This is a genomic window from Streptomyces sp. NPDC049040, from assembly GCF_043197715.1.
Taxonomy (GTDB): Bacteria; Actinomycetota; Actinomycetes; order Streptomycetales; family Streptomycetaceae; genus Actinacidiphila.
Window position 1 is genome coordinate 88,812 of record NZ_JBICTO010000017.1, and the last position, 49,096, is coordinate 137,907.

Annotated in this window: 47 protein-coding genes and 2 pseudogenes (1 of these 49 running past the window's edge); 25 read left to right on the forward strand and 24 right to left on the reverse strand. The window is 73.8% G+C overall.

What is annotated here, in order from left to right:
* On the forward strand, window positions 1-23 hold the end of the coding sequence (locus ACGFMP_RS30285; protein WP_393676324.1) for an SCO4225 family membrane protein. It extends 355 nt beyond the left edge of the window; the window shows 23 of its 378 coding nt (coding positions 356-378); its start codon lies off the left edge, out of view; the stop codon is at window positions 21-23.
* 33 nt (window positions 24-56) lie between these two features.
* On the opposite strand, the gene ACGFMP_RS30290 is transcribed toward ACGFMP_RS30285, so the two are convergent.
* Entirely contained in the window at window positions 57-458 is a 402-nt protein-coding gene (locus ACGFMP_RS30290; RefSeq protein ID WP_393676325.1) for a MarR family winged helix-turn-helix transcriptional regulator, read from the reverse strand.
* Window positions 459-543: 85 nt separating this feature from the next.
* On the opposite strand from ACGFMP_RS30290, the gene ACGFMP_RS30295 reads away from it, so the two are divergent.
* On the forward strand, window positions 544-2,145 hold the full coding sequence (locus ACGFMP_RS30295; RefSeq protein ID WP_393676327.1) for an MFS transporter: 1,602 nt from the start codon (window positions 544-546) through the stop codon (window positions 2,143-2,145).
* 96 nt (window positions 2,146-2,241) lie between these two features.
* Here the strand turns inward: ACGFMP_RS30295 and ACGFMP_RS30300 are convergent, their stop codons facing one another.
* From ACGFMP_RS30300 to ACGFMP_RS30310, 3 genes and pseudogenes are all read right to left on the reverse strand, one after another.
* Entirely contained in the window at window positions 2,242-2,907 is a 666-nt protein-coding gene (locus tag ACGFMP_RS30300) for a response regulator (protein ID WP_393676328.1), read from the reverse strand.
* 590 nt (window positions 2,908-3,497) lie between these two features.
* A pseudogene (locus ACGFMP_RS30305) lies at window positions 3,498-4,694 on the reverse strand (sensor histidine kinase); the annotation flags it as partial.
* A 202-nt stretch (window positions 4,695-4,896) separates the two neighbouring features.
* Window positions 4,897-5,589 (reverse strand): annotated as a pseudogene (locus ACGFMP_RS30310) (TetR/AcrR family transcriptional regulator); the annotation flags it as partial.
* 211 nt (window positions 5,590-5,800) lie between these two features.
* Between ACGFMP_RS30310 and ACGFMP_RS30315 the strand changes: the two are divergent.
* Complete coding sequence (locus ACGFMP_RS30315) at window positions 5,801-6,280, forward strand: nitroreductase family deazaflavin-dependent oxidoreductase (RefSeq protein WP_393676402.1); 480 nt, start codon at window positions 5,801-5,803, stop codon at window positions 6,278-6,280.
* A 55-nt stretch (window positions 6,281-6,335) separates the two neighbouring features.
* Here the strand turns inward: ACGFMP_RS30315 and ACGFMP_RS30320 are convergent, their stop codons facing one another.
* Entirely contained in the window at window positions 6,336-7,589 is a 1,254-nt protein-coding gene (locus tag ACGFMP_RS30320) for a geranylgeranyl reductase family protein (RefSeq protein ID WP_393676330.1), read from the reverse strand.
* Window positions 7,590-7,749: 160 nt separating this feature from the next.
* Here ACGFMP_RS30320 and ACGFMP_RS30325 point away from each other — a divergent pair, with 160 nt between their 5' ends.
* Window positions 7,750-9,123, forward strand: a complete 1,374-nt coding sequence (locus ACGFMP_RS30325; protein WP_393676332.1) for a dipeptidase — start codon at window positions 7,750-7,752, stop codon at window positions 9,121-9,123.
* 69 nt (window positions 9,124-9,192) lie between these two features.
* On the opposite strand, the gene ACGFMP_RS30330 is transcribed toward ACGFMP_RS30325, so the two are convergent.
* Together ACGFMP_RS30330 and ACGFMP_RS30335 are read right to left on the reverse strand one after the other, a co-directional pair.
* Window positions 9,193-10,227, reverse strand: a complete 1,035-nt coding sequence (locus ACGFMP_RS30330; RefSeq protein WP_393676333.1) for an NUDIX domain-containing protein — start codon at window positions 10,225-10,227, stop codon at window positions 9,193-9,195.
* Window positions 10,228-10,250: 23 nt separating this feature from the next.
* Window positions 10,251-10,817, reverse strand: coding sequence for a winged helix-turn-helix transcriptional regulator (locus tag ACGFMP_RS30335; protein ID WP_393676335.1), 567 nt, complete (start codon window positions 10,815-10,817; stop codon window positions 10,251-10,253).
* Window positions 10,818-10,945: 128 nt separating this feature from the next.
* On the opposite strand from ACGFMP_RS30335, the gene ACGFMP_RS30340 reads away from it, so the two are divergent.
* Entirely contained in the window at window positions 10,946-12,439 is a 1,494-nt protein-coding gene (locus ACGFMP_RS30340) for an MFS transporter (protein ID WP_393676337.1), read from the forward strand.
* A gap of 287 nt (window positions 12,440-12,726) precedes the next feature.
* Here the strand turns inward: ACGFMP_RS30340 and ACGFMP_RS30345 are convergent, their stop codons facing one another.
* Complete coding sequence (locus ACGFMP_RS30345; protein WP_393676338.1) at window positions 12,727-13,695, reverse strand: ROK family protein; 969 nt, start codon at window positions 13,693-13,695, stop codon at window positions 12,727-12,729.
* Between the two features lie 153 nt (window positions 13,696-13,848).
* On the opposite strand from ACGFMP_RS30345, the gene ACGFMP_RS30350 reads away from it, so the two are divergent.
* Window positions 13,849-14,838: a LacI family DNA-binding transcriptional regulator gene (locus ACGFMP_RS30350; RefSeq protein ID WP_393676404.1), complete on the forward strand. Its 990-nt coding sequence runs from the start codon at window positions 13,849-13,851 to the stop codon at window positions 14,836-14,838.
* A 34-nt stretch (window positions 14,839-14,872) separates the two neighbouring features.
* Here the strand turns inward: ACGFMP_RS30350 and ACGFMP_RS30355 are convergent, their stop codons facing one another.
* From ACGFMP_RS30355 to ACGFMP_RS30370, 4 genes are all read right to left on the reverse strand, one after another.
* Window positions 14,873-16,135 (reverse strand): DUF6986 family protein, encoded by a 1,263-nt coding sequence (locus tag ACGFMP_RS30355; protein WP_393676340.1) that lies wholly within the window; start codon window positions 16,133-16,135, stop codon window positions 14,873-14,875.
* Between the two features lie 141 nt (window positions 16,136-16,276).
* Window positions 16,277-17,239 (reverse strand): electron transfer flavoprotein subunit alpha/FixB family protein, encoded by a 963-nt coding sequence (locus ACGFMP_RS30360; protein ID WP_393676341.1) that lies wholly within the window; start codon window positions 17,237-17,239, stop codon window positions 16,277-16,279.
* 93 nt (window positions 17,240-17,332) lie between these two features.
* A complete protein-coding gene (locus ACGFMP_RS30365) occupies window positions 17,333-18,118 on the reverse strand; it encodes an electron transfer flavoprotein subunit beta/FixA family protein (RefSeq protein WP_393676342.1) in 786 nt (261 codons plus the stop codon).
* Between the two features lie 254 nt (window positions 18,119-18,372).
* Window positions 18,373-18,768: a thioredoxin family protein gene (locus ACGFMP_RS30370; protein WP_393676405.1), complete on the reverse strand. Its 396-nt coding sequence runs from the start codon at window positions 18,766-18,768 to the stop codon at window positions 18,373-18,375.
* Window positions 18,769-19,108: 340 nt separating this feature from the next.
* On the opposite strand from ACGFMP_RS30370, the gene ACGFMP_RS30375 reads away from it, so the two are divergent.
* A complete protein-coding gene (locus ACGFMP_RS30375; protein ID WP_393676343.1) occupies window positions 19,109-19,852 on the forward strand; it encodes a lysophospholipid acyltransferase family protein in 744 nt (247 codons plus the stop codon).
* Window positions 19,853-19,887: 35 nt separating this feature from the next.
* Here ACGFMP_RS30375 and ACGFMP_RS30380 read toward each other — a convergent pair whose 3' ends face one another.
* The 4 genes from ACGFMP_RS30380 to ACGFMP_RS30395 all read right to left on the reverse strand — a co-directional run bounded on the left by ACGFMP_RS30380 (window position 19,888) and on the right by ACGFMP_RS30395 (window position 23,831).
* The gene (locus ACGFMP_RS30380; protein ID WP_393676345.1) at window positions 19,888-20,499 is read right to left on the reverse strand and encodes a transglutaminase family protein; all 612 of its coding nucleotides are present in this window, start codon (window positions 20,497-20,499) and stop codon (window positions 19,888-19,890) included.
* Window positions 20,500-20,575: 76 nt separating this feature from the next.
* A complete protein-coding gene (locus ACGFMP_RS30385; protein WP_393676346.1) occupies window positions 20,576-21,676 on the reverse strand; it encodes a threonine aldolase family protein in 1,101 nt (366 codons plus the stop codon).
* Complete coding sequence (locus ACGFMP_RS30390; protein WP_393676348.1) at window positions 21,655-22,410, reverse strand: SDR family NAD(P)-dependent oxidoreductase; 756 nt, start codon at window positions 22,408-22,410, stop codon at window positions 21,655-21,657. The genes ACGFMP_RS30385 and ACGFMP_RS30390 overlap by 22 nt, the downstream gene beginning before the upstream one ends.
* A gap of 23 nt (window positions 22,411-22,433) precedes the next feature.
* The gene (locus tag ACGFMP_RS30395) at window positions 22,434-23,831 is read right to left on the reverse strand and encodes a DUF6421 family protein (protein ID WP_393676350.1); all 1,398 of its coding nucleotides are present in this window, start codon (window positions 23,829-23,831) and stop codon (window positions 22,434-22,436) included.
* A gap of 224 nt (window positions 23,832-24,055) precedes the next feature.
* On the opposite strand from ACGFMP_RS30395, the gene ACGFMP_RS30400 reads away from it, so the two are divergent.
* Complete coding sequence (locus ACGFMP_RS30400) at window positions 24,056-24,724, forward strand: glycerophosphodiester phosphodiesterase (RefSeq protein ID WP_393676352.1); 669 nt, start codon at window positions 24,056-24,058, stop codon at window positions 24,722-24,724.
* Between the two features lie 33 nt (window positions 24,725-24,757).
* Here the strand turns inward: ACGFMP_RS30400 and ACGFMP_RS30405 are convergent, their stop codons facing one another.
* Window positions 24,758-25,294, reverse strand: a complete 537-nt coding sequence (locus tag ACGFMP_RS30405) for a GNAT family N-acetyltransferase (RefSeq protein WP_393676353.1) — start codon at window positions 25,292-25,294, stop codon at window positions 24,758-24,760.
* Window positions 25,295-25,710: 416 nt separating this feature from the next.
* Here ACGFMP_RS30405 and ACGFMP_RS30410 point away from each other — a divergent pair, with 416 nt between their 5' ends.
* The 4 genes from ACGFMP_RS30410 to ACGFMP_RS30425 all read left to right on the forward strand — a co-directional run bounded on the left by ACGFMP_RS30410 (window position 25,711) and on the right by ACGFMP_RS30425 (window position 29,222).
* The gene (locus ACGFMP_RS30410; RefSeq protein WP_393676354.1) at window positions 25,711-26,268 is read left to right on the forward strand and encodes a DUF5134 domain-containing protein; all 558 of its coding nucleotides are present in this window, start codon (window positions 25,711-25,713) and stop codon (window positions 26,266-26,268) included.
* A 237-nt stretch (window positions 26,269-26,505) separates the two neighbouring features.
* Entirely contained in the window at window positions 26,506-27,447 is a 942-nt protein-coding gene (locus ACGFMP_RS30415; protein ID WP_393676355.1) for a M56 family metallopeptidase, read from the forward strand.
* A 100-nt stretch (window positions 27,448-27,547) separates the two neighbouring features.
* Complete coding sequence (locus tag ACGFMP_RS30420; RefSeq protein WP_393676356.1) at window positions 27,548-28,243, forward strand: HAD family hydrolase; 696 nt, start codon at window positions 27,548-27,550, stop codon at window positions 28,241-28,243.
* 310 nt (window positions 28,244-28,553) lie between these two features.
* Window positions 28,554-29,222 carry a TetR/AcrR family transcriptional regulator gene (locus tag ACGFMP_RS30425; protein WP_393676357.1) on the forward strand — a complete coding sequence of 223 codons (669 nt, stop codon included), beginning with the start codon at window positions 28,554-28,556 and terminating at the stop codon, window positions 29,220-29,222.
* Between the two features lie 14 nt (window positions 29,223-29,236).
* Here ACGFMP_RS30425 and ACGFMP_RS30430 read toward each other — a convergent pair whose 3' ends face one another.
* The gene (locus tag ACGFMP_RS30430; protein ID WP_393676358.1) at window positions 29,237-29,758 is read right to left on the reverse strand and encodes a MauE/DoxX family redox-associated membrane protein; all 522 of its coding nucleotides are present in this window, start codon (window positions 29,756-29,758) and stop codon (window positions 29,237-29,239) included.
* Window positions 29,759-29,946: 188 nt separating this feature from the next.
* On the opposite strand from ACGFMP_RS30430, the gene ACGFMP_RS30435 reads away from it, so the two are divergent.
* From ACGFMP_RS30435 to ACGFMP_RS30455, 5 genes are all read left to right on the forward strand, one after another.
* The gene (locus tag ACGFMP_RS30435; RefSeq protein WP_393676359.1) at window positions 29,947-32,703 is read left to right on the forward strand and encodes a BTAD domain-containing putative transcriptional regulator; all 2,757 of its coding nucleotides are present in this window, start codon (window positions 29,947-29,949) and stop codon (window positions 32,701-32,703) included.
* Between the two features lie 130 nt (window positions 32,704-32,833).
* Complete coding sequence (locus ACGFMP_RS30440) at window positions 32,834-33,019, forward strand: hypothetical protein (RefSeq protein WP_393676360.1); 186 nt, start codon at window positions 32,834-32,836, stop codon at window positions 33,017-33,019.
* A 122-nt stretch (window positions 33,020-33,141) separates the two neighbouring features.
* On the forward strand, window positions 33,142-33,699 hold the full coding sequence (locus ACGFMP_RS30445) for a hypothetical protein (protein WP_393676361.1): 558 nt from the start codon (window positions 33,142-33,144) through the stop codon (window positions 33,697-33,699).
* Window positions 33,696-35,561 carry an ABC transporter ATP-binding protein gene (locus tag ACGFMP_RS30450; RefSeq protein WP_393676363.1) on the forward strand — a complete coding sequence of 622 codons (1,866 nt, stop codon included), beginning with the start codon at window positions 33,696-33,698 and terminating at the stop codon, window positions 35,559-35,561. The genes ACGFMP_RS30445 and ACGFMP_RS30450 overlap by 4 nt, the downstream gene beginning before the upstream one ends.
* Complete coding sequence (locus tag ACGFMP_RS30455; protein WP_393676365.1) at window positions 35,558-36,046, forward strand: S26 family signal peptidase; 489 nt, start codon at window positions 35,558-35,560, stop codon at window positions 36,044-36,046. Before ACGFMP_RS30450 ends, ACGFMP_RS30455 begins: the two co-directional genes overlap by 4 nt.
* A gap of 30 nt (window positions 36,047-36,076) precedes the next feature.
* Here ACGFMP_RS30455 and ACGFMP_RS30460 read toward each other — a convergent pair whose 3' ends face one another.
* Entirely contained in the window at window positions 36,077-36,754 is a 678-nt protein-coding gene (locus ACGFMP_RS30460) for a uracil-DNA glycosylase (RefSeq protein ID WP_393676366.1), read from the reverse strand.
* 178 nt (window positions 36,755-36,932) lie between these two features.
* Here ACGFMP_RS30460 and ACGFMP_RS30465 point away from each other — a divergent pair, with 178 nt between their 5' ends.
* The 3 genes from ACGFMP_RS30465 to ACGFMP_RS30475 all read left to right on the forward strand — a co-directional run bounded on the left by ACGFMP_RS30465 (window position 36,933) and on the right by ACGFMP_RS30475 (window position 39,780).
* Entirely contained in the window at window positions 36,933-37,775 is an 843-nt protein-coding gene (locus ACGFMP_RS30465) for a phospholipid scramblase-related protein (protein WP_393676367.1), read from the forward strand.
* A 3-nt stretch (window positions 37,776-37,778) separates the two neighbouring features.
* Window positions 37,779-38,756, forward strand: a complete 978-nt coding sequence (locus tag ACGFMP_RS30470) for an N-acetylglucosamine kinase (RefSeq protein WP_393676369.1) — start codon at window positions 37,779-37,781, stop codon at window positions 38,754-38,756.
* Window positions 38,757-38,889: 133 nt separating this feature from the next.
* Entirely contained in the window at window positions 38,890-39,780 is an 891-nt protein-coding gene (locus ACGFMP_RS30475) for a sirohydrochlorin chelatase (protein ID WP_393676371.1), read from the forward strand.
* Between the two features lie 100 nt (window positions 39,781-39,880).
* On the opposite strand, the gene ACGFMP_RS30480 is transcribed toward ACGFMP_RS30475, so the two are convergent.
* Window positions 39,881-40,921 carry a lactonase family protein gene (locus tag ACGFMP_RS30480; protein WP_393676372.1) on the reverse strand — a complete coding sequence of 347 codons (1,041 nt, stop codon included), beginning with the start codon at window positions 40,919-40,921 and terminating at the stop codon, window positions 39,881-39,883.
* A 239-nt stretch (window positions 40,922-41,160) separates the two neighbouring features.
* Between ACGFMP_RS30480 and ACGFMP_RS30485 the strand changes: the two genes are divergently transcribed.
* Entirely contained in the window at window positions 41,161-41,697 is a 537-nt protein-coding gene (locus tag ACGFMP_RS30485; protein ID WP_393676374.1) for an Lrp/AsnC family transcriptional regulator, read from the forward strand.
* Here ACGFMP_RS30485 and ACGFMP_RS30490 read toward each other — a convergent pair.
* The 3 genes from ACGFMP_RS30490 to ligD all read right to left on the reverse strand — a co-directional run bounded on the left by ACGFMP_RS30490 (window position 41,679) and on the right by ligD (window position 44,601).
* On the reverse strand, window positions 41,679-42,296 hold the full coding sequence (locus tag ACGFMP_RS30490; protein ID WP_393676376.1) for a DJ-1/PfpI family protein: 618 nt from the start codon (window positions 42,294-42,296) through the stop codon (window positions 41,679-41,681). The two genes, ACGFMP_RS30485 and ACGFMP_RS30490, sit on opposite strands and share 19 nt — an antisense overlap.
* 119 nt (window positions 42,297-42,415) lie before the next feature.
* Complete coding sequence (locus ACGFMP_RS30495) at window positions 42,416-43,399, reverse strand: GlxA family transcriptional regulator (protein WP_393676378.1); 984 nt, start codon at window positions 43,397-43,399, stop codon at window positions 42,416-42,418.
* A gap of 185 nt (window positions 43,400-43,584) precedes the next feature.
* Window positions 43,585-44,601 carry a non-homologous end-joining DNA ligase gene (gene ligD, locus ACGFMP_RS30500; RefSeq protein ID WP_393676380.1) on the reverse strand — a complete coding sequence of 339 codons (1,017 nt, stop codon included), beginning with the start codon at window positions 44,599-44,601 and terminating at the stop codon, window positions 43,585-43,587.
* Window positions 44,602-44,819: 218 nt separating this feature from the next.
* Between ligD and ACGFMP_RS30505 the strand changes: the two genes are divergently transcribed.
* Window positions 44,820-45,890: an ATP-dependent DNA ligase gene (locus ACGFMP_RS30505; RefSeq protein WP_393676382.1), complete on the forward strand. Its 1,071-nt coding sequence runs from the start codon at window positions 44,820-44,822 to the stop codon at window positions 45,888-45,890.
* An 11-nt stretch (window positions 45,891-45,901) separates the two neighbouring features.
* Here ACGFMP_RS30505 and ACGFMP_RS30510 read toward each other — a convergent pair whose 3' ends face one another.
* Complete coding sequence (locus ACGFMP_RS30510; RefSeq protein WP_393676384.1) at window positions 45,902-46,324, reverse strand: YjbQ family protein; 423 nt, start codon at window positions 46,322-46,324, stop codon at window positions 45,902-45,904.
* Between the two features lie 448 nt (window positions 46,325-46,772).
* On the opposite strand from ACGFMP_RS30510, the gene ACGFMP_RS30515 reads away from it, so the two are divergent.
* From ACGFMP_RS30515 to ACGFMP_RS30525, 3 genes are all read left to right on the forward strand, one after another.
* The gene (locus tag ACGFMP_RS30515; RefSeq protein ID WP_393676386.1) at window positions 46,773-47,597 is read left to right on the forward strand and encodes a glycoside hydrolase family 3 N-terminal domain-containing protein; all 825 of its coding nucleotides are present in this window, start codon (window positions 46,773-46,775) and stop codon (window positions 47,595-47,597) included.
* Between the two features lie 45 nt (window positions 47,598-47,642).
* On the forward strand, window positions 47,643-48,773 hold the full coding sequence (locus ACGFMP_RS30520; protein WP_393676388.1) for an NAD(P)-binding domain-containing protein: 1,131 nt from the start codon (window positions 47,643-47,645) through the stop codon (window positions 48,771-48,773).
* A 143-nt stretch (window positions 48,774-48,916) separates the two neighbouring features.
* Window positions 48,917-49,096: heterodisulfide reductase-related iron-sulfur binding cluster (locus ACGFMP_RS30525; protein WP_393676389.1), on the forward strand; the 180-nt coding region annotated here is incomplete at its 3' end.

The window sequence follows — 49,096 nt, forward strand, 5'->3', positions numbered from 1 at the left end:
GCAGCGCGGCACCGCACATCTGACGCCTGCCCGTCACTTGGCCGCGCCGCGGGAGGTCACACCTCGGCGGGACCGGCGAGCATCCGCTCCAGTACGGCACGGTGGCCGGGGCGGGCTTCCTCGTAACGCCTGCGGCCGTCCTCGGTGATCGCCACGTAGACGCCCCGCCGGTCCTCGCTGCAGATGCCGCGGTCGACGAGGCCGTCCTTCTCCAGCCTGGCGACCAGTCGGGACAGGGCGCTCTGGCTGAGGTGCACCCGGTCGGCCAGTTCCTGCACGCGGAAGGTGCAGCCGCCGTCCTCCGGGTCGCCCGCGAGGACGTCGAGAACCTCGAAGTCGCTCGCGCAGAGCCCGTACTGGTGCAACTCACGGTCGAGTTCACACGCGGTGCGCGCGTGGATGGCGAGGATCTCCCGCCACTCGCGCTCAAGCGCACGCTCACCCTTGTCCACGGTCATGTCCGCAGGGTAGCAGGAAACGGACCCCGATGCACGGACATTAAATGCACTTGCATCTGATGCGCATGCATGTAATCTACCGACCATGACCTCTCCGTCCACCACCGTCCCCCGCACAGAAGCGCGTTGGAGCGCCCTCCAGTGGGGCACGCTCTTCGTGCTCTGCGGCGCGCTCTTCCTCGACGCACTCGACGTCTCGATGGTCGGCGTGGCGCTGCCCTCGATCGGGTCCGACCTCCACCTGTCCACCAACTCGCTCCAGTGGGTCGTCAGCGGCTACATCCTCGGCTACGGCGGCCTGCTGCTGCTCGGCGGCAGGGCGGCCGACCTGCTCGGCAGGCGCCGCGTCTTCCTCGTGGCGCTCGGCGTCTTCGCCGTCGCCTCACTGCTCGGCGGCCTCGTGGACTCGGGCTCGCTGCTGATCGCCACCCGCTTCATCAAGGGCCTGAGCGCCGCCTTCACCGCGCCGGCCGGCCTGTCGATCATCACCACCACCTTCGCCGAGGGCCCGGTACGCAACCGGGCGCTCACCATCTACTCCAGCTGCGGCGCCACCGGGTTCTCCATGGGCCTGGTCCTGTCCGGCTTCCTGACCGAGGCGGGCTGGCGCTGGACGATGCTGCTGCCTGCGCCCGTCGCGCTGATCGCGCTGATCGCCGGACTGAAGCTGATCCCCAGGACCCCCAGGGAGAGCACGAAGGGCCGCGGCTACGACCTCCCAGGCGCGATCACCGGCACCGCTTCGATGCTGCTGCTGGTGTTCACCGTGGTCTCGGCGTCGAGCGTCGGATGGGGCTCGGCCCGTACTCTCGGCTCCTTCGCCGGTGTCGCGGCACTGCTCGCGGCGTTCGTGGCGATCGAGCACCGCTCCGCCCACCCGCTGATCCGGCTGGCCGTACTCCGCTCGTCCAACCAGGTCCGCGCCAACCTCGGCGGTGCCACCTTCTTCGGCTCGTACATCGGCTTCCAGTTCCTGGTGACGCAGTACCTCCAGAACGTGCTCGGCTACAGCGCCATGCAGACCGCGCTCGCCTTCCTGCCCGCCGGCTCGCTGGTGGCCATCCTGTCCACCCGGATGGGGCCGATCGTCGACCGCTTCGGCACCCTGCGGGTGATCGCGGCCGGCTTCGCCTCCCTGGTCGCCGGCTACGCGCTCTTCCTGCGGATCGACCTCCACCCGAGCTACGCCGCCGTCATCCTCCCCTCCATGCTGCTGCTCGGCGCGGCCTTCGCCCTGGCCTTCCCCTCGCTGAACATCCAGGCCACCAACGGGGTCAAGAACGAGGAGCAGGGCATGGTCTCCGGCCTGCTCAACACCTCCTTCCAGGTCGGCGGAGCGATCTTCCTGGCCGTCGTCACCGCCGTGGTCACCGCCAACACAGGCGGACACGGCGGCGGCAAGCAGGCGGTGCTCGACAGCTACCGGCCGGCCCTGTGGGCGGTCACCGGCATCGGCGTCGTGGGCCTGCTGATCACCATGTCCGGGCTGCGCACCCGGCGGCCCTCGTACGGCATCCTCGTCGCGTCGTCCGCCGACGACGAGGCGCGGCGGGCCGCCGCGGCGGGCGGTTCGGTGCCGGAGTCCGCGGCCGCCGCGGCGCCGGTCTCCGCGTCCGCCGCGGGGTCGGTCTCCACACCTTCGGGGGCGCCGGTCGCCGGCTCCGACACGGGCGCGGCGCGGGACTGAGCCACCCCGTGCCCGCGGGCACCCCTTCCCCACGGCCCCGGCCTCGCACGTTCACCGTGCAGGGCCGGGGCCTTCGGTCAGGACCGCAGAAGGGGATCAGCCCAGCCAGCCGGGGCGTACGAGGCCCGACTCGTAGGCGAGGACCACCAGCTGGGCCCGGTCGCGGGCGCCGAGCTTCACCATGGCGCGGCTGACGTGCGTCTTCGCGGTGAGGGGGCTGACCACCAGGCGGCGGGCGATCTCCTCGTTGGACAGGCCGATGCCGACCAGTGCCATCACCTCGCGCTCGCGGTCGGTGAGCCGGTCGAGGGCGCTCAGCGCGGCGGGCTCCTTGGACCGGGCGGCGAATTCCGCGATGAGCCGGCGGGTGACGCCGGGCGAGAGCAGCGCGTCGCCGCCCACGACCGCGCGGACCGCCCGCAGCAGCTCGGCCGGCTCCGTGTCCTTGACCAGGAAGCCGGAGGCCCCCGCACGGATCGCCTCGAAGACGTATTCGTCCAGCTCGAAGGTGGTCAGGACGACCACCTTCACCTCTTCGAGCCCGGCGTCCCCGGTGATGCGGCGGGTGGCGTCGAGCCCGTCCATCACCGGCATGCGGATGTCCATCAGCACCGCGTCAGGGCGCGTATCCCGGACCGTACGCAGCGCCTGCTGCCCGTCGGACGCCTCCCCGACGACCTCGATGTCGCTCTGCGCGTCGAGCAGCGCCCTGAACCCCGCCCGGACCAGGGCCTGATCGTCGGCCAGCACCACACGGATCATCGGCCCTCCCCGACCGCGGACATCCCGGGCGCCCGCAGCGTGGTGTCGGCTCCCCGCCCCGCCGGGGGCATCCCGTCCGGTGCGCCGGGGCCCACGGCGCTCGTGGCCGGGCCGGCGGGGGCGGGGGCCGGGGCGGGTGGACCGTCCGGGCGGTCGGGCGATACGGCCCGCGGATCGGAGGGGGCCGCTTCGGTCACGCCGGTGTTCCCGTCCGGCCGCGCGGGCGGCGGGCCCGAGGCGGAGTCGGACGGGCCGCCCGGGCCTGGGCCGGGACGGTGACCGGGGCCTGGGGCGGCGTCGGGGCCTGTGCCAGGGTAGGGGGCTGGGTCGGGGCCTGGGCCGGCGTCGGCGTCGGGGCCTGAGTCGGGGTAGGGGGCTGGGTCGGGGCCTGGGTCGGCGTCGGCGTCGGGCAACTCGACGGAGTCGCCGGGCGGCTCGGAGGGGGCTGGGCTTACTTCGGGCCGGGCGTCCGGCGAGCCGTGCGTATCGGCGGAGGGCTGCCGTTCCGGGGCGGAGGCCCGTTCCGCGGAGGGGGCCGGGGGGCGGCCCATGGCGGGCGGGGGTTGGTTACGGGTCGGCGGAGCCGATGACTCGGGGGCGCCGAGCGGTAGCCGGGCCAGGACGCGGAAGCCGCCGTCGGGGCGCGGCCCGGCGGCGACGGTGCCGCCAAGCGCGGCAGCACGCTCGCGCATGCCGACCAGGCCGTTTCCGCCGCCGCTCTCACCGCCGGCCGCCGCTGGCCCGTCGTCGTCGACCTGCACCTCGACGCAGCCGGGCAGGAGGCCCAGGCGCACCCGCGCGGTGGGCGAACCCGAGTGCCGCACGACGTTGGTCAGCGCTTCCTGGACGATACGGAAGGCCGCGAGGTCGGTCCCCGGGGGCAGCGGCACCCGCCGGCCCTCGACGGTCACCGTGGCACGCAACCCCGCGGCCCCGGCCTGATCCAGCAGTTCGGGCAGCCGATCGAGGCCCGGGGCCGGGGCACGGGGTGCCTCACCCGGCGCCCGCAGCGTGCTCAGCACCTGCCGCACCTCCCCCAGTGCCTCCTTGCTCGCCGCCTTGATCGTGGTCAGCGCGATGCGTGCCTGCTCGGGCCGTTCGTCGATCAGCTCGAGGGCGACTCCGGCCTGCACATTGATCAACGAGATGCTGTGCGCCAGCACATCGTGCAGCTCCCTGGCGATCCGCATCCGCTCCTCGTCCACCCGGCGCCGCTCCGCCTCGGCCCGTTCCCGCCGCTCCCTGGCGATCTGCTCGCGCCGCACCCGGAACAGCTCCGCGCCGGCCAGCACCGCGAGCAGCCAGGCCGCGGCTCCCGACAGCTCCGTCCATGACGTGCGGCCGTCGCCGGACGGCGGCAGCCAGCGATAGAGCCACTGCCCGACCAGCGCGTGGCCGGCGAAGACGGAGCCGGCCACGATGAGCACGGCCCTGCGGTGCCCGGCTGCCACCGCGCTGAAGAAAGCCACAACCAGGCTGGCGAAGACAGGGCCGTAGGGATATCCGAGGACGGTGTAGAGCAGCGTCACCGCCGCGGTGCCCGCGGCCACCTCGACCGGCCTGCGGCGGCGCAGAAGGAGCAGCGCGGGGCCCGCGAGCAGCAGCGCGTAAGCGAGCCAGTCCAGGTCGACCCGCCCGGTCTGGTGCCGCCCGGCCACACTGGAGCCGACCACCTGGACGAAGGCGAGCACCAGCGCCGGCACCCACAGGGCGAGGCTGCGGCCGCGACCCCGGCCGGCGGGGAAGCGCCCGCCCCGCCGCGGACCCGGCTGCACCTCGAACGTCATGCCTCCACGCTAGACCGCGGCCATCGGGACCTGCGTCCGCTGCACGGTGGCACCGCGGCTACTTCGCCGGGAGTACGTCGCCACCGGACGTGCCGCCGGAACCGCTGTCCCCCGGTGTGCCCGCCGCCGCGCCGACGGGTATCGAACCGTCCTTGCCCGATCCGTCCGTGCCCGTTCTGCCCCTGCCCGCCCCGTCCGTGCGCAGCCCCACCTGCGCGGCCAGCGAGACGGCTGCCTGCTCGAAGAACTCGCTACGGGCCTCCACGACCCGGTTGAACTGGCCGAAGACCTCGAAGCTGACGATGCCGAAGACCTGGGCCCATGCGGCGACCAGCGCGGCGATCACCCGGATCGGCAGTTCGGGGGCCAGCTCGGCGGCGAGCCGTCCCGCGTCGGCGCGGACGGGGCCTGCCAGCGGCCGGCCGGCGGGCTCGCCCAGCAGCCCGGCGGTGTGGGCGTCGCGGACCACCGAGACCAGGGCGAGGGGGACGCGCGAGGCCGGTCCCACGGTGGCGTCGGGCGCCGAGTAGCCCGGCACCGGCGAGCCGTAGATCAGGCCGTACTCGTAGGGGCGGCCGACCGCCCAGTCGCGGACCGCGCCGCACACCGCGACCCAGCGCTCGACCGGGTCCGCGGCCTCGCCCGCCGCGGCCAGCGCCTGTTCGGCGGCGGCGCCGACGGCGTCGTAGGCGTCGATGATGAGGGCGGTGAGGAGGTCGTCCCGGCTGGGGAAGTAGCGGTAGAGGGCGGAGGACGCCATGCCCAGCTCGCGGGCGACCGCGCGCAGCGACAGACCGGCGGGCCCCTCGGCGGCCAGCTGCCGCCCCGCTTCCTCTTTGATGGCCGCGGTGATCTCCGCCCTGGCCCGCTCCCTGGCTCCTCTGATGGCACTCATGGCGTCCATTGTGCCATTTCCAAGAGCGACGACCAAGAACGAGAGCCGCCGAAAAATTCGAGAGCGGTGCTCTTGCTTTTGGATGCCGGGTTCGGTCACACTGTTCTCAAGCGAGAGCACCGCTCACAAATCAGGAAAGGTCGTCATGTCCCAGCAGATCCAGGCAGGTCAGACCGTGCAGCCCGTCCAGCAGGCTCAGCCCGCCCAGCAGATGCAGCATGTGCGGAAGCCCGGCTGGTTCACCGTCAACGTCATGAACCGGGCCGTCGCCTACCTGACCCGGCGCGGCTTCAGCGTCTGGGGTTCGCGGGTGCTGGCCGTCCGCGGCCGCAAGAGCGGCGAGTGGCGGACCACGCCGGTCAACGTGCTCTCGCTGGACGGCGAGCGCTATCTGGTGGCGCCGCGCGGCCACGTCCAGTGGACGCACAACATGCGGGCTGCCGGCGGCGGGCGCCTGCTCCTCGGGAAGAAGGTCGAGGAGTTCACCGCGACGGAGGTCACCGGCGACGACAAGTCGCCGATATTGCGCGGCTACCTCAAGCGCTGGAAGGCCGAGGTCGGGGTCTTCTTCGACGGTGTCGGCCCGGATTCCAGCGAGGAGGAGCTGCGCGCCATAGCGCCCAAGCACCCGGTCTTCCGGATACGGCAGGCCGGCGGGGTCGGGGGCGCCCACAAGGACGGCGGTGAGTGACGGCTGGGGACACCGGGCCGTGCCCGTCGCCCCCGGCCGCCGCCGCGGCCCGCCGTCAGGCCCGGTTCACACTGTCCAGCGCCCGGCGGGCCATCGGGTGGGTGCGGACGAGTTCGGCGAGCGAGCGCTTGCCGCGGGTGATGCCCGCGAAGGCCCGCCAGGCCGGCGGGAAGGTGGTCAGCACCGCGTGCAGCAGCCCGGGGCGGCGCTCGAAGAGGGTGAGCATCCGGCGGCCGACACCCATCTCCACGCCGAGTCCCGCCTTGACCGCGAAGGCGTAGTTGAGCGCCTGCCGGCGCGCGTCCACCGCGTCGTGCGACTCGGCGATCCGCACCGCCCACTCCCCCGCGAGCCGGCCGGAGCGCAGCGCGTAGGAGATGCCCTCGCGGGTCCAGGGTTCAAGGAGTCCCGCCGCGTCACCGCAGACCAGCACCCGGCCTCGGGACAGCGGCGAGTCGTCAGCGCGGCAGCGGGTGAGGTGCCCGCTGGACACGCTGGGTTCGAAGCCGGCAAGGCCGAGGCGGGCGATGAAGTCGTCCAGGTAGCGCTTGGTGGCGCCGCCGTCGCCGCGGGCGGAGATGACGCCCACGGTGAGGGAGTCGCCCTTGGGGAAGACCCAGCCGTAACTGCCGGGCAGCGGGCCCCAGTCGATGAGCACCCGGCCGGTCCAGTCCTCGGCCACCGCCTCGGGCACGGGGATCTCCGCCTCCAGGCCGAGGTCGACCTGGTCGAGCTTGACCCCGACGTGGGCTCCTATCCGGCTGGCGCTGCCGTCGGCGCCGACCACGGACCGGGCGTAGACGATCTCCTCGTCACGCTTGCCGGTGGCTCCCCCGCCTGAGTTCACTATCACCGCCACCGTGCGCCGGTCGGGCACACCGGGGCCGTGCTGCTCGACCCGGGAGACCGTCACACCGGTGCGTACCTCGGCGCCGGCCTCACGGGCCGCGTCGACGAGGGCCGCGTCGAATTCGGGGCGGTTGATCAACCCGAAGAGCATCTGCCGGGAGCGCTTGGTCCTGGACAGCCGGCCGTTCAGGCTGAAGGTGACCGCATGCACCCGGTCGCGCAACGGCAGTTCGAATCCGGGCGGCAGAGCGTCCCGTGAAGGGCCGATGATGCCGCCGCCGCAGGTCTTGTACCTGGGGAGTTCTGCCTTCTCCAGCAGCAGGACCCGGCGGCCGGTGACAGCCGCCGCGTGGGCGGCCGACGCTCCCGCGGGTCCCGCGCCGATCACCACGACGTCCCAGACCACCGGCGTCTCGCCGCCCGCCGCACCGCTGTCCTGCGCCGCCTGCTCACCGCTCACGTCTGTTTCCGCTCCCGCTCGGCCCGTCCGGCTGTCGTCGCCCCTGCTCAGCGCATCCTATTGCGCCCGTCGGGGTCGGCTCGCTGTGGCACCATCGGCAGCGACCCGATGTGTGCACCAACCACCACAGCAGTCCCCCGATTCCTGCGAGGAGCAGCCCATGCCGTCCGTTCCGCTGTCCGAGACCGTCGCCTCACTCATGCCCCGTGCCCGTACCGAGCTGGCCGAGCTGGTGTCGTACACATCGGTGGCCGACGAGCGGCAGTTCCCGCGCAGCGAGAGCGAGAAGGCTGCGGCCTGGGTGGCCGCGGCGCTGCGCGACGAGGGCTTCCAGGACGTCGCGCTGCTCGACACGCCGGACGGTACCCAGTCGGTCTACGGCCTGCTGCCCGGCCCCGCGGGCGCGCCGACAGTGCTGCTCTACGCGCATTACGACGTGCAGCCGCCGCTGGACGAGTCGGCGTGGCTGTCACCGCCGTTCGAGCTGACCGAGCGCGACGGCCGCTGGTACGGCCGCGGCGCCGCGGACTGCAAGGGCGGCCTTCTGATGCACCTGACGGCGCTGCGGGCGCTGCGCGAGCACGGCGGTGCGCCGGTGAACGTCAAGGTGATCGTCGAGGGTTCCGAGGAGCAGGGCACAGGCGGTCTCGAGCGGTATGCCGAGGCGCATCCGGAACTGCTCACGGCCGACGCGATCGTGATCGGCGACGCGGGGAATTTCCGGGTCGGGCTGCCGACGGTGACCTCGACGCTGCGCGGCATGGTGCTGACCGAGGTGCGGGTCGCCACGCTCGAGGGCAATCTGCACTCCGGGCAGTTCGGCGGCGCGGCGCCCGACGCGCTCGCGGCGCTGATCCGGATGCTCGACTCACTGCGGGACGCCTCGGGCGCGACCACCATCGACGGTCTCGACGGTTCCGGATCGTGGGCCGGGCTCGACTACCAGGACGAGGACTTCCGCAAGGACGCCAAGGTGCTCGACGGCGTGGAACTGGTCGGCACCGGCAGCGTCGCCGACCGCATCTGGGCCCGCCCCTCGGTGACCGTGCTGGGAATCGACGCCCCGCCGGTCGTCGGTGCGACTCCCTCGGTGCAGGCGACCGCGGGCGCGCTGGTCAGCGTACGGGTGCCGCCCGGCGTGACGGCGGAACAGGCCTCCCAGGCCCTGACCGCGCATCTGCGGGCGGCGGCGCCTTGGGGTGCCCGGGTCGAGGTCACCCAGCGCGGCAGCGGCCAGCCTTTCCACGCGGACACCGCGAGCCCGGCCTATGCCGCGATGGCCGAGGCGATGCGGGAGGCGTACGGGCAGGAGCTCGCGGTGGCCGGCCAGGGCGGCTCCATCCCGCTGTGCAACACGCTGGCGACGCTCTATCCGCAGGCGGAGATCCTGCTGATCGGGCTCAGTGAGCCGGAGGCGCAGATCCACGCGGTCAACGAGAGCGTGTCGCCCCAGGAGTTGGAGCGGCTGGCGCTGGCGGAGGCGGTCTTCCTGCAGCGCTACGCGGCATCGAAGGCGCCGGGGTCCGCGGGCTGAGAGCCGAGCGCCCGGGGCCTGTTCGTGGTGGTCCCGCCCCGCACTCGGCGGTGGCGGGACCGGGGCGGGTCATTCGGCGGGGTGGCCGGCTTCCAGGTTGAGGGGGCGGCCCTGTTCGCGGGCTCGCAGCGCCCAGCGCAGCCGGTCGAGCCGCACCGGCGGCAGCAGGTCTGCGGCCTCGTCCTCGGTGACGAAGCGCCAGTCGCGCAGTTCGGCTGGGGGCAGCAGCAGCCGGTCGATGACGGCGTTCGGCACCCGGCCGCCGTCGAAGAGCAGTCGCAGCCCGCCGTGGCCCGGGGGCTGCGGCGGTTCCCAGTCGACCACCAGGAGTTCGAGCCCGCCGGTCAGCTCGATGCCGAGTTCCTCGGCGACCTCGCGGTGCCCGGCCCGCGCCGGTGACTCGCCGCGCTCGACGACTCCGCCGGGGAATTCCCAGCCGGGTTTGTAGGTGGGGTCGACCAGCAGGACCCTGTCGGCGTCGTCGAACAGCAGCACCCCCGCCGCCACCGTCTCGGCCCGCGGCTCAGGGGTCTGCACGATGCCGCAGGACCCCGCGCCCCGGCTGACCGCCTCGGCCAGCCGCAGCGCCGTCTCCCGCGGTGTCAGCCCGGCGGCGGGCAGCACATGGGCGTCGCGTTCCAGCCAGGGCAGCGCGTCGAGGTAGTCGGGGATGCGGTCCAGCGCCCAGTGGCGTGCCGGGTCGGCCACCGGGGAGTGGTCGGAGTATTCGGTCCACGCGGCGATCCTGCCTCGCAGGATCGTTTCTCCGAGGTCGAGCAGCAGATGGCGGATCTCGATCCCGCGGGAGGCCAGCCCGCCGAAGATCTCATCGCGGTACTCCTGCCGCAGCAGCGTCATCGGGACGACGAGGACCCCGCCCACCTCGGCGAGCAGGGCGGCGCCGGTCTCGATCACGAGCCGCCGCCAGATGGGCAGTTCCTGGTAGTCGGTGACCTCCTGGAGCCGCTTCTCCGGCAGCAGTTGCCGCAGGCAGCTCCCGAGCGCGTCGGGGTCGTACAGGGTGCTTTCCGGTATGAGGTCGAGCATCTCGCGGGCGGCGGTCGACTTGCCCGCGCCGAACGCCCCGTTCACCCAGATGATCACGGTGCCCCCTTCTCCGTAGACCCCTACGAATTGCCCGGATCATCGCCCCCGGCAAACGCGTCGGCCCCGGCGGCGCCGCGTACCGGCCGGAGCAGCCGGGAGGGGGCGGCGAGTGCGGCGGCGACCGGGTCGGTACGGGCGGGGGCGGTCCTGGAGCGCATCTCGATGTCGGCGGGGGGCACGTGCGGCACACCGCACTGCGGGCAGCCGCCGGTCATGTCCAGCCGGGTACCGCATTCGGCGTGGTGGAAGGTCCTGGACGGCTCGTCCCCCGAGACGTGCAGCGAGCCCCAGCGCATCAGTCCGTGCAGCGGCGGCCACAGGTCGAGTCCGGCGTCGGTGAGGACGTAGTCGTAGCGCGGCGGCGACTGCTGGTAGGCCTCCTTGCGCAGCACTCCCGCCTCGGTGAGCGCGGTCAGCCGTGCGGTGAGCACGGCCCGCGGGATGTCCAGGTGGACCAGGAAGTCGTTGAACCTGCGCACGCCGTAGAAGGCGTCCCGCACGATCAGCAGGCTCCAGCGCTCGCCGACCACCTCCAGGGCGCGGGCGAGCGAGCAGTCCTGCTGCGCGTAGTCGGTACCGAGTGCCATATGCCTCAGCCTACCGCCAGGTTCGGTGAACAGACCTTGATGGTAGGCTCAGGTCCGCAGTGAGTTCATTGACCAGACTCAATCGATTCCGGCACTCCCGTCCCGACCGCCCCCGCGGAGGAGACCTGATGAACGCGCAGGCCGCACAGAGCAGCACGGCCAAGGACGCCGCCCCGCCCGACCACCGGGAAGGGAAGGCCGGACCGCCGGCGGCCGCACCGGGCGCCGCGATGACCCTGTTGACCGTGGGCCTCGGCACCCTGCTGACGCTGATGGCCTTCACGGCCCCCGCCACCACACTTGCCGCCACCTCCCACGGCCTGCACTCCGGCGCGGTCGCCCAGACCTGGATGCTCACCGGTACTCCCGTGGGCCTCGCCGCGCTGCTGCTCACCATGGGCAGCGTCGCCGACGCCCGCGGACGGCGGCGCACGTTCGGGGCGGGCGCCGTCCTGCTGCTGCTGGCCACCGTGCTGTCGGCCGCCGCCCCCGACACCTCGCTCTTCCTGGCAGGACGCATCCTCCAGGGCGTCGCCAGCGCCGCCGTACTGGCCGCGGGCCTCGGCCTGATCGCCGACACCCACCCCGCGGGGCAGCACCGGATACGCGCCCTCGGCGTCTGGGGCGCGACCGTCGGCGGCGGCATCGCGATCGGGCCGGTCTACGCGGCGGTACTGACCCAGGCCTGGGGCTGGCGTTCGCTCTACTGGGGCCTGGCCCTGCTCGCCGTGCCGGTGGCACTGCTGACGGCCGCGGTCCCCGAGTCGCGTGCCGCGCACCCCCGCCGCCTCGACATCGCGGGTGCCGTCACCCTCAGCGCCGGAACAGCCGCCCTGGTGGCCGGCTTCGGCGAGAGCCGCAGCGGCTGGCTGCGGCCCGCCGTGCTGATCCTGCTGGTCGCCGCCGTCGCCCTGCTCGCGGTCTTCGCCGCGGTGGAACGCCGGGTGGCGGAACCCATGCTCGACCCGGCGCTGTGGCGCAACCCCACCTTCCTCGCCGCCGGTGTCGGGGCGCTGACCACGGGCCTGGCCGTGGTCGGGCTGTTCAGCTACCTGCCCACCATGGTGCAGGGCGTGCTCGGCACCAGCGCGGTGTCGACCAGCCTGCTCTTCGTGGTCTGGTCCGGCATCTCGGCGGTGTCCGCGCTGCTGGCCCGCCGCCTCGCACCGCACATCGGTGCCGACACGCAGGCCGCACTGGGCCTGATGGTCTCCGCCGTCGGCCAGGGCGCCCTGTACGGGATGCACGTCGGCGGCTCCTACGGCCGGCTCTTCCCCGGCCTGGCCGTGGCGGGCGTCGGCAGCGGCGTCCTCAACGCGGCACTGGCCCGGCTGGCCGTCTCCAGCGTCCCCGCCGAGCGCAGCGCGATGGGTTCCGGAGCCAACAACACCGCCCGCTACGTGGGTTCCGCCCTCGGTGTCGCCCTGACCGTCTCGGTCGTGACGGCCGCCCACGGCCACTCCCCCGCCGCCGCACTGGCCTCGGGCGCCAACCACGCCTTCCTGCTCAGCGCCGCCGCCTGCCTGGCCGGCGCGGCCGCCGTCCTCCTGCTGGGCCGCCGGGCCCGCAGGACGGCCACCCTGTCCGGAGCCGCAGCGGCAGTCGCGGCCGCGCGGCGTTAAGGGCTGTCCCGGCCGCTCCCGGCGAGCGGGACCACACGAGTGCACCGCCCGCCCAAGGCCCCCCGGGCGCCACGCGCACGACGGATCGGCCACCCCGCAGCCTCCGGCGGCCCCGCCACGTCGACCGGCCCACGAAACCGGCCCACGAAACCGTCGAGGCCGAGCCCCTGGGCCCGTAAAGCCCTCGGCGCGGCCGTGAGTCGGCGCAGGCCGATTCCGCGAGCGGGACGCACGAGCGCACCGGACGGATCGCGCGCCCGGCGCCGGAGCGCCCCTGCGGGCGAAGGTCAGCCGGCCACGAAGCCGGCGAGGCCGAGGCCCTGGGCCGCAGCAGCGGCGGCGCCCACCAGGCCGGCGTCGGTGCCGAGCTTGGCCGGGACCACGTCCACACCCGCGGCGAAGGAGAGCGTGGCGTAGCGGGTCAGGTGCTCGCGCAGCGGGTCGAAGAGGACGGGGCCCGCGCCCGCGACGCCGCCGCCGATGACCGCGACGTTGATCTCGACCAGGGTGGCGGTGGCGGCGATACCGGCCGCGAGCGCCTGGGCGGCGCGGTCGAAGGAGGCCGCCGCGAGCGGGTCGCCGGCCCTGGCGGACTCGGCCACCGCGGCCGCGGTCGGCTCGGTGCCTGCCGGCGGCAGCCAGCCGGACTCCAGGGCGCGGCGGGCGATGTTGGGGCCGCTCGCGATGCGCTCGACGCAACCGCGGGAGCCGCAGGGGCACAGGTCGCCGTCGAGGTCGACGCTGATGTGGCCGATGTGCCCGGCGTTGCCGGTCGGCCCGGGGAGCAGGGCGCCGCCGAGCACGAGCCCGCCGCCGACCCCGGTGGAGACGACCATGCACAGCGCGTTGTCGTAGCCGCGGGCGGCACCCTGCCAGTGTTCTGCCGCCGTCATCGCGACACCGTCGCCGGTGAGGACCACGGGCAGCCCGCCGGCCGCCTCGCCGACCCGCGTGACCAGCGGGAAGTCGCGCCAGCCGGGAACGTTGACCGGGCTGACGGTGCCGTGCAGGGCGTCCACGGGACCCGCGCTTCCGATACCCACCGCGACGGCCGCCTGCCACTGCGGTGCGGCGCGCAGCTCGGCGACGACCTCGGCGACGGCACCCATCACCGTCTCGCCGTCCCGGGCCGCGGGCGTCGGCCGCAGGGACCGCGCGACGGGCCGGCCCTCGGTGTCGATGAGCGCCCCGGCGATCTTCGTACCGCCGATGTCCAGTGCGGCCACGAGTGGACCGGTCGCGCCGTGGGGGTGCATCGTTCGAGGGTCTCCTTCGTCGTTGTGTCGCCCGGGTTCCGCGACGGCGGTCCCAGAGGTAGTCTCGCCTGATCGTGACAACGTTGTCCATCTCTTGCCGCAGGGAATACTACGACCGTGACCCAAACTCCTGGACGTGTCCCCCGGCCCACGATGAAGGATGTCGCCGCCCGGGCGGGCGTCGGACTCAAGACCGTCTCCCGCGTGGTGAACGAGGAACCGGGCGTCACGCCCGACACGGTGGCCCGAGTTCAGTCGGCCATCGACGCACTCGGCTTCCGCCGCAACGACAGCGCCCGGCTCCTGCGCACCCGCAGGACCGCGAGCGTCGGGCTGGTGCTCGAGGACCTCGCCGACCCCTTCTACGGTGCGCTCAGCCGTGCGGTGGAGGACGTGGCCCGCGCGCACGGCGCGCTGCTGTTCACCGGCTCGAGCATCGAGAACCCGCGCCGCGAGCAGGAGCTGGTGCTGGCCTTCTGCGCCCGCCGGGTCGACGGCCTCGTCGTGGTGCCCGCCAGTGACGACCACCGCTACCTCACCCCGGAGATCGACGCCGGTGTCGCCACGGTGTTCGTGGACCGGCCGGCCGGCCGGATCGACGCGGACGTCGTCCTCACCGACAACGCGGGCGGCACCCGCACCGGCGTCGCCCACCTGATCGCGCACGGCCACCGCAGGATCGGCTTCATCGGCGACCAGCCAGGCATCCACACCGCGGCCGAGCGGCTGCGCGGCTACCGCGAGGCGATGGCCGACGCAGGTCTGCCGGTGCGCCCCGACTGGTACGCGATGGGTCCCACGACACCCGAGCGGGTCAGGGCGGCGCTGGCCACCATGCTCACCGGGCCGGAGCCGGTCACCGCGCTCCTCGCGGGCAACAACCGCGTCACCGTCACCGCGGTGCGGGTCCTGTCCGGCCGCCCGCGGCCGGTCGCGCTGGTCGGCTTCGACGACTTCGAACTCGCCGACCTGCTCGACCCGCCGGTCACCGTGGTGGCCCAAGACGCGCCGGGCCTCGGCCGCAGCGCCGCGCAGCTCCTCTTCCGCCGGCTGGACGGCGCCACGTCGCAGGAGACCAGCCGGGTGGAGCTGCCGGCCCGGCTGATCGCGCGCGGCTCGGGCGAGATCCCGCCGGCCGACTGATCCGGACGGCCCGAGCGGACCTCCGGCCGCGCGGCTACCGGCCCGCAAGCGCGTCGAGCCCTTCACGGGTCAGCCCGGTGCGGCCGGTGACCTCGGCCGGGTCCACGGCGCCGCAGTCCAGGCCGCGCAGCAGGTAGCCGCTGAGCGCGCGGGCGGTCGCCGGTTCGTCCAGCACCGCGCCCTCGGTCTTCGCCAGGTAGCCGGCCAGCCGTCCCGAAGCGGCGTCCAGGCCCTCCCGGTAGAAGGCGTAGACGGCCGCGTAGCGGGTCGGCAGCTGCGCCGGATGCATGTCCCAGCCCTGGTAGTACGCGCGGGCCAGCGAGCGCCGTACGAGCCCGTGGTGCAGCCGCCAGGCGGCGTGCACGGACTCGGTGGGGCCGACCGGCAGCACGTTGGTGGAGCCGTCGGACAGCCGCACGCCGGTGCCGGCCGCGGCGACCTGCATCACGGCCTTGGCGTGGTCGGCCGCGGGGTGGTCGGGCGCCTGGTCGGCGGCGCTGACCCCGCAGGCGGCGCTGTAGTCGAAGGTGCCGTAGTGCAGCGCGGTGGCGCGGCCCTCGGCGGCCTCGATGAGCCGCGGCACCGTGGCGGTGCCGTCCGGCCCGAGCACGGACTGGGTGGTCTCGATCTGGATCTCGAACCCGATCCGGCCCGCGGCCAGTCCCGCGGCCCGTTCGAACTGCCCGCACAGCGCGGCCATGGCCCGCACCTGGGCGGGGAAGCTCACTTTGGGCAGGGTCAGCACGAGCCCCGCGGGCAGCCCCCCGCCGTCGAGCAGCGTGGTGAGGAAGAGGTCGAGGGTGCGGATGCCGCGGTCCCGCACGGCCGCCTCCATGCACTTCATGCGGATGCCGATCCACGGCGGGGCGCTGCCGTCGGCGGTCGTCGCGTTCACCGTACGCGCGGCGGCGACCGCCGCAGCGTCCTCCTCGGGGTCGGGCCGGGTGCCGTAGCCGTCCTCGAAGTCGATGCGCAGGTCCTCCACCGGTTCGCGGCGCAGCTTGTCGCGCACCCGGTCGTGCACCTCCGCCGCGAGCCCGGCGGGCAGGCCGAGTACCCCGGCCAGCGCGCCGGCGTCCGGCGCGTGCGCGTCGAGCGCGGCCAGCGCCCTGTCGCCCCAGTCCCGTACGGTCCCTGCGGTGAAGGCGTCGGCCGGCACGTAGACGGTGTGGACCGGCTGCCGGGTGCCGGGGTCGCCCGGGTAGCGGCGGGCGAGTTCGGCGTCCGTGGCGGCCAGCGAGGCGCCGATCTCGGCGACGTACGCGTCCGCAAGTGTCGTACCGGCCGGTTGCACCATGGGCCACCCTCCCGAATTCAACAAACCGTTGAAGGGAAGCTAGTCGGGGCCGTCCTGCCGGGTCAACACCCGCAGGACGCATGCCGCGGCCCCCGTACGCCGGGCGTACGGGGGCCGGGGTGAAGGCCTGCTGCGGGCAGGTCAGCCCTTGCGGGTCTTGATCTCCTCGGTGAGCTGCGGGACGACCTGGAAGAGGTCGCCGACCACGCCGTAGTCGACCAGGTCGAAGATCGGGGCCTCGGCGTCCTTGTTGACCGCCACGATGGTCTTGGAGGTCTGCATGCCGGCCCGGTGCTGGATCGCGCCGGAGATGCCGTTGGCGATGTAGAGCTGCGGCGAGACCGACTTGCCGGTCTGGCCGACCTGGTTGCTGTGCGGGTACCAGCCGGCGTCCACCGCGGCCCGGGAGGCGCCGACGGCCGCGCCGAGGGAGTCGGCGAGCTCCTCGATGACCGAGAAGTTCTCCGCCCCGTTGACGCCCCGCCCGCCGGAGACCACGATCGCGGCCTCGGTCAGCTCGGGGCGGCCGGTGGACTTGCGCGGGGTGCGGGAGACGACCTTGGTGCCGGTGGCCAGCTCCCCGAAGGTGACCGCCAGCGGTTCGACCGCGCCGGCCGCCGGGGCGGCCTCGACGGGCGCCGAGTTCGGCTTGACGGTGATCACCGGCACACCGCGGCTGACCCGCGACCTGGTGGTGAAGGCGGCCGCGAAGGCCGACTGGGTGGCGACCGGCCCGTCGTCACCCGCCACCACGTCGGTGGCGTCGGTGATGATGCCGGAGCCGAGGCGCAGCGCGAGGCGGGCCGCGACCTCCTTGCCCTCGGCGGAGGAGGCCACCAGGACGGCGACGGGCGACACGGCGGCGGCCGCGGCCTGCAGCGCGTCCACCTTGGGCACCACCAGGTAGTCGGTGAACTCGGGCGCGTCCGCGGTGAGCACCTTGACCGCGCCGTGCTCGGCGAGCACGGGGGCGGCGGTCTCGGCGCCGGGGCCGAGGTGGACGGCGACCGGGTCGCCGATCCTGCGGGCCAGGGTCAGCAGTTCGAGGGTCGGCTTGCGGACGGCGCCGTCCACGTGGTCGACAAGGACGAGGACTTCAGCCATGGGAATCGTTCTCCTGCGGAAAGTGAGGGGCGGGGGCGGGCCTGCGGTCGCTGCTGCCCTGCCCGGGCGCGCGGCGCCGGGCGGGGCCGTCCATCAGATGAACTTCTGCTCCGCGAGGTAGGCCGCGAGCTGCTTGCCGCCTTCGCCCTCGTCCTTGACGATCGTGCCCGCGGTGCGCGGCGGGCGCTGGGTGGCTTCCTGTACGGCGGTCCAGGAGCCGACGAGGCCGACCTCGGCCTCGTCGATGCCCAGGTCGGACAGGTCGAGGGCCTCCACCGGCTTCTTCTTCGCGGCCATGATGCCCTTGAAGGACGGGTAGCGGGCCTCGCCCGACTGGTCGGTGACGGACACCAGTGCGGGCAGCGACGCCTCCAGCTGCTCGCTGGCCGCGTCGCCGTCCCTGCGCCCGGTCACCTTGCCTTCGGCCACCGCGACCTCGGACAGCAGCGTGACCTGCGGGATGCCGAGGCGCTCCGCGATCAGCGCGGGCACCACGCCCGCCGTGCCGTCGGTGGAGGCCATGCCGGTGACGACCAGGTCGTAGCCGGCGTGCTCGATGGCCTTGGCGAGCACCAGCGAGGTACCGATCACGTCGGTGCCGTGCAGCGCGTCGTCCTCGACGTGGATCGCCTTGTGGGCACCCATGGACAGCGCCTTGCGCAGCGCGTCCTTGGCGTCCTCCGGCCCCACCGTCAGCACGGTGATCTCCGCGTCGTCGGCCGCCTCGGCGATCTGCAGCGCCTGCTCGACGGCGTATTCGTCCAGCTCCGACAGCAGGCCGTCGACCGCGTCGCGATCGGTGGTCAGGTCATCGGCGAAGTGACGGTCGCCGGTGGCGTCGGGCACGTACTTCACAGCGACTACGATCCTCAAGCTCACGCCTGCTCTCCTACTGCTTCGTCCTGCACGTCTTCGTCAACTGCCCCGGCAGCGCCCTGGCAAGTGCCCCGGAATTGGCAGCATAGGCGCCCGTGGCTGCGGCTCCCCGCCGGACGCAGCACGCGTCGCGGCGAGTACCCCGGCAGATATATTACTTGCCAGTAGACAGAGGGTGGCGGCGCTTCGCAAGGTTCGCCGCGTGTGACCTGCCCTACGCCGACGGCGGTGCGCCGCGACGCCGCGCGGCGAAACCGTCAGACCGCTGCGCCCAGCGCGGCGATCACGTCGGCGCGCCGCGGCTGTCCCGAGGCTCTGCGGACCACGGCGCCGGCCGCGTCGAGCACCAGCACGGTGGGCGTCTTGAGGATGTGCAGCCTGCGGACGAGGTCGAGCTGCGCCTCCGCGTCGATCTCCACATGGCGCACCCCCTCGACCATCGCCGAGACCTCCGCCAGCACCCGCCGGGTGGCCCGGCACGGCGCGCAGAAGGCGCTGGAGAACTGCACGAGCGTGGCCCGCTCACCCAGCGGCGCGCCGAGGTCCGCCGCCGTCAGCCGCTCATCACCGTCCGTGGCACGCACCCGGATCCTCCTGTCTTCGCGCCGGTGGCGGGCGCCCAGGGCGCCACGCCCGCCACGCCGCGCTCGCAGCGCATGCTATTCCCGCACTTCAGCGTCGACAGGGCCGCGGCGATTCCCCCGGGCGCCGGACCCCGCCGGCCGCGTCCGCCGTCCCGACCTCCACCGCCCGCCTCGGCTGCGGCACCCGCTCCGCCCCGAGGCGTACGCTCGGTCGGGCGGACGACCTGACGCCGAAGCGGAATCGGCGCCGGGGTGACTGCGCAGTGACGTGAGAAGAATCTCCCCGTGGCGGGGTCGCCCGGGGTGACAGCGGACCCGCTGCCAAGGCACCATCGCTCAGCGGCCGGACAACCTACGGGCGCGTAACTTCCGCCGGGAGCGCCGCCCCGGAGAGAGCAGGTGCCCTGACATGGCCGAACTCGTCTACCCACCGGTGATCGGTTTCGCCCGCACCATGTTCAAGGTGCAGGGCCTGCGGTTCGACATCCGGGGCACGGAGAACGTACCGCGTGAGGGCGGCGCCCTGCTGGTGAGCAACCACATCGGCTACCTGGACTTCGTCTTCTGCGGCCTGACGACGCTGCCCGCCAGGCGCCTGGTGCGCTTCATGGCCAAGGAGTCGGTCTTCCGGCACAAGGTGTCGGGGCCCCTGATGCGGGCGATGAAGCACATCCCGGTGGACCGTTCGGAGGGCATGCACGCCTACGCGCACGCCTTGGAGGCGCTGCGCAGGGGCGAGATCATCGGGGTCTTCCCCGAGGCGACCATCTCGCAGTCCTTCACCCTCAAGTCGTTCAAGTCCGGCGCCGCGCGGCTGGCGATGGAGGCGGGCGTGCCGCTGCTGCCGATGGCGCTGTGGGGTACCCAGCGGTTGTGGACCAAGGGCCACCCGCGCAGCCTCGGCCGCACCAAGTTCCCGATCTCGATGCGGATCGGCGAGCAGATGCGCCCGCACGACAACGAGAAGGCCGGCGCACTGACCCGCCGGCTGCGGATGCGCGTCCAGGAGCTGCTGGAGGACGCGCAGCGCGCGTACCCGGGCCGCCCGTCCGGTCCCGACGACCACTGGTGGCTCCCCTCGCACCTGGGGGGCACCGCCCCGACGCCCGAGGCCGCGGCGGAGCGCGACCGGGCGCCCGAGGTGGCGAACTGACGGCCGACTCGGGCGCGTCACGGGGGAACCAGGGCTCAGCCGGCCGCTGCGCCGGACAGTTCGGTGGGCAGCACGATCCCCGAACTGTCCGGCGCGGCGCGCAGGCAGGCCACGACGGCCGGCTGCGGGGCCGCGTGGACCATCGGGTAGTCGCACTCCCCCAGCTCCGGGCGCACCGGGAAGGCCAGCCGCTCCACGGTCAGCGAGAAGCGGGTGTCCACGCCCGGCCGGTTGCCCCTGGGGTCCAGCCGTATCCAGCGGTCCACGCGGGGCAGCCGCAGGGCGATCAGGCCGTGCAGAGCGGGGTCGGAGCCGTCGTCCTCAGTGAGCCGCTGGTAGCAGAGCCCCGCGGGTATGCCGCGGGCCCGCAGCAGGGCGGTGAGGGCGTGTGACTTGGCGTAGCAGATGCCGTTGCGCTGCTCCAGCACGTCGGACGCCCGCCAGCTGACCCGCGGGTCGCCGGAGTCGAAGGAGTGCGGGATCGCGTCGCGGACGTATTCGTAGGCCACTTCCGCATATTCATGCGGCTCATGAAGACCCTCGGCGAGCAGCGCGGCGGTCTCCCGTACCAGCGGGTCGTGGTGGTCGATGACGTCATCGGCCGCGAGATATGCGGAGAGGTCGGGGACCTCCTGGATCGGTTCCATGGACCGACCCTAGAGAGCCACCGACCTTCGATCAATCGAATTGCCGCACTCCGTATATATATTCAGGCGACGGGGGTCACGCGCCGGAGGCCATCTCCTCGGCGATGGCCGCGGCGAAGCCGTCCACGTCGTCCTCCGTGGTGTCGAAGGCGCACATCCAGCGCACCTCACCGGTCGACTCGTCCCAGAAGTAGAAGCGGTAGCGCTTCTGCAGCCGCTCGCTGACCTCGCGCGGCAGCACCGCGAAGACCGCGTTGGACTGCACCGGCCGCAACACCCGCACCCCGTCGATGCCGCGTACCGCCGCCTCCAGCCTGCGGGCCATCGCGTTGGCGTGCTCGGCGCTGCGCAGCCACAGGTCGCCGGCGAGCAGCGCCTCGAACTGCACGGACACGAAACGCATCTTGGACGCCAGCTGCATCGACAGCTTGCGCAGGTACGGCAGCGCGCGCACCCGCTGCGGGCTGAGCACGACCACGCACTCGCCGAACAGCAGGCCGTTCTTCGTACCGCCGAAGGACAGGATGTCGACCCCCGCCTCGGTGGTGAAGCGGGCAGGCGGCACCCCCAGGCTCGCCGCTGCGTTGGCCAGCCGCGCGCCGTCCAGGTGCACGGCCATGCCCAGCTGATGGGCGTGGTCGCAGACCGCCTTGATCTCCTCGGGCGTGTAACAGGTGCCCAGCTCCGTGGTCTGGGTGATCGAGACGACCTGCGGCTGCGCCCGGTGCTCGTCGTCGAAGCCGTACGCCTGCCGGTCGATCAGCTCAGGGGTGAGCTTGCCGTCGGGGGTCGGCACCGTGAGCAGCTTCAGCCCGCCGACCCGCTCGGGCGCGCCGCACTCGTCCACGTGGATGTGCGCGGAGTCCGCGCAGATCACCGCGCCCCAGCGCTCGGTCACCGCCTGGAGGGCGGTCACGTTGGCCCCGGTGCCGTTGAAGACCGGGAAGACCTCGGCGGTGGGGCCGAAGTGCCGCTTGAACAGCTCCTGGAGGTGCTCGGTGTACGCGTCGCCGCCGTAGGCGACCTGGTGGCCGCCGTTGGCCAACGCGAGGGCGGTGAGCACCTCGGGGTGGACCCCCGCGTAGTTGTCGCTGGCGAAGCCGCGCGTGCCCGGGTCGTGCCGCCGTACGGCGTCGGTCGGGGTGGTCGGTTCTGTCACGGTTGGGGCGTCAGCCACTGGCGGGTCCCGTTCACATCGTCGGCGGGGCGGTTCCAGACGTCCGCGATCGCGTCGGCGAGATCGCGCACATCGGTGAAACCGGTGAATTTGGATTGCGGGCGCTCGGCCCGCAACCCATCGTGCACCAGCGCCTTGATCACCAGGACAGTGGCTGCCGCGGTGGGGTCGTCGCCGCTGAGCTTGCGGAAGGAGTCGCCGAGTGCGAGCGTCCACGCCTCGGCGGCCGCCTTCGCCGCGGCATAGGCGGCGTTCCCCGCGGTGGGCCGGCTTGCGCCGGACTGGCTGATCAGCACGTAGCGCCCGCCGGGGCTGCGCATCAGACCGTCGTGGAAGGCGAGCGAGGTGTGCTGCACCGTCTGGATCAGCAGCTTGTGCAGCACGTCCCAGTCGGCAAGCTCGGTCTCGGGGAAGGAGGCGGAGCCGCGCCAGCCGCCGACCAGGTGGACCAGGCCGTCGACCCTGCCGTGGTCCTTCTCGATCCGGGCCGCCCAGTCCTGGCTGGCCTCCAGGTCGAGCAGGTCGACGATCTCTCCGGTGATGTCGGCGCCGCCCGCGTCGTAGCGCGCCGCGTCGACGGCCTCGGCCAGGCGTTCCGGATCGGCGTCGGCGGCGATGACATGGCCGCCCGCGCGGGCCAATCGCTGGAGTACGGCACGGCCTGCCGGTCCGCCGGCACCCGCCACCGCGATCACCGCTCCGTCAAGACCACCGGAATACGTGTCCGTCGTCATGTCCGCCTCCTCGGCCGCACCGGTCACGCGGCGCTCCGTACCGGGCTGTCGCCCGTGATCCCCTTGGTGGAGGCGATCACCTCGCGGAGCTTCTTGGCAAGGGCTTCGTAGAACATGCTGAGCGGAAACTCGTCCGCCAGCACGTCGTCCACCAGCTTGCGCGGGGGAAGCTCCAGGTCCAGGGCGTCAGGCCCCTTGGCCCAGACCGACCCGGGATGCGGCGAGAGGTAACTCGCGACCAGATCGTAGGCGGCGAACCAGTGCACGAGCTTGGGGCGGTCGATGCCGTCCCGGTACAGCGTCTCGATTTCGGCACAGAGCTGGTTGGTGACCTGCGGTGCGCGCTCCCAGTCGATGTGCAGGGTGTTGTCCGTCCAGCGTACGGCGTCGTGCTTGTGCAGGTAGGCGAAAAGCAGCTGACCGCCGAGTCCGTCGTAGTTGCGCACCCGCTCGCCGGTGACCGGGAAGCGGAAGAGCCGGTCGAAGAGGATCGCGTACTGCACGCCGAGCCCCATCGGGTGGCCCTCGGCCTGGAGCTTGACGGCCTCACGGAAGGTGGTGAGGTCGCAGCGCAGCTCTTCCAGGCCGTACATCCAGAACGGGGCCCGCTGCTTGATCATGAACGGGTCGAACGGCAGGTCGCCGTGGCTGTGGGTGCGGTCGTGGATCATGTCCCAGAGCACGTAGGTCTGCTGCGCCAGCTCCTGGTCGGCGACCAGCCGCGCGGCCTCCGGCGGCAGCTCCAGGCCCAGGGTGTCCACGGCGGCGGCGGTCACCGCGCGGAAGCGGGCCGCCTCGCGGTCGCAGAAGATCGCGCCCCAGCTCCAGCGCTCCGGGGGCTTGCGCACGGCGACGGTCTCGGGGAAGAGCACCGCCGAGTTGGTGTCGTAACCGGGAGTGAAGTCCTCGAAGGTGATCGGTACGAACTGCGGGTTGTCGTACCGGGTGCGCTCCAGCTCCGCGAGCCAGTCCGGCCACATCACCCGAAGGGCGACGGCTTCGAGATTGCGGTCGGGGTTGCCGTTCTGCGTGTACATCGGGAACACGACCACGTGCCGGCGGCCGTCGCGGCGGTCGGCGGAGGGCTGGAAGGCCAGCAGCGAGTCAAGGAAGTCGGGCACTCCGAAGCCGCCGTCGGCCCAGCGGCTCAGGTCGGCCGCCAGGGCGCGGTGGTATTCGGCGTCGTGCGGCAGCAGGTCCGTCAGCTGCCCGACCGCGTCCACGACCCGTCCCAGGGTGCGCTCGGCGTCCTCGCGGGAGGGCGCGCCCTCCGCGTCGAAGTCGATCGAGCCGTCCTTCGACTGCCAGGGCCTGATGGCCTCGACCGCCTGCTTCAGCGCCGCCCACACGGGCTGAGCGACGACAGATTCGCCGGATATCCGACCGATGCGAGCCGCCTCCGACGAAAGAACTTCACCCATGACCGCTCCTCCACAGAAAAAATTACCGTGCCACCACCGTATCCACGAGGTTGTTCCCGCTTCAAGCGCAGTCGAAGCGGATCGTCCGGCCGAATAGCCCTGCTGCGGCGTTTCCTCCGTGGGATGTCCCGGATTGCGGCATGGGAATCCGGGGACGGCCGCCCGGCGCCGACTCGTCACGGCGCGTTCGGCCCGCCGTTGCCCTGGCGGCTTATGGTGCCGCTATGAGCTTCCTCACCGTCGGTCACCGCGGCGTCATGGGCGTCGAGCCGGAGAACACCCTGCGGTCCTTCCGCCGCGCCGAGCAGGCCGGGCTCGACCAGATCGAACTGGACCTGCACCTGAGCAAGGACGGCGCGCTGGTGGTGATGCACGACCCCGACGTGGACCGCACCACGGACGGCAGCGGGCAGATCCGCGACCTCACGCTGGCCGAGATCCGCACCCTGGACGCCGGGCTCGGCGAGCGGGTGCCGGTCTTCGAAGAGGTGCTCGACGCGGTGAGCCGCCCGATCCAGGCCGAGATCAAGGACGCCGCGGCGGCCCGCGCGCTGGCCGACACGCTCCGCGAGCGCGGCGAGACCGAGCGGGTCAGTGTGCTGTCCTTCCACGACGAGGCGCTCGCCGAGATCCACGCGCTGCTGCCCGACGTCCGTACCGTGCTGGTCGCGAGCGACCTCGGCCCGGAGATCGTGAGCCGCGCTCAGGCGGTCGGGGCGCGGCTGGTCAGCCTGGATCTCACCCGGCTGAACCTGGACGTCGTACGCCGCTGCCAGGCCGCCGGGATCGCGGTCATGGCCTGGACCGTGAACACCGCGCAGGACTGGGCGCTGGCCAGGGCCCTGCGGCTGGACGGCGCCGCGACCGACCTGCCGGCCGAGCCCGCCGTCTGACGGCGGGGCCCGCGGCGTCGGGGGCGCCGGTCGTCAGGCGAGCTTCTTGGTCAGCAGCTCGAATTCCAGGTCGTCGCGGGTCGGCTTCCCGAAACGCTCGTCGCCGTAGGGAAAGGCGCTGGTCTTGCCGGTCCTGGTGTAGCCGCGCCGCTCGTACCAGGCGATCAGGTCCGCGCGGACCGAGATCACGGTCATGTGCATCTCGGCGACGCCCCACTCGTCGCGGGCGAAGCGTTCCGCCTCCGCCATGATCAGCTTGCCGAGCCCGCCGCCCTGGAGGGTCGGGCGCACCGCGAACATGCCGAAGTACGCATGGTCGCCGCGGTGCTCCAGCTGGCAGCAGGCCACGAGCTCGCCGCCGCTCTCGACGATGACCAGCCTGCTGTCGGCCTTCGCTATGACGGCGAGTACGCCCTCGGGGTCGGTGCGCTGCCCCTCCAGGATGTCCGCCTCGGTCGTCCAGCCCGCGCGGCTGGCGTCGCCGCGGTAGGCGGACTCGATCAGCGCGACCAGCGCGGGGACGTCTTCTGCGGTGGCGGGCCGGAAGCCCGGGCCGGCGGCGGTGTCCATGCCGGACAGGCTAGCCGGGCCCGGCGCGGCCCCGCCCGGGGGCCCAGGGTCCGGGGCGGGAAGCCACCGCTCGGGGCCCAGGGTCCGGGGCCGGGAGCCACCGCTCAGCGGCCGGGGGCCCAGGGTCCTGCCGTCGGAGCCTGGGGGCCGCGGTGCCACCGCTCGGGGCCCAGGGTCCGGGGCCGGAAGCCACCGCTCAGCGGCCGGGGGACGGGCAGGGTCCTGCCGTCGGAGCCTGGGCGCCGCGGTGCCGGGGCTCGCACGGGTTGCCGGCGAGGAGGGGCGGCGCGCGACCGTGGAAAACGCTCCCCCATCCACTTCAATGCGCTCGGGTGTGCGCCGCCGCGACCGGGCAGGCTCTCCGCGGACCGCCTACGCGCACCCGGGCGGCCCGCGGACCCGAGGGGGGAGGGGCGATGCACGGACCGCCGCTGGTGGCCTGGCTGCTTGTGGTGCTCAGCGCCGCCGCGGCGGTCTGGTGCATACTGCGCCGCGAGGCGCGGAGCGAGGCACTGCTGGGGACGGGCATGGCCGTGATGGCCGTCCCGCTGTCGGTCTTCGAGCCGCCGCGGTGGGGCACCGCGGCGCTCGTGGTCGTCTTCGGCACGGTCGCGTTGCACGCCCTGCGCCCGTCCGGCCGCCCGATGTCCCATCGGATGCACCACCTGCTGTGCGCCGGGGCGATGGTCTACATGTCGGCGGCGATGGCGAGCGCGGGCTCGGCGCACACGGGCCACGCGGCCCACGCGGGCGCGGGCGCCCCGCTGCTGACCGGGCTGCTGCTGGTGTACTTCGCCGGCTATGTGCTGCACACGGGCACCCGGTTGGCGATACCGGCCCTTCCGCCCCCCGCGGCCCTGACCGCGCCCCTGCCTCCCGGCGGCGCGATACGCCTGCGGCACGCCCCCGAGGTCGCGGCGGCGTGCCGGGTGGCGATGGCGCTGGCCATGTTCGCGATGCTGCTGACCCTGTGACGGCTCGGCGGCCGGTCCCGTGCGCCCCGCAGCGGCCGGCCTGCTGCCGGGCAGGCCCCGCCGCCCCCGCGGGCGCGGCGGGGCGTGCCGGACGGCGCCGCGACGGGCAGGCATCCGACGGGCCGCCGTGCCGCCGGGCCCGGCGGCGCGGCGGGCTCCACGGGGCCGCGTGAGTGATGCGTCACATCGGATGCCGGCCGACCCCGCCGTTCACCGTGCACTCCTAGGGTGATCGTCATGACGGTCCCGTTCGTGCTGCTGATCCTGGGCGCACTGACGGCGGCGATGGCGCCGCGACTGCTGTCCCGTGCCGACTGGCCGGAACGCGAACCGGTGCTGGCCCTGTGGGTCTGGCAGTGCGTGGTCGCCGCCGTGCTGCTGTGCTGCCTCTCGGCGCTGGCCCTCACCGCCTCGGCGGCGTGGGCGGCGGTGCGCGGCCACGTGTTCGCCTTCGCACCGCATGGCGTCGTCGACGCCTACGGCCTGTCGGAGTACGGCCGCGGTGCGGGCGCGCTGGCCGTCATGCTCGCGCTGGGCGGGGTGTGGACGGCGGCGATGCTCACCCGCGAGGTGCGCCGCGCACGCGGCAGGCGCCGGCAGCGCCGGGCCGAACTGCGGGTGCGGTCGCCGCGTCTGCCGGGCGAGGAGGTACCGGCGGGCGAGCGCCTGGTGGTGCTGGAGGACCCGAGGTCCGACGCCTGGTGGCTGTCGGGCGCGGAACCGCGGCTGGTGATCACCACGGCGGCGCTCGGCCGGCTCAAGGGCCGCCAGCTGGACGCGGTACTCGCCCATGAGCAGGGGCACATGCGGGCCAGGCACGATGTGCTGCTGCACTGCGCGGGGGCGCTCGCGGGCGGCTTCCCCCAGGTGCCCGTCTTCACCGCTTTCCGCGACCAGGTGCACCACCTGGTCGAACTCGCCGCCGACGACACGGCGTCGCGCCGCTTCGGCCGGCTCACCACCGCGCTGGCGCTGGTGGAGCTGAACGAGGAGCGCGGTGTCTTCGGCCCGGCTCCCGCACCGCTGGCCGCGCTGCCCGGCCGGGTGCACCGGCTGCTGGACCCGGCGCCCCGGCTGCCGCTGGCCCGCAGGATGCGGATGAGCGCCTGCGCCCTGCTGGTGCCCGCGATCCCGCTGCTGATCGCCTTCGGCCCCGGCCTCGGCGCGCTGACCTGGTGACCGGCCGGCCGAGCGCCGACCATGTGCAGGACACCCCACACCCCGCCCTGCCCGCGGACGTGAACGGCGGGCAGGACCCACGACGCGATCAGGCGAGGCGATGAAGGTCAAAGGCTGCATGTTCGACTTCTCCGGCACCGTCTTCAGGATCGAGCCCTGCGCGGACTGGCTGCGCGGGTCCCTGCGGGCGGCGGGCGTGGCCGCCGGTGACGACGAGATCGCGCACTGGGCCGAGCGGTTGGAGCAGTCGGGCGCGCAGCCGGGCGGAGCGCCGCCCGCCGGTTGGCGGGCGGACGCCGCGGGTCCCGACTGGGCGCGGCGCGACCTCAGCGCGGAGTTGCACCGGCGGGCCTACACCGCCAGGTCCCGGGCGATCGGGCTGCCCTGGGACATCCACGACACGCTCTACGACCGGCACATGGCCGCGGCGGCCTGGCAGCCGTACCCGGACACCGCCGAGGTGTTCGCGGCGCTGCGGGAACGGGGCGTGCCGGTCGCGGTGGTCAGCAACATCGGTTGGGATCCGCGGCCGGTCTTCGCGGCCCACGGGCTCGACCGCCTGGTCGACGTCTTCGTGCTGAGCTTCGAATTCGGGAGGCAGAAACCCGATCCGGCGATCTTCCGCGCCGCCTGCGAGAGGCTCGGGGTACCGCCGCGGGAGACCCTGATGGTGGGTGACGACCGCACAGCGGACGGCGGGGCCGCCGCTCTCGGCTGCCCTGTGCACTTCGTGGACCACCTGCCCGCCGACCGCAGGCCGGACGGGCTGCGTGCGGTGCTCGGCCTGCTCGGCTGACCCGTGCGCACGGGAGAACGGCGGGGGGGGGGGGGGGGGCCGCCCCCCCCCCCCCCCCGCCCCCCCCCCCCCCCCCCCCCCCCCCCCCACCCCCCCCCCCCCCCCCCCCCGCCCCCCCGGGGGGGCGCGCTGGGGCGGGGGCCGCGGGCCCCGCCCCCCCCGGGGCCCCCCCCCCCCGGGGGGGCGCCGGCCCCGCCCCCCCCCGGGGGCCGCCGGCCCCGGCGCCCGTCCCCGTACCCCCGTGCGGGCACTGGCCCACCGGGGTGTGCTGAGTATATTGGCTCGGAGCCAGTCAACCCAGGAGTAAAGCATGTCCCCTCGGAGCGCTTCGGTCAATGAAGCAATGCGCAGGCGCTCCCGGGAGCGGCTGCTGCAAGCCACGGTCGAACTGATCGAAGAGCGCGGTTACGAGGCCACCACGCTGGCCGACATCACGCAGCGCGCCGGCTCCGCCAGGGGTCTGGTGTCGTACTACTTCTCCGGCAAGCGCGCGCTTCTCCAGTCGGCAGTGCACCGGTTGATGGCGGGCGAGCTGGCCGACGCGCTGGAGCGCGAGCCGCGGACCGAGGACGGGCAGGAGCTGCTGGCCAGGGCCATCGACGCGATGCTCGGCATGAGTACCGGTCACATCACGCTGATGCGCACGCACATGGCCTCGATCCTCCAGGAGGAGGGCTTCATCCAGTGCCCCGAGCAGCAGCGGCTCGCGCAGCTGCTGCGGGACACGGTGACCTGCTGGGGTGCGGCCGACCCCGAGGAGGAGTACCGGCTGCTGCGGGCGCTGCTGATGGGCGCCTCGGTGGCCTTGCTGCTGCCCGGGGCGCCGATGCCGGTCCTGAGGCTGCGTGCCGAGCTCTTCCAGCGCTACGGCCTGGCCTGGACCGCCGGTGCGCCGCCGCCGGGGGCGGAGGACTACGACCCTGCGTCCGGAAACCGCCGGCCTCCCGTGGTCCGCGGTGCGCCGGCTCCGCTGGCCTGACGCCGGCGCCGGGGTCACACCCGCAGCAGCGAGACGAGGTCGTCCCAACGGGCCATCAGCAGGCCGAGCCCGGCGCCGAAGACGGCGACGACGACGACGAGGACCGGGTCGAAGGGGCCGTTCACCAGGGATCCGCCCAGTCCGAGCAGGGAGGTGGCCACCAGGACGGCGTTGCGGACCACGTGCGGCACGCCCAGCGGCGTCTCGGAGGCGCCGAAGCACCGGCAGGGCACCGCGGCGCCCCGGCGGACCACCGTGACGACCGCTGCGGTGAGACAGCCGAGCAGTCCCGCGGCGAGGACGAAGGCCGCGGAACCGGCCCATCTGAGCGGGGTCATGGCCAGCAGGACGACGCCGGCCTCGGCAACCGCGGTCGCCACGGCGGCCATCGGGGCTCTCTTCCGGTCGATCACCGCCATCGCCCTGATCGACTCGACGAACGCGTCCCAGGCGCCGCGGCCGGACAGCTTCCCGGCCAGGGCGAGCGCGAACACCGTGAGCAGCAGCAGCCTGCTGGCAACGTCAACGTACTGCACGAGGCGAACCTAGCCACGGCCGACCGGATCTGACAAGCCCTCCGCTCTCCCGCGAACCGTGCAGGTCACAGCGCTGGAAACACCCACGGGCGGCATCGCGGCCGAAACCGTGGTATTACGTATCTCGTATCACTCAGGCCGGTGATCCCGTTACGCTCGACGGTCCACAGGCAAGGGGGTGGACCGTCGTGCTGATCCGGTTGCTCGGGCCCGTGGAGGTGGAGCGGTCGGGGCAGTCCCGACCCGTCCGGCCTCCGCAGGTCACGCTCGCACTCGCCGCGCTGGCATGGGAGGCCGGCCGCGTGGTGCCCGTCGAGTCACTGCTCGCCCGGGTCTGGGGAGAGCGGGTCCCGCCCGGCGCGCGGCGCACCCTGCACACGGTCATCACCCGGATCCGGCACCACGTCCTGGCGGACGACGGCGACGTCGTCCGCCGGGTCGGCGGATATCTGCTGGACGTCGACCAGGCCGGGGTGGACGTGCTGCGCTTCCGCGCCCTGGTCAAGCAGGCGTCGGCGGCGCCTGATCCGGCGCAGCCGCTGGGCGCGGCCCTGGCACTGTGGCGGGGCGACCCGCTGACCGGGCTGCCCGGCGAGTGGGCGGAACGGGCCCGCCACCGCATGCGCGACGAGCGCAAGGAGACCCTGCTGCGCTGGGCGCGGACGGTGGGCGGCGACCCCGCGGCAGCGGTGGCGGCGCTGTCGCCGCTCGCCGAGGAGCACCCGCTCGACGAGCCGCTTGCGGCCGCGCTGATCGAGGCGCTCCACCGGTGCGGGCGGACCGCCGAGGCGCTGGCGCACTTCGCCCGGGTCCGCGGGACCCTCGCCGCGGAGCTGGGCGTCGAGCCGGGCGCACCGCTCCAGCGCATCCACCGGACGCTGCTGCGCACCGGCGGCCCTGCCGAGGCGGCGCTGCCGGTTCCGCTGCAACTGCCGGTCGGCCTGCGGCACTTCGTCGGGCGCACGGCGGAGCTGGCCCGGCTGACCGCGATAGCGGCGGACGAGCACCGCGCGTCGGCCGCGGTCTGCGCGATCTCGGGACCGCCGGGTGTGGGCAAGTCGTCGGTCGCGCTGCGCTGGGCGCACCTCCAGCGCGACCGCTTCCCCGGCGGGCAGCTGTACGTGGACCTCAGCACGGTCGACCCGGCCGACCCGGCCGTGGTCCTGCCCCGCTTCCTCGGCGCGCTCGGAGTCCCCGAGTCCCAGGTGCCGTCGGGATTCGAGGCGCAGATCGGCCTCTACCGCAGCATGCTGGCCGGACGCCGGGTCCTCGTCGTGCTCGACAACGCCCACGGAGCCGCCCAGGTCCGGCCGCTGCTGGCCGCGGAGCCCGGCTGCCTGACCCTGGTCACCAGCCGCTCCGAGCTGTCAGGACTGGCCGTCACCGCGGGGGCGCACCTGCTGCAACTCGACGTCATGCCGCGCGAGGACGCCCACCACCTGCTGGCCGCGTGGCTGGGCGAGGCGCGGCCCGCCGCCGAACCCGAGGCCACCTCGCTGATCATCAGGCGGTGCGGCAGGCTGCCGCTCGCGCTGGCGATCGTCGCGGCCCAGCTGTCGCAGCGCGCCGACCTGCCGCTGTCCGAGGCCGCCGCGGACCTGGAGCACACCGACACGGATCTGGAGCCGTTCGCGCACAGCGACCCCGCGATCGACCTGCGGAAGGTCTTCTGGCGGTCCTACCGGGACCTGCCGGGGAGCGCCGCCCGCCTCTTCCGGCGGCTCGGGCAGCACCCGGGCCCGCATCTGTCGCTGTCGGCCGCCGCGAGCCTCGCCTGCCTTCCGGTGGAGCGCACCAGGGAGCCGGCCGCGCACCTCAGCGGCGCCAACCTGGTCGAGATCCGGCCGCCCGGCAGGCTGTACCTGCACGCGCTGCTGCGGGTGTACGCGGCGGAGAAGGCGCAGGCCGCCGACAGCCTCGCCGTACGGCAGGCGGCGACGCGCCGCCTGCTCGACCACTACCTGCACTCGGCATCCGCGGCGAACTCCGTGTGCTACCCGCACCGCGACGGCCTGACGCTCGGACGCCCGGAGCCCGGCGCCGTGGTGGAGCGGTTCTCCGGGCAGTCCGAGGCCCTGCGCTGGTACGCCGACGAGTCGGTGGCGCTGCCCGCGCTGCTGGCGGCCGCGACCGGGGCGGGGCTCGACCGACGGGCCTGGCAACTGGCCTGGTCCTTCGCGGAGTTCATGCAACGGCGCGGCCTGTGGGAGGAAACCCTGCGGGTGCACGCGGTGGCGCTGGAGGCCGCGGGCAGGCTCGGCGACAGCCTCGGTGAGGCGCACTGCCACAACAGCGTCGCAAGGGCCCAGGTCAAGCTCGGCCGCGACCGGGAGGCGATCGAGCACTTCGACCGGGCCATCGGGCTCTACAAGGGCCTGGGCGAACCGGTCCTGGAGGCTTACGTCCTGCTCGGCCTCGCAGGACCGCTGAGCCGGCAGCGGCCGGGCAGGGCGCTGGATCCCACCCTGCGCGCGCGGGAGCTGTTCGAGCAGGCGGGCGACAGCGTCGCCGCCGCCCGGGCGCTGAACAACGCCGGCTGGCTGCGGGCCCACGACGGCGAGTACGAGGCCGCGCTGGCGGACTGCCGCGAGGCGCAGCGGGTCCTGGCCGACCTCAAGTGCCCGGAGGGCGAGGGCCACGCGTGGGACAGCATCGCCTACATCCTTGATGTCAGGGGTGACATCGAGGGGGCGGTGGCGGGCTTCGGGCGGGCCGCGGAGCTCTTCCACGGCTGCGACGACCTGCACCCGGCCGCCGAGACGCTGGTCCGCCTGGGCGAGACCCATCTGCGGACCGGTGACGCCGCCGCCGCGCTGGACGCCTGGGCCCGGGCCGCGGACTTCTACGACGCCGTGGGCGACGCGAAGGCCGACGCGGTCCGTGACCGGGCCGCCGCACTGCGGGCGGCCCCGGCGGACGGGCAGCGGCGGACCGCGAGCCGTTGAGAAGTCGTTGAGAAACCGCTCACACCCCTGGCACAGGCTGCTCGGAGCGGCGGGACGACGGCGCGGGGGGCCGGCATCGGCGCCGCATCGGGCGGGAACCCGCCCGCCCGGCAACCGAAGGGACTCACCCATGCGCATCATGAACAAGATGGCCGACCGGCTGCTGGAACTGGTCGCACCGCACACCGTGGCCCGGGCGACCGACTGCGGCTACGAGTGCTCCTGCGGCACGTGGGACGCCGCGAAGTACTGCTGCTACCACCCGAACGGCACCGTCTCGTGCGGCGGTTGCGCGCACTACGTCTACTGCAGCTGACCGCGCCCCCGGTCGCGGGCACGCACGGCGACGACGCCCGGTCACCGCGGTGACCGCTGCCCGGCGGCGGTCCTGCCGCCCGCCGGGCATGCGCCGACTTCAACTTCGCACGGAGGTATCCCATGCCCTACTTGACTGCCGTCGTGGCTCTCCTCAGTGTCATGTGTCTGCTGACGCTGGTGCTGACCCTCGGAGTGATCCGCCGGCTCAGGGAACACACGAAGCTGATGGACGCACTGTACGAAGCCATCGACCTGATGGGCGGGCCTCCCGGACCCCGCGGCGCGCTGGGCGCGGGCGAACTCGTCGGCGAGTTCGACGCGACGACGATGGACGGTGACCGGGTGACGCGCGAGCTGCTGCCCGAGGGCGCCGTGGTCGCGTTCCTGTCAGCCGACTGCGGAGGCTGCCGCGACCAGCTCCCTGAGATCGCCTCGTGGGCCGCGGCGCAGGAGCGGCGGCAGGTGGTGGCAGTACTCGACGCCCGATCAGGAGACCCGGAGGAGTTGGTCACGGCGCTGTCGCCGGTCGCGCGGATGATCGTGGGGGACGACGTCCCTGCGGTGGGCAAGGCCTTCGGCGTCCAGGCGTTCCCGACCTTCTACCAGGTGTCGGCGGGCGGCAGGCTGCTGGCGGTGGAGGGCAGGATCTCCCGGTTGCGGGTCGGATCGCCGGCGTGAGCGAGGACCGGCCGCGGATCACACCGGCGGGGCGGGACCTGCGGCGGTGCGCGGCACGCACCGCCGCGATGGTGTGGCGGTCGGCGCCTTTGCAGCTGCTCGGATATCTGGCCGTCACCCTGGTCGGCTCCGTCGCCCCCATCGCGGTCGCCTGGCTCATGCGGGCCGTGCTCGACACGGTGGCGCAGCACCGGTCGGACTCGCTGCTCGGGCTGGCGCTCGCGATCACCGCGGTCACCACCGGTGCCGCGGCGGCCTCGCACGCCGGGCAGTACCTGCGGGCCGAAGTGGACCGGCGCGCGTCGCTGTACGCGAAGGACGAGCTGTTCGCGGCGGTGTCGCGGTCCCCAGGTCTTGCCGGCTTCGAGACCCCGGCCTTCCTCGACCGGCTGCGGCTGGCCCAGCAGAGCGCGAGCCACCCCGGCCGGCTGGTGGACAGCACGCTGTCGGCGGCGAGCAGCACGGTGACCGCGGTCGGCTTCGTCGGGTCACTGGCACTGATCAACCCGGCCTTCACCGTCCTGGTCCTGCTCGCGGCCCTGCCGGCACTGCTGATCGAGCTGCGGCTGTCGCGGCAGCGCACGGCGATGCTGTGGCGGATCGGCCCCACCGAGCGCCGGGAGGCCTTCTACGCGCAGCTGATGTCCACCGCGAACGCCGCCAAGGAGATCAGGCTCTTCGCCCTCGGCGACTTCCTGCGGCTGCGGATGCTGGCCGAGCTGCGTACCGCGAACACCGCCCGCCGCCGGATGGACCGGCGGGAGCTGCTGATCCAGGCGGGCCTGTCGGCCGCCTCGGCGATCGTGGCGGGGGCGGGGCTGATCTGGGCGATCCTCGCGGCGGGACACGGGCGGCTGGGCCTGGGCGACGTGTCGATGTTCGTGGCGGCGGTCGCCGGCGTCCAGGCGTCGCTGAACATCGTGGTGTCGGCCGGGGTGATGGCCTACGAGCACCTGCTGACCTTCCACCACCACGTCTGGATCGTGACCGCGGCACCCGACCTGCCGGTGCGGGGCGACCGGTCGCTGCCGCCGCTGCGCCGCGGTGTGGAGCTGCGGGACGTCTGGTTCCGCTACAGCCCCGAGCACCCGTGGACGCTGCGCGGGGTCAGCCTGTTCATCCCCGACGGTGCCACGGTCGCGCTGGTGGGGCCGAACGGCGCGGGCAAGAGCACCCTGGCCAAGCTGCTGTGCAGGTTCTACGACCCGACCCGCGGGGCCGTCCTGTGGGACGGCGTGGACATCCGCGAGGTGCCGCCCGAGGCGCTGCGCGCCCGGATCAGCGCCGTCTTCCAGGACTTCGTGGCCTACGAGCTGACCGCGGCGGACAACATCGCGGTGGGCGACCTCGCCGTCGCGGACGACGCGGCACGGGTCGAGCAGGCGGCGCGGGACGCCGGTGTCCACGACACGCTGGCGGCCCTCCCGTACGGCTACCGCACGCTGCTGAGCCGCGGGTTCGCGCCCGAGCAGGACGAGGAGGCCGAAGGCGTGCTGCTGTCCGGCGGCCAGTGGCAGCGGCTGGCGATCGCCCGGGGCTTCCTGCGGAGCGACCGGGACCTGATGGTCCTCGACGAGCCCAGCGCGGGGCTCGATCCCGACGCCGAGTACGAGGCGCACCGGCGGCTGCGGACGCTGCGGGCGGGGCGTACCAGCGTGCTGATCTCCCACCGCCTCGGCGTGGCGCGCGACGCCGACTGGATCGTGGTGCTCGCGGACGGCGTCGTCGCCGAGCAGGGCGGGCACGCGGAGCTGATGGCCGGCGGCGGCACCTACGCCCGGCTCTTCGCCCGGCAGGCGGCAGGCTACCGGGACGACGGCGCGGAGCCGGCCGCCACGGAGCCGGCGGGGGCGCCGCGGTGACCGGCGCCCCCGCCGTGCTCGGGGCCGTCGCCCTCGCCGCTGCCGCCGGTGTGCTCGGCCTCCTGCGGCTGCGGCGCCGGTTCCTGGTGGTGACCGTGCACGGCGAGAGCATGCTGCCGGCGTACCGGCCCGGTGAGCGGGTGGTCGTCAGGCGGACACCGGCCGGTGCGCTGCGCGCGGGCCAGGTGGTGGTGCTGCGCGGCGACGGCCCGGCACCCGGGCGGAACACCGCCGGCCGGGAAGCACCGGGTGCGGCGCAGGGCCCGCGTGCCCGCTGGATCATCAAGCGCGTCACGGCCGTGCCGGGTGACCCGATCCCGCGCGACACGGTTCCGGCGCTGCGCTCGGCGCCCGGTACCCGAGTGCCGGCCGGCCGGCTGGTCGTGCTGGGCGACAATCCGGAGCGCTCGCACGACTCCCGCCACGCCGGCTACCTGGCCGCGGACCGCCTGTACGGCGTGGTGCTGCGCAAGCTCGGCCGCTGAACCGCCCAACCGCGGGGTGCCCGTGCCGCCCTACGGCAGGCGCCAGTCCACCGGCTGGGCGCCCTGGCGGATCAGGAGGTCGTTGGTGCGGCTGAAGGGGCGCGAGCCGAAGAAGCCGCGGTCGGCCGACATCGGGGAGGGATGCGCCGACTCGATGGCGGGCAGGCCCTCGAGGATCGGCCGCAGATTGCGCGCGTCGCGCCCCCAGAGCACCGACACCAGCGGCTTGCCCCGGGCGGCCAGCGCGCGGATCGCCTGCTCGGTGACCTCTTCCCAGCCCTTGCCGCGGTGCGCTGCGGGCTTGGGCGGGGCGCCGGTCAGTGCCCGGTTCAGCAGCAGCACGCCCTGCCGGGTCCACGGGGTGAGGTCGCCGTTGGAAGGCCGCGGCAGGCCGAGGTCCGTGGCCAGCTCGCGGAAGATGTTCTCCAGGCTGCCCGGCAGCCTGCGCACCTCGGGTGCCACCGAGAAGCTGAGCCCGACGGCCATTCCGGGGGTCGGATACGGGTCCTGGCCGAGGATGAGCACCCGCACCTCGTCGAAGGGCTGCTGGAAGGCGCGCAGCACGTTCGCGCCCGCGGGCAGATACGTCCGCCCTGCCGCGATCTCCGCACGCAGGAAGTCGCCCATCGCCGCGATCCGCCCGGCCACCGGGCGCAGTGCCTCAGCCCACCCGGGCTCGACAAGTTCGCTCAACTCTCTTGCTGCCACGGCGGATCACTCTACTGGCCCATGGAGCGCGCCCACGACCGCCCGCGGCCTCCCCCAGGCGCCCCCTGCGCGGTCGCCGACCGGCCCGCGGACCCGTCGCAGCTCCGCTGCCCGACCCGCCCGTACCGCCGGTGAAACGGAAGCTCCCTCGACCGGTGCTTGACGGTACTCTGCCCGGGTGACAACGCATTCGAATACCCCGGCGGGCTGGTACGCGGACCCGCAAGGCACTCCGAACCTGCTCCGCTACTGGGACGGCGCCCAGTGGACCGAGCACACCAACCCCGGTCAGGTGCCCCAGCAGCAGGGCGCGGGCGGGGGCAGCGCGTGGGAGCTCAACGTCAGCCGCACCCCCGACCCGGCGAAGGTGCAGCAGCAGGTGCAGCACCAGGCGGGCGTGTCGCCGACGGTGTACGGCGGCGGCACCCTGTTCACCGAGCCCGTCCTGGTGGTCAACCAGAAGGCCAAGCTGATCGAGCTTGTCAACGAGTACAGCGTCTTCGACCAGCAGGGCCGCACCCTGGGGTCCGTCGTGGAGGTCGGGCAGAGCACCGCGAAGAAGGTGCTGCGCTTCGTCTCCAGCGTCGACCAGTTCCTGACCCACAAGCTGGAGGTCAGGGACGCCCAGGGGCAGCCGCACCTGGTGCTGACCCGGCCGGCGAAGTTCATCAAGTCCAAGGTGCTGGTGCACCGGGCGAACGGTGAGCCGCTGGGCGAGATCGTCCAGCAGAACGCCTTCGGCAAGATCAAGTTCGGCTTCATGTACAACGGCCAGCAGATCGGTGCCATCAAGGCGGAGAACTGGCGCGCCTGGAATTTCGCCATCGTCGACCACACCGACACCGAGATCGCCCGGATCACCAAGACCTGGGAAGGCCTCGCCAAGACGATGTTCACCACCGCGGACAACTACGTGCTGCAGATCCACCGGCAGCTCCAGGATCCGCTGCTGAGCATGGTCGTCGCCTCCGCCCTGACCGTGGACACCGCCCTCAAGCAGGACTCCCGCGGGTTCGGCTGAGCCGTGCCTGGCACGACACAGTGGGTGCTCGGTGTCGACTCCGGAGGCTCCGGGGTGCGGGTGGCGATCACCCGCACCGACGGCTCAGGGGGCCCCGGCGCGGTTTCCGACGACCGCCCGGTGGCGACGGGCGAGCACGGAATCGACGCGGCGAGCCTGCTGGAACGCGTGCTGCCGCGCGTGTACGGGCTGCTGCACGAGGTGTCAGCCCGGTCGCTGGCCTCGGCCTGCGTCGGCGCGGCCGGCATGGCGACGCTCGGCGACGACCTGCGCGCGGTGCTGCCCGCCGCGCTGGAGGACGCCTTCGGAGTACGCGCGCTGGCGCTGGCCGGTGACGCCGTCACCGCCTACGCGGGCGCGCTCGGCCTGCGCCCCGGTGTCGTGGTCGCTGCGGGCACCGGCCTGATCGCCCTGGGCACGGCAGGAGAGAGCTGGCGGCGCGCCGACGGCTGGGGCCATCTGCTGGGCGACGCGGGCGGCGGCGCCTGGATCGGCCGGGCCGGCCTCGACGCGGCGATGCGCGCGCACGACGGCCGGGCGGGCGGCTCGGGCGCGCTGCTGGCGTGCGCGGAGAAGCGGTTCGGCCCCGCGGGCTCGATGCCGGGTCGCCTCTACCCGCGCACCGACCGGCCCGCCGTCCTGGCGTCCTTCGCCCCCGACGTGGCGCGGTGCGCGGCGCAGGACCCGGTGGCCTCGGAGATCCTGCGGCAGGCCGCCCAGCACATCCTGGAGTCTGCCGCCGCTGCCCGGCCCCGGCAGCCGGGCGAGACCGAGGTCGGCCTGGCCGGGGGGCTGTTCAAGATGGGCGAGCCGCTGCTCGGGCCGCTGCGCGACCAGGCCGAGTGGCTGCTGCCCGACGCGGTCCTGGTGCCCGCGGCCGGCGACCCGCTGGACGGCGCCCTCCTCATCGCGCGGGCGCTGCACCACGAGGGGCTGACGCTGCCGTGCGACGGCGCGATGCTGGACGTCATTCGGCGATAGCCGCTGTTCAGGCGCGTACGATGATGAACGGTTGACCGAGTGTCACCAGGGAAACGGACACTTCTGGACAGGTCTGACCTGTCTCGTACCCGGCTGGGCATCAGTGCGCCGCCAGGCGTTAGCATGCGTCGCCATGAGCACTACCACAGGCGGTCCTGCCTCCGGCCTTCCCGTTCGCATGCCGCGCCCGCGCCAGACCGGTCGCCACCGCCGACCGGAGGCGATGGCCGCGCCCGAGGGCGCGCCGGTCCTGGTCCTGGCCGTCCCAGGCACCCCGTCCGCCGCCGCGCTGAGCCTCGCCGAGGAGGTCGTCAGCATCGCCCGCTCGGAGCTTTCCGGGCTTGACCCGCGGATCGGCTTCGTGGACGGCGACGGCGACCAGGACAGCGAATTCCCGTCGCTGCGCAGCGTGCTGGACCAGGTCGCGGCCGAGCGCGCGGGCGAGGACACCGCGGCCGTCGTGGTGCCGCTGCTCGCAGGCCCCGAGGCGTCGGTGCTGCGCCGGATCCGGCAGGCGGTCGCCGACAGCAAGGCGCAGGTCGAGCTGACCGAGGTGCTGGGCCCGCACCCGCTGCTCGCCGAGGCGCTGCACGTCAGGCTGTCGGAGGCGGGTCTCGCCCGCGCGGACCGGGCCAGGCTGTTCACGGTGGCGACGGCGGCCGACGGGATCATCCTGGCCACGGTGGGCGGCGAGGAGGCGGCGCAGGCGGCCGGTGTGACCGGGCTGCTGCTGGCCGCACGGCTCGCGGTGCCGGTGCTGGCGGCGGCGCTCGACGAGGACGGCGCCATCGCGCAGGCCGCCGAGCAGCTGCGCTCGTCGGGCTCCGGCACGCTGGCGCTCGCGCCCTGCCTGATCGGCCCTGAGATCGCCCCCCAGTTGCTGCACACCGCCGCGGCGGAGGCGGGCTGCTCGGGCGCCGACGCGCTCGGCCCCTACCCGGCGGTCGGCAAGCTGGTGGTCACGCAGTACGCGGCCGCGCTGGGCCTTTCGATGCAGCAGCCGCAGGGCGCGCCCATCCACTGAGCGGCGGCCCTACGGCACAGGCACGGCATACGGCGGCGGGCGGATCCCCTGGAGGGTCCGCCCGCCGCCGTATGCCGTGACGGGCCGCAGCCGGTCGAGGTCAGGCGAAGAGCACGCAGGACGCGGCCGGCACGTCGAGTGAACCTGCCTGCTTGGGGATGCCGCCTGCCGGGTCGACGTCGAACCAGGTGACGTCGCCCGAGCGCTCGTTGGCCGCGTAGAGCCGGGTGCCGGACGGGTCGAGGGTCAGGTGCCGCGGCCAGTCGCCGCCGCAGCCGACGGTCTCCAGCAGCTCAAGGCGCTCGCCGTCGTCGTGGATGGCGAGCACCGCGATGCTGTTGTGGCCGCGGTTGGCCGCCCACGCGAACCGGCCGTCGTGCGAGACCACCAGCTCGGAGGGGTAGTTCTCGCCTTCCGCGCCCTGCGGCAGCACCCGGGTCTCGGACAGCGGGCGCAGGCTGCCGCGCTCGGGGTCCCAGCTGCACACGGTGACGACGGATTCCAGCTCGTTCATCACATAGGCGTGCCGGCCCGCCGGGTGGAAGGTGAGATGGCGCGGGCCGATGCCGGAGCGCAGGCCGAGCTCCCGCTCGATCTCCAGCTCCCCGCTCGCCGGGTCGAGTTCGCAGACCCGCACCGAGTCGGTGCCCAGGTCCACGCTGACCGCCCAGCGCCCTGTCGGGTCGGACAGCACCTGGTGCGCGTGCGGTCCTTGCTGGCGCTCCGGGTTCGGTCCGTCGCCCTCGTGCTCCAGCAGCGAGAGCAGCCCGCCGAGGCTGCCGTCGGCCTCGATCGCGAGCACGCTGACGCTGCCGGGCTCCGCGTAGTTGGCGGTCAGCAGGTGGCCCCGGTGGACGGTGAGATGGGTGGGTGCCCCGGCGTGTACCGGGACCGGGGCGCCGAGCAGTTTCGGTGCGGCCGGGTCGGCGAGCGAGAAGGCCGCCGCGGCGCCCTCGGGTTCCCTCTCGCTGACGGTGTAGAGCGTCCCACCGTCGGGGGATGTCGCCAGGAAGGACGGATCGGGCACGTCGGCGTTGTCCCCGAGCGCCGTGAGCGCTCCCGTGTCCGGGTCGACGGCGGCCGTGGTGAGCCCGCGCCCACCCGCCGAAGTGAACGACCCGATGTAAACGTGCCCGGCCACTGCCGTACCTCTTCCGCCTGATGTCTGTACGGCGGCTGAGAGTAGTACCTGACGTCGGGCACGTCGCCCCCGGGGCCACCGGCGAGTCGCCAGTGGCCCGCCGACGCGGCCGTCCGCAAGGGCCGTTGGGCGGTACGGACGGGCCCATGCTGCGGTGATGGCTCAAAGTAGCCGGTCCCGCCCGGGCCATCAGTACGGTGATCATGACATCCCGACGACGGTGAGGAGACGGCGGGCCCATGCCCTTCGACGCCCTGGACGCCCGCATACTGCGACTGCTGCTCGACCGGCCGCGCACCAGTGTCCGCGAGTACGCCCGCATTCTCGGCGTCGCCCGCGGCACCCTCCAGGCCCGGCTGGAAAGGCTGGAACGCGACGGGGTGATCGTGATGGCGGGCCCGCGGGTGTCACCGGCGGCGCTGGGCCACCCGGTACTGGCCTTCGTCAGGATCGAGGTCGCACGAGGCCACCTCGACGATGTCGGCGACGCGCTCGCGACGGTGCCCGAGATCGTCGAGGCGTTCTCCATCACCGGCGGCGGCGGGGACCTGCTGACCCGGGTGGTGGCACGGGACAACGCGCACCTGGAGGGGATCATCCAGCGGCTGGGCCGGCTGCCCGGCGTGGTGCGCATCCGCACCGAGATAGCCCTGTCGGAACGCGTACCGCACCGGGTGCTTCCGCTGGTCGAGTCCCTGGCCGCGGGATCCGAGCCGGGCCGGGGCAGCGGAGCGGGCCCCGAGCCGGCAGGCGCCGCTCAGCGCGAGGCCAGGTAGTCCTTCGCGGCCTGCGGCGCCTTGGCGTACGAACCGGCGTCGAAGGGCGGCTGCGGGTCGTATTCGATGGCCAGTTGGAAGGCCTGGGCCGCGATCGGGCCCTCGATCAGCTCGACCAGCTGCAGGGCCATGTCGATCCCCGAGGACACCCCGGCGGCCGTGATGATCCTGCCCTGCTCCACGACGCGCTGCTCGGTGTAGGTGGCGCCGTAGGACTCCAGGAGGCCGGTGGCGCTCCAGTGGGTGGTCGCCCTGAGCCCTTCGAGCAGGCCGGCCGCGCCCAGCAGCAGCGAGCCGGTGCACACCGACGTGGTCCACCTGGTGGTCGCGTCGATCCGCCGGATCCAGTCGAGCAGCGCCTCGTTGCGGACGTTGGCGCGGGCACCGGGCCCGCCCGGGACGACCAGCACGTCGGCCGCCGTGACGTCGGCGAAGGCCTCGGTGGCGGTCAGGGAGAGCATCCCGGCCCCGTCGGTGACGGGGCCGGGCACCGCGGCGGCGAAGACGACGTCGGCGTCAGGGAGCATCCGCAGGACCTCGTAGGGGCCCACGGCGTCGAGCGCTGTGAGGCCGTCGAAGATCGGGAAGACGATGCGCATGGCGGTGCCTTTCTGGCCGGGCGGTCCCGGCGGCGGAGGAAGGGGTGTGCGGGTGGCGGGCACCGGCCGCACGGCGGTGTGCGGCGTCGGGACCCGGTCGGGTGGCGCGGGAAGGGGCCTCAGCGCCCGGCGGTGGCGTGCGGGGCGAAGCGCCTGCGGTACTCCCCCGGGGTGACCCGGACGGAGCGTTTGAAGCTGCGGTGCAGGGTCTCGACGGTGCCGTAGCCGCAGGCGCGGGCCACCGCCTCCACGGTGGTGCCGGTGGACTCGAGCAGCCTGCGGGCGGCCTCCACCCGCGCGCTGTCGACGTACGCGGCCGGCGTACTGCCGGTCTCCGCGCGGAAGGCACGGGCGAAGTTGCGCTCGCTCATCCCCGCCCTGGCAGCGAGCGCGGGCACTCCGAGGTCCTCCGCGAGGTGGTCCGCGACCCAGTCGACCACCTCGCGCAGCGACCGCCGCTCCGGGCGCTGGGCGGCCAGCTGGGCGCTGAACTGCGCCTGGCCGCCGGGGCGCTGGACGAACATCACCAGTTGGCGTGCGACGGCCCTCGACACCTCGGGACCGTCGTCGGCCTCGACCATGGCGAGGGCGAGGTCCATTCCCGCGGTGACGCCCGCCGACGTCCACAGGTCGCCGTCGCGGACGAAGATCGGGTCGGGGTCGACGGTCACCGCGGGGTGCCGCGCGGCCAGCAGGTCGCACGCCGACCAGTGGGTGACCACCCGCCGGCCGTCGAGCAGCCCCGCCGCGCCGAGCAGGAAGGTGCCGCTGCACACCGAGGCGGTGCGGCGGGCCCCGCGGGCGGTGCGGGCGAACCAGTCCACGAAAGCGGCGTCCTGGCAGGCCTGGTGGACGCCCCCGCCGCCGACGGCGACGAGGGTGTCCACCGGGCCCGTGAACTCCTCGACCGTCAGTGTCGGTGAGACCGCGAGGCCGCCGCTGCTGACGACCGGCCCGGGGGCCGCGGCCACCGTGTCCACGACGACCTCGGGACCCGTGCCCGCGGTCAGCCTCCCGGCCTGCACGAAGACCTCGTTCGGCCCGGACAGGTCCAGCAGCTGGAAGCCGGGGAAGACGGCGAAGACGATGCGTCGGCTGGGCATGCGTTCATCGTCCGGTGCGGGTCGCGGCGGCGGCAAGGACAGCCTTGTGACGATTTCCGCCACACGGGACGGAAGGACCCGCGCGCACGGCGGCCGGATCCGAGCCCGCCTGCGCCCACCGGGCGCCGGCGAGGCGGCGGCCTGCGTCAGGTCCTTGCGCCGGGCCGCGGCGGCGCCCCCGTGCTTCAGTTCTCTTCGGTCTTCTTGGCCCTGCTGGGCTGGACCCGCTTCGGCTCGCCCTTCACCTTGGGGTGCTCAGGCGGGTACGGCAGGTCGCCGAGGCCGTGCTCGCGCTCGTCACGGTCGGCGAGTTCGAGGGCGGCGTCGAGCCGGAAGGCGTGCTCGTCCATGTCCGCGTGCAGGTCGCCCAGTTCGGCGTACCTGGCGGGCATGGTGACCAGGTCGAAGTCGGCGGGCGCCACGTCGGACAGCTCGTCCCAGCGCAGCGGCGCCGACACCGGCGCGTGCGGGAAGGGGCGTACGGAGTAGGCGCTGGCGATCGTACGGTCGCGCGCGGTCTGGTTGTAGTCCACGAAGATCTTCGTGCCGCGCTCCTCCTTCCACCAGGCCGTGGTGATCCGCTCCGGCGCCCGCCGCTCCAGCTCGCGGGCCACCGCGATGGCCGAGCGCCGCACCTGGGCGAAGGTCCACTCGGGCGCGATCGGCACGAAGACGTGCAGGCCGCGGCCGCCCGAGGTCTTCGGCCAGCCGGTCAGCCGCAGCCCTTCGAGGACGTCGCGCAGCTCCTGCGCGGCACGGACGGCGTCGGAGAAGTCGGTGCCGGGCTGCGGGTCGAGGTCGATCCGCAGCTCGTCCGGGTGCTCGGTGTCACCGCGGCGGACCGGCCAGGGGTGGAAGGTGAAGGTGCCGAGGTTCGCCGCCCACAGCACCGCCGCGGTCTCCGTCGGGCAGATCTCGTCGGCGTAGCGGCCGCTGGGGAAGGCGATGCGGCCGGTGGGGATCCAGTCGGGCAGGTTCTTGGGCGCGCGCTTCTGGAAGAACGAGTCGCCCTCCACGCCGCTGATGTAGCGCTCCAGGGTGGTGGGCCGGTTCCTGAGCGCGCGCAGGATGCCGTCGCCGACGCTCAGGTAGTAGCGCACCAGGTCGGCCTTGGTCAGGCCGCGCTGGGGGAAGTAGACCTTGTCCGGATGCGACACCCGGACGGTGCGGTCGCCGACGGTCAGTTCCAGCGTCTCTGCCATGACCCCACGCTAAGGGCTCTCCCGCGCTCCTGGGCGGATCAGCGCGCGGCGCCGGGCGCGGTCGACCGCCGGACGCCGGGTCGTCCCCGTACCGGCCGCATCCGGACGGGCCCAGGAACGCAGCGAGGTGCCGCGGCCCCGACGGGAACACCGGACGGTTTCGCGGCCGGCGGGTACGCCGCCGCGCTCCCCGCCGCTCCGGCGCGCACAATCGGGGCATGGACTTGCCGGTGATGCCCCCTGTGCAGCCGATGCTGGCCAAGGCCGCGAAGGCCATCCCCTCAGGCATGCAGTACGAGGCCAAGTGGGACGGCTTCCGCGCGATCGTCTTCCGCGACGGGGACGAGATCGAGCTGGGCAGCCGCTCGACGAAGCCGCTCACCCGCTACTTCCCCGAGGTCGTGGAGGCGCTGCGGGCCCTCGTCCCGCCGCGCTGCGTGCTCGACGGCGAGATCGTCATCGCCCGCGACGGGCGGCTGGACTTCGACGCGCTGCTGGAGCGGATCCATCCGGCCGACTCGCGGGTACGCCATCTGGCGGAGGTGACGCCCGCGAGCTTCGTCGCCTTCGATCTGCTCGCGCTCGGCGACACGTCGCTGATGGCGGAGCCGCAGCGGGACCGCAGGGCCGCCCTGACGAAGGCGTTGCGTGACGTGGCGGCACCGGTCCACATCGCGCCCGCCACGGACGACATGGCGCTCGCGGCCGACTGGTTCAACCGCTTCGAGGGCGCGGGGCTCGACGGGGTCGTCGCCAAACCCCCGCACCTGGCCTACCGGCCGGGTGAGCGGGTCCTGGTCAAGGTCAAGCACGAGCGGACGGCCGACTGCGTCGTCGCGGGCCTGCGCACGCACAAGAGCGGCCCGGTGGTCGGCTCCCTGCTGCTGGGCCTCCACGACGCCGAAGGGCGCCTCCAGCACGTGGGCGTCTGCGCGTCCTTCCCGATGCGGCGGCGCGCGGAGCTGATGGAGGAGCTGGCACCGCTGCGGATGGAGTCGGTGGCCGGCCACCCCTGGCAGGAGTGGGCCAGCGAGGAGGCCCAGGCGTCCGGGCGGCTGCCCGGCGGCCCCAGCCGGTGGACCGGCAAGAAGGATCTGTCCTGGGTGCCGCTGCGACCCGAGCGGGTCGTCGAGGTCGCCTACGACCACATGCAGGGGGACCGCTTCCGCCACACCGCGCAATTCCGCCGGTGGCGGCCGGACCGTGAACCCGAGCAGTGCACGTACGCCCAACTGGCGGAACCGGTCGGTTACGACCTGGCGGAATTCCTGCCGGGGGACGGCCGTTAGGGCCCGCCGGGTCAGCCCAGGAAGCTGAGCCGCACCTGGCGGTGGGGGTTGTCCCGGTTGGTGTCCACCAGCACCACGGACTGCCAGGTGCCCAGCTCGAGCCTGCCGCCGACCACCGGCAGCGTGGCATGCGGCGGTACGAGCGCCGGCAGCACGTGGTCGCGCCCGTGTCCCGGGCTGCCGTGCCGGTGCCGCCACCGGTCGTCGGCGGGCAGCAGGTCCCGCAGGGCGGCCAGCAGATCGTCGTCGCTGCCCGCACCCGTCTCGATGACGGCGACGCCGGCGGTGGCGTGCGGTACGAACACGTTGAGGAGTCCGTCGCTGCCCGCCGCCTCCTCGCGGAGGAACGCGGCGCAGTCGCCGGTGAGGTCGTACACGGATTCCACCGAGCCGGTGGGGACGTCGATCACGCGCGAGCGGTAGCGGTCTGCCATGCCGCCATTGTCCTCCCCGTGCACGGAGGCCGGGGCCAAGCGCATTGGCGTGCCGCCGCGTGGATGCCCCTCACGATGGCCCTTCCCCTCCGGCCGGGTGGGGCTTGGCGCGCGGTTCCCCGCCCCCCGGGGTGCCCTTTGCGGCCGTCTCACGTCAGCACACCGGTAGGGCCTGAGCGCCCAGTGACCCGCGCCCCCGGGGGTTGCCCCTTCCGGCGGTCCTGGGCCTGTGCCCGCGTCGGGGCTTGGCGCGCGGTTCCCCGCGGCGCTGGGGGGGCGGACGGTTGGAGTCGGGGGCGGGTGGTCTCTCGCGGCCCCGGGGAGGTCGGGCCGTGCGGCGGGCCGGATGGCTGGGGCCGGGATGGGAGTCCGTTGCCCTGGATGGCAATTGGTCTGTACCATTCAGCGGGCCTGGACACCGCCCGTCCTCGCCGCGGCCCAGAGGGGGGTGAACGCGTTGCGCCGGCTCACCACACTGGTCGACTCGTGCCTGCTGCCCACCGCCCGGGAGCGCCGCGGACGGCTGCCCGAGTGGATCCTGCGCAGCCTGGAGAGCGGCACGCCGGGCGCGGCCGTGGACGCGCGGGGCCCGGCGGCGCGGGCGACCGCCGATGCGCTGCGGGCGGCACTACCCGACGCGCTCACCGGGCACCACGGTCCTGACCTGCCGGGCAGCAGCGGCAGCGCCGCCGCAGCCGACCTCGTCGCGGCGGGCTCGAACCTCCATCTGGCCGTCCGCCCGGGGCTCCGCGCGGACGAGACCCGCGTCTTCGTCACCGACCTTCAGACGCATGGCGTGGCAGCCGCGCTCGGCCCCTTCACCGCCGACGGCAGCCTCCGGCCGTTCGCCGAGGGCGCGGCCGCCGGTGTACGGGCGATCACGGCAGGCCACGCCCCGGTGCCAGGGGACGAGCAGTTGCCCGCGATGCTCAGCGCCCGCGCGGTGACCGGCGTGCTGCGCGGCGACTTGGGATACGCGGGCGTCGTGGTGAGCGACGCGCTGGACGCACCCTCGATCGTCGACGGCTGGGGAGTGCCGGGTGCCGCGGTGCTGGCGTGGATCGCCGGTGTCGACCTGGTACGCCTGGGACCGTCGAGCGGCGCGGGGGTGCGGGACGCGATCCAGGCCGCCGCCGCCCGTGCGGTCGCCGACGGCGATCTGCCGCAGTGGCGGCTCGAGGAGGCCGCGGAGCGGGTGGCACGGCTGCGCCGCTGGGCCTCCGAGCCGCGGATGCCCGCGGCCGAGCCGGCCCCTACGGCGGGCACCGGCTGAATGCTGCCGGGGAAGCATTCCCCGGGCGCCGCCGTTGGCACAGGCATGAACGATGCGGTGCGTGATGTCGAGGTCGAGGTGGCCGTCGTCGGCGCCGGTCAGGCCGGACTGTCGGCGGGGTATTTCCTGCGCCGCTCGGGCCTCGCACCCGACACCGGCTTCGTCGTGCTCGACCACTCCCCCGGCCCTGGCGGCGCCTGGCAGTACCGCTGGCCGTCGCTGACCTACGGCAAGGCGCACCGCGTGCACGAGCTGCCCGGCATGCCGCTCGACGACGCGGACCCCGGCCGGCCTTCCGCCGAGGTGGTGAGCGACTACTTCGCCCGGTACGAGCGGGAATTCGACCTGCGGGTGCACCGCCCGGTGGACGTGACGGCGGTACGCGAGGCAGCCGGCGGCCGGCTGCGGATCGAGACCGACGCCGGCATCTGGTCGGCACGTGCGCTGATCAACGCGACCGGGACCTGGGACCGGCCTTTCCTGCCGTACTACCCGGGCCAGGAGACCTTCCTCGGCCGCCAGTTGCACACCGCGGGATATCGCGGGGCGGCGGACTTCGCAGGCCTGCACGTGGTCGTCGTCGGCGGCGGCACCTCGGCGGTACAGCTGCTGATGGAGCTGGCCGAGGTGGCGCGCACCACCTGGGTGACCCGGCGCCCGCCGGTCTTCCGCAGCGAACCCTTCACCGAGGACTGGGGCCGCGACGCGGTCGCGAGGGTCGAGCGGCGGGTGCGCGGCGGGCTGCCGCCGCAGAGCGTGGTGAGCGTGACGGGGCTGGCCGCGACCGACGCGGTCCGGCAGGCCATGGACCGCGGCATATTGCGACGCGAGGAGATGTTCGACCGGGTCACCCCGCACGGCGTCGCGTGGAGCGACGGCCGCACGCTGGATGCCGACGTGATCCTCTGGGCCACCGGATTCCGCGCCGCACTCGACCATCTCGCCCCCCTGCGGCTGCGCGAGCCCGGCGGCGGCATCGCGGTGGACGGGACCAGGGTGATGAAGGACCCGCGGATCCACCTGGTCGGCTACGGGCCGTCCGCGAGCACCATCGGGGCCAACCGCGCGGGCCGTGCAGCCGTGCGCGAGATCCGGGCACTGACGGGCCGGCACCCGTCGGAGCCTGCACAGCCCGTGGGACCGGCCCGCGGGCGCTCCCTCGAAGGAGCCTGCTGAAGGCCTGGTGAGGCCGTAGGACACGTCCCAGAGTGGCCAATAAACATCGGATGTCTTCTTCCCTGCTGACGTCGATTGCGGCAGTATGAGCGCATGCGTGATCGAGATCAGCCCAGCCTCCGTCGGAGCGTCGTGGAGGAGCCATGCGCGTAGCCCTTTTCGTGACCTGCGTGAACGACGTGCTGTATCCGGGTACCGGGCGTGCGGTGGTCACGCTGCTGGAGCGGTTGGGTGTGGAGGTGGACTTCCCCGCCGGGCAGACCTGCTGCGGCCAGGCCCACTACAACACCGGCTACCGGCACCAGGCAGAACCACTGGCCCGC

What these genes read in the sequence shown, in the direction of transcription:
- ACGFMP_RS30290 (WP_393676325.1), bottom strand. Translation starts at nt 458, where the DNA reads ATGACCGTGGACAAGGGTGAGCGTGCGCTTGAGCGCGAGTGGCGGGAG.
- ACGFMP_RS30295 (WP_393676327.1), top strand. Translation starts at nt 544, where the DNA reads ATGACCTCTCCGTCCACCACCGTCCCCCGCACAGAAGCGCGTTGGAGC.
- ACGFMP_RS30300 (WP_393676328.1), bottom strand. Translation starts at nt 2,907, where the DNA reads ATGATCCGTGTGGTGCTGGCCGACGATCAGGCCCTGGTCCGGGCGGGG.
- ACGFMP_RS30315 (WP_393676402.1), top strand. Translation starts at nt 5,801, where the DNA reads ATGCAGCATGTGCGGAAGCCCGGCTGGTTCACCGTCAACGTCATGAAC.
- ACGFMP_RS30325 (WP_393676332.1), top strand. Translation starts at nt 7,750, where the DNA reads ATGCCGTCCGTTCCGCTGTCCGAGACCGTCGCCTCACTCATGCCCCGT.
- ACGFMP_RS30335 (WP_393676335.1), bottom strand. Translation starts at nt 10,817, where the DNA reads ATGGCACTCGGTACCGACTACGCGCAGCAGGACTGCTCGCTCGCCCGC.
- ACGFMP_RS30340 (WP_393676337.1), top strand. Translation starts at nt 10,946, where the DNA reads ATGAACGCGCAGGCCGCACAGAGCAGCACGGCCAAGGACGCCGCCCCG.
- ACGFMP_RS30345 (WP_393676338.1), bottom strand. Translation starts at nt 13,695, where the DNA reads ATGCACCCCCACGGCGCGACCGGTCCACTCGTGGCCGCACTGGACATC.
- ACGFMP_RS30350 (WP_393676404.1), top strand. Translation starts at nt 13,849, where the DNA reads ATGAAGGATGTCGCCGCCCGGGCGGGCGTCGGACTCAAGACCGTCTCC.
- ACGFMP_RS30355 (WP_393676340.1), bottom strand. Translation starts at nt 16,135, where the DNA reads ATGGTGCAACCGGCCGGTACGACACTTGCGGACGCGTACGTCGCCGAG.
- ACGFMP_RS30360 (WP_393676341.1), bottom strand. Translation starts at nt 17,239, where the DNA reads ATGGCTGAAGTCCTCGTCCTTGTCGACCACGTGGACGGCGCCGTCCGC.
- ACGFMP_RS30375 (WP_393676343.1), top strand. Translation starts at nt 19,109, where the DNA reads ATGGCCGAACTCGTCTACCCACCGGTGATCGGTTTCGCCCGCACCATG.
- ACGFMP_RS30380 (WP_393676345.1), bottom strand. Translation starts at nt 20,499, where the DNA reads ATGGAACCGATCCAGGAGGTCCCCGACCTCTCCGCATATCTCGCGGCC.
- ACGFMP_RS30390 (WP_393676348.1), bottom strand. Translation starts at nt 22,410, where the DNA reads ATGACGACGGACACGTATTCCGGTGGTCTTGACGGAGCGGTGATCGCG.
- ACGFMP_RS30395 (WP_393676350.1), bottom strand. Translation starts at nt 23,831, where the DNA reads ATGGGTGAAGTTCTTTCGTCGGAGGCGGCTCGCATCGGTCGGATATCC.
- ACGFMP_RS30400 (WP_393676352.1), top strand. Translation starts at nt 24,056, where the DNA reads ATGAGCTTCCTCACCGTCGGTCACCGCGGCGTCATGGGCGTCGAGCCG.
- ACGFMP_RS30405 (WP_393676353.1), bottom strand. Translation starts at nt 25,294, where the DNA reads ATGGACACCGCCGCCGGCCCGGGCTTCCGGCCCGCCACCGCAGAAGAC.
- ACGFMP_RS30410 (WP_393676354.1), top strand. Translation starts at nt 25,711, where the DNA reads ATGCACGGACCGCCGCTGGTGGCCTGGCTGCTTGTGGTGCTCAGCGCC.
- ACGFMP_RS30415 (WP_393676355.1), top strand. Translation starts at nt 26,506, where the DNA reads ATGACGGTCCCGTTCGTGCTGCTGATCCTGGGCGCACTGACGGCGGCG.
- ACGFMP_RS30420 (WP_393676356.1), top strand. Translation starts at nt 27,548, where the DNA reads ATGAAGGTCAAAGGCTGCATGTTCGACTTCTCCGGCACCGTCTTCAGG.
- ACGFMP_RS30425 (WP_393676357.1), top strand. Translation starts at nt 28,554, where the DNA reads ATGTCCCCTCGGAGCGCTTCGGTCAATGAAGCAATGCGCAGGCGCTCC.
- ACGFMP_RS30440 (WP_393676360.1), top strand. Translation starts at nt 32,834, where the DNA reads ATGCGCATCATGAACAAGATGGCCGACCGGCTGCTGGAACTGGTCGCA.
- ACGFMP_RS30445 (WP_393676361.1), top strand. Translation starts at nt 33,142, where the DNA reads ATGCCCTACTTGACTGCCGTCGTGGCTCTCCTCAGTGTCATGTGTCTG.
- ACGFMP_RS30475 (WP_393676371.1), top strand. Translation starts at nt 38,890, where the DNA reads ATGAGCACTACCACAGGCGGTCCTGCCTCCGGCCTTCCCGTTCGCATG.
- ACGFMP_RS30485 (WP_393676374.1), top strand. Translation starts at nt 41,161, where the DNA reads ATGCCCTTCGACGCCCTGGACGCCCGCATACTGCGACTGCTGCTCGAC.
- ACGFMP_RS30490 (WP_393676376.1), bottom strand. Translation starts at nt 42,296, where the DNA reads ATGCGCATCGTCTTCCCGATCTTCGACGGCCTCACAGCGCTCGACGCC.
- ACGFMP_RS30495 (WP_393676378.1), bottom strand. Translation starts at nt 43,399, where the DNA reads ATGCCCAGCCGACGCATCGTCTTCGCCGTCTTCCCCGGCTTCCAGCTG.
- ligD (WP_393676380.1), bottom strand. Translation starts at nt 44,601, where the DNA reads ATGGCAGAGACGCTGGAACTGACCGTCGGCGACCGCACCGTCCGGGTG.
- ACGFMP_RS30505 (WP_393676382.1), top strand. Translation starts at nt 44,820, where the DNA reads ATGGACTTGCCGGTGATGCCCCCTGTGCAGCCGATGCTGGCCAAGGCC.
- ACGFMP_RS30510 (WP_393676384.1), bottom strand. Translation starts at nt 46,324, where the DNA reads ATGGCAGACCGCTACCGCTCGCGCGTGATCGACGTCCCCACCGGCTCG.
- ACGFMP_RS30520 (WP_393676388.1), top strand. Translation starts at nt 47,643, where the DNA reads ATGAACGATGCGGTGCGTGATGTCGAGGTCGAGGTGGCCGTCGTCGGC.